This is a genomic window from Klebsiella sp. JB_Kp042, from assembly GCF_040065275.1.
Taxonomy (GTDB): domain Bacteria; phylum Pseudomonadota; class Gammaproteobacteria; order Enterobacterales; family Enterobacteriaceae; genus Klebsiella; species Klebsiella quasipneumoniae.
On sequence record NZ_JBEAJL010000015.1, the window covers coordinates 57,033 to 113,061 of the forward strand.

Here is a 56,029-nt window from a genome sequence, read left to right on the forward strand (position 1 = left end):
GCCAATCTTTTCATAGCCCACTAACATCACATTGGCTGACTTAACCATTGCATCAGCGGCCTCTATGGCTGCGGTTAAGCCTTTGGTTTCTACCATTCCTAGTGCTTCTTGTTGCATAAAGACCTCGCATGGAGTGTTCCGATAGTGGGGACTATAAGAAGATGCGAGGAAAAAGAATGGCTGACTTCAATGTGATGGTGAAAAAATAGTGGGTATTGGATAAGATAAAATTGTCGTTTATTTATTTAACTGTTTGATGTTATTTATTATTTTTATTTGTTCTGATGTGATTATCTTGTTTTGTATATTCCATATTTACAAATTTGTTCATGACGGTTTTAATTTAATCTGCTATGCGCGAGAATCTGATTTGTGATGTTTGTTGGAAAACGATGAACTGGTTTTAGCAATATTTTTGCATGCCATGGCGTTGGCATAATGGCGAAAGCCGCGCGTGAGCAATGCAATTCTGCGTTATTTAATGACAATAATTTGTTATTGATACCCGAATTTTCCGGAGGCTGCCGTCAGCAGGTTGCCAACAATTTGCGGACGGGAGTTCATATAGTGGTGCGCGTTGTACTCTACTGCCAGCAGGATGTTGGCTGGTCAGGACACGAACTCTGCTAAGAAGGTGTCACCATGAATGATTCGTTAAAAGCGCAATGTACCGCCGAGTTTCTGGGCACCGGGCTGTTTTTGTTTTTCGGCATCGGCTGCCTGAGCGCGTTAAAGGTGGCGGGCGCCAGCCTCGGACTGTGGGAGATATGCATTATCTGGGGTCTGGGGATCTCGCTTGCCGTCTATCTGACGTCGGGGATCTCCGGCGGGCATCTCAACCCGGCGGTGACCGTCGCTTTATGGCTGTTTGCCTGCTTTCCCGGACGAAAAGTTTTCCCCTATATCGTTTCACAGGTTGCCGGCGCCTTTGGCGGCGCGGTGCTGGCCTATGTGCTGTACAGCACGATGTTTACCGAGTTTGAATCCGCCCACCATATCGCGCGCGGCAGCGTAGAGAGCCTGCAGCTGGCGAGTATTTTCAGCACCTACCCGGCGGCATCGCTGAGCATCTGGCATGCGGCGCTGGTTGAAGTGGTGATCACCTCCATGCTGATGGGGATGATTATGGCGCTGACCGACGACGGCAACGGCGTGCCGAAAGGGCCGCTGGCCCCGCTGCTGATCGGCCTGCTGGTGGCGGTGATTGGCGCGTCAACCGGGCCGCTGACCGGCTTTGCGATGAATCCGGCGCGTGATTTTGGGCCGAAGCTGTTTACGTGGATGGCGGGTTGGGGCGATATCGCGATGACCGGCGGAAGGGATATTCCGTACTTTATTGTGCCGATTATTGCGCCACTGATCGGCGCCTGTCTCGGCGCGGCCATCTATCGTTATCTGATTGGTAATAATCTACCGTGTAATACCTGTAAATTAGAGGATTAAGGTCACGGCTGAAATAGCCAAAAATTTTCATGAACCGGTATCACGAACTGGCCAAAAACGTCTCCCACGGATGGGAGACTTTTGCTATCGTATTATTCTTTTATCGTTGGCGGCAATGGATGATGAAAGGAAGTAAATATTAAAGAAATGTTTTATTTATAACAAAAAATTAACTGAGAGGTTTTATCATGATTTCTGCGAGCACACTGAACTCAGAACTCATTAATAAAATCGCACAGGATTTTGCGCAGGCCACCAGTCTGGCGGTGGTGGTCGTCAATATTCATGGTGATGAAATATCTGAACTGTTTAACTTCACCCCTTTTTGCCAGCTGATGCGCCAGCATCCCCAGCACAGCACCCGCTGTCGAATGAGCGACCGCTGCGGCGGGCTTGAGGCGTCTAAAACCGATCAGCTCTGTATCTACCGCTGCCACGCCGGGTTAACCGATTTCTCCATTCCTCTGGTCATTGCCGGGCACCTTGTGGGCTTTGTGCTTTGCGGCCAGGTGCGCTTAAGCAACGATGTTGAACTGGTCGATATTCTCAACGTGGATGACCGCTGGCAGGCCGACCCCGAGCTGCTTAAAGCGTTTCGCGACGTGCCGGAAATGGACTACGCCAGAGTGATTGCTTCTGCTGATTTACTGAAGCTTATCGTCGAAAACTGCCTGAAAAAACAGCTCAACTTTGTGGTGATTAAAGATAATCCCCAGCAGCCGGAACCTGCGCGCGCCAGCCGGGTCGCCAGCCCTCATGACAGCAAAATGAAGAAGGCGCTGCGCTACATTGACGCCCATTTATCCGACGAGCTTCGCCTGGAAGACGTCGCCGCTCACGTCTATCTCAGCCCCTATTACTTCAGTAAGCTGTTCAAAAAATATCAGGGTATCGGCTTTAATGCCTGGGTGAACCATCAGCGGATGGTGAGCGCCAAAGAGCTGCTATGCCACAGCGACTGGAGCATCGCCAGCATTGCGCGGAATTTAGGATTTTCGCAAACAAGCTATTTTTGCAAAGTTTTTCGCCAGGCCTATCAGGTGACTCCGCAGGCCTATCGCCAGCAAATTAACGCCAGATCACAAACTGAGTCAGTTTAAATGACAATAATTTGTTATCGCCAGTTTTTGTTATACCCGCGTATCCTGCTCATTCTAAAATGAAAATATCTCATTCACAGCAATAAATTGTCATAGCGCAACAAAATAATAATGAGAGAACGATAAACTGCACCAGTTTTTATTTATTTGATGGGATAGAGTGATATCCGAAACGGCTTTCAGCGCGCCATCGGCGTAATGAAATAGCTTTGGTATTTAAAAATTAAGCACGACGGAAGCCATTCTGCTTCCGTAAGATGTTCCGGGAATCATTCGAGTGGGTTTCATCCCGCTCGAATCATGACGGACTAAACCGACAGGCGCCAGGGAAGGGGGTGTGAATCCCCCGCAGCCCCCGCTGCTGTGATGCTGACGAACCCATATATACGCTAAATAATTCGCGTTGTAGGAAGGCGGCAAGCGAGTGAATCCCCAGGAGCTTACACAGGTAAGTGACTGGGGTGAACAAGTAAAGCCAACGCACATACAACGTGAAGTATGACGGGTATGACCACTGATCTGCTTAGCGGATTGGGAAGGATGGGAGAGGACGACGCTAAGCCAGAAGACCTGCCTGTCGGTAATAATCAACAACTTCGGTGGGAAGTGGGTTGCTCAGATGCGTACAGTCGAAAGACTGGGAATGCACGCAGCCCTACCACCCGGCACAGGATCGGGGTATGGCAGCCAGGCAGCACGCATTTATTCTCGCAGGTACCGGCAGCGGTTGTGGTAAAACCACCGTTACGCTTGGTCTGCTCAGCCTGTTGAAGCAGCGCGGCATGCGGGTTCAGCCCTGCAAAGTCGGCCCGGACTACCTCGACACCGGCTGGCACACCGCCGTCAGCGGCGTCGCTTCCCGCAACCTCGACAGCTTTATGCTCCCGGAGCCGGTGCTTAACGCGCTATTTTGCGAACAGATGCAGCGGGCGGATATCGCGGTCATTGAGGGCGTGATGGGGCTGTATGACGGCTTCGGTACCGACCCGGGCTACTGTAGCACCGCCGCGATGGCTAAACAGCTCGGCTGTCCGGTCATTTTGCTGGTAGATGGCAAAGCGGTTTCCACCTCCATCGCCGCCACGGTGATGGGATTTCAACACTTCGACCCCAGCCTCAACATTGCCGGCGTTATCGTCAACCGCGTCAACAGCGAATCCCATTATCAGCTTCTCAAAGGCGCCATTGAACGCTATTGCGGGCTGCCGGTGCTCGGCTACGTACCGCGAATGGAAGGGGTGGCGTTACCCGAACGCCATCTGGGGCTGGTTACCGCTCGCGAGTCGCTGGTTAACCAGCAGCCGTGGCGCGATTTTGCCCATACGCTGGCGCGAACCCTGGATATTGAACGGCTTCTTACCCTCAGCCAGCTCTCCATTCTGCCCACCGGGGAGTGGCCGGCGCTGCCGTCCCCTGATGCTGGCGCGGGCCTGACGCTGGCGCTGGCCGACGACGAGGCCTTCAACTTTTACTACCCGGATAACCTCTCGCTGCTTGAACGCTGCGGAGTGAATATCGTGCGCTTCAGCCCGCTGCGCGATAGCGAGCTGCCACCGTGCCAGATGATTTGGCTCGGCGGCGGCTATCCGGAAATTCATGCTGCCGCGCTGGCGGCCAATACGCCGATGCTGGCGCTGCTGCGGGAGGCGCACCGGCGCGGGGTGGCGATTTACGCTGAATGCGGCGGTCTGATGTATCTCGGCAGCTCCCTGGAAGACGCCAGCGGTGATATCTACCCGATGGCCAACCTTATTCCCGGCCATAGCAAAATGGGCAAACGGCTTACCCGCTTTGGCTACTGCGAGGCGCGGGCGATGCGGCAAACGCTGCTGGCGGCGCCCGGCGAAACCCTGCGCGGGCATGAATTTCACTACTCGGATTTTACTCCCGAGTCCCCGGCGGTTCTGGCCTGCCGCAAGGTCCGCGACGGTATGACCCTTCAGCAGTGGTCCGGCGGCTGGCAGGTGGGCAACACGTTCGCCAGCTATCTGCACCTGCACTTTGCGCAGCGCCCCACCATGCTTAACCACTGGCTGGCTGCGGCAAGGAGCGCGCTATGACGCTGCTGGCATGGGGCGTTGCCTGGCTCCTCGATTTTATCATCGGCGATCCGCAGAGCTGGCCGCATCCGGTGCGCTGGATTGGCAGCCTGATCGCCGCCGTTCAGCGCGGCGTGCGCCGCTATTGCCGCAGCGATGTCGCCCTGCGCGTCGGCGGCGGGGTGATGTGGCTGGTGGTGGTCGGGCTAACGTGGAGCGTCTGCTGGGGCGTGCTGACGCTGGCGCAGAGGATTCATCCGTGGCTTGGCTGGCTGGTTGAGGTCTGGATGATTTTCACCGTGCTGGCCGGACGCTGCCTGGCGCAGTCGGCGCGGGACGTCGAGCGCCCGCTGCGCGCGGGGGATCTGGCGGAAAGCCGCGTCAAACTCTCATGGATTGTCGGGCGCGACACGACGCAGCTTGCGCCGCAGCAGATTAATCGCGCGGTGGTGGAAACCGTCGCGGAGAACACCGTTGACGGGATTATCGCGCCGCTCTTCTTCCTGCTGCTCGGCGGCGCGCCGCTGGCGATGGCCTATAAAGCGGTCAACACCCTGGATTCGATGGTCGGCTATAAGCACGAAAAATACCGCGCCATCGGCATGGTCAGCGCTCGCCTCGATGATGTCGCCAACTTTATCCCCGCTCGCCTGAGCTGGCTGCTTATCAGCCTCGCCGCGCTCCTCTGCGGTGAAGCGGGCGGCCGCGCGCTGCGCATCGGCTGGCGTGACCGCTACAACCACAGCAGCCCAAACTGCGGATGGTCGGAGGCCGCCGTCGCCGGGGCGCTCGGCATCCGGCTTGGCGGCCCTAACGATTACTTTGGACAGCGCGTGGAGAAGCCGTGGATTGGCGAGGCGACGCGCGATATTTCCGTAGACGATATTTCCCGAACGATTCGACTGATGTGGGTGTCTTCGACCCTGGCGCTGGCGCTGTTTATGGCGGTCCGGTTCTGGCTGGTCGGCGCTGCCTGAGGACAAATGAATGCACTATATCCAGCAACCGCAGGCGATTGAGGCGAAAAGCTTCGACATTATTGGCGACATTATTGCGCAGACCCGCCCGGACTACCGCTTTGCCAGCCCGCTACACGAAGCCATTATCAAGCGGGTGATCCACACCACCGCCGATTTTGACTGGCTGGATATCCTGTGGTTTTCACCCGACGTGCTTCCTCGCTTAAGCGCCGCCCTGAGCCAGCCCTGCACGCTTTATACCGATACCACCATGGCCCTTTCCGGGATCAATAAAACCCTGCTGGCGAAATTCGGCGGCGAGTGCCGCTGCTATATCAGCGATCCGCGGGTGGCGGCGGAGGCCAAAGCGCAGGGGATGACCCGCTCGATGGCGGCGGTCGATATTGCGGTTGCCGAAGAGGGCGAGAAGGTGTTTGTTTTCGGCAATGCGCCCACCGCGCTGTTTCGTCTGCTGGAGCATGATGTCGCGGTCAACGGCGTGATTGGCGTGCCGGTCGGCTTCGTCGGCGCGGCGGAGTCGAAAGAGGCCCTGACGCAGAGCGGCCTGCCGGGCATTGCCGCGCTGGGTCGTAAAGGCGGCAGCAACGTCGCCGCCGCTATCGTCAACGCCATTCTGTACCACTTACAGGGGGCGAGATGAGCGAGCAATCCTTCGACGCCCCGGTGTGGCACAACGGCAAGGCGCTGCGCAAAGGCTATACCACCGGATCCTGCGCGACGGCGGCGGCAAAGGTCGCGGCGCTGATGGTGATGCGCCAGCACCTCATTCATCAGGTCTCCATTGTGACTCCTTCCGGCGTCACCCTGTGCCTTAACGTCGAATCGCCGCACGTCGAAGGGCAGCAGGCGATCGCCGCGATTCGTAAAGACGGCGGCGATGACGTTGACGCCACCCACGGGATGCTGATTTTCGCCCGCGTGACGCTCGACGACTCCGGCGAGATAACCCTGCGCGGCGGCGAAGGTATTGGCACAGTCACCCGCAAAGGGATCGGCCTGCCCATCGGCAGCCCGGCGATTAACCGCACCCCGCGCCACACCATTGAGTCGGCGGTGCGCGAAGCGATAGGCCCGTCGCGTGGGGCGACGGTAGACATTTTCGCCCCGGAGGGCGAGGCGCGGGCGCAGAAAACCTATAACTCGCGGCTCGGGATCCTGGGTGGTATCTCGATTATCGGCACCACCGGTATCGTGACGCCGATGTCGGAAGAGAGCTGGAAGCGTTCGCTTTCGCTGGAGCTGGAAATTAAGCGCGCGGCGGGGCTGGAGCGGGTGGTGCTGGTGCCGGGCAACCACGGCGAGCGCTTCGTACGCGAGCAGATGGGCATCGACTCGCAGGTGGTGGTCACCATGAGCAACTTCGTCGGCTACATGATTGAAGAGGCCGTCCGCCTCGGGTTCCGCCAGATCGTGCTGATTGGCCATCCCGGCAAGCTGATTAAAGTCGCCGCCGGGATCTTCCACACCCACAGCCATATCGCCGATGCGCGCATGGAAACCCTGGTCGCGCATCTGGCGCTGCTGGGCGCGCCGCTGGCGCTGCTGCAGCTGGTAAGCGAATGCGATACCACCGAAGCGGCGATGGAGCACATCGACGCGTACGGTTTTCAGCATATCTATCACCATCTTGCTGAACGCATCTGCCTGCGGGTGATGCAGATGCTGCGCTTTACCAAAACGCCGCCCGTCTGCGACGCCATCATGTTCTCCTTTGATAACAAGGTCCTCGGCAGCAATCGCCCGATCGCCGAGATTGCGCGGGAGATGTCATGTTAACGGTGGTTGGCATGGGGCCGTCAGGCCTGCATTTGATGACGCCGGCGGCGCGGGACGCGGTCGCCAGCGCGGACGCGCTGGTCGGCGGCAAGCGGCATTTGCAGCAGTTCCCTGAGTTTGACGGCGAACAGTTTGCGCTGGGCGCCAATATTGCCGAACTGCTGGTCTGGCTCGGCGAACGCGCAGCGCAGAAGGTGGTGGTGCTGGCCTCCGGCGACCCGCTGTTTTACGGGATCGGTACGCGGCTGATCGCCCACTTTGGCATCGAGCGCGTGCGCATTATCCCCGGCATCAGCGCGGTGCAGTATCTCTGCGCGAAGGCCGGTATCGATATGAACGATATCTGGTTGACCAGCAGCCACGGGCGGGACGTCTGTTTTGATGAGCTGGCGCGCCAGCGCAAGGTGGCGATGGTGACCGACGGGCGCTGCGGGCCGCGGGAAATCGCCGCCCAGCTGGCGGCGCGGGGTAAAGGGTATCGCTGGATGGTGATTGGCGAAAATCTGGCGATGGATAACGAGCGGATCCACTGGCTACCGGTCAGTGAGGTCGATGCCGAATATGAGATGAACGCGGTGGTGATCCTCGATGAAAGATGAGCTTTTTTTGCGCGGCGAGAAGGTGCCGATGACCAAAGAAGCGGTTCGCGCGCTGGCGCTGGCCAAACTTGAACTGCACCGGGCAAGCCACCTGATTGATATCGGCGCCGGTACCGGCAGCGTGTCGATTGAGGCGGCGCTGCAGTATCCCTCTTTGCAGGTAACCGCCATCGAACGCAACCCCGCGGCTCTCCGGCTGCTGGACGAAAATCGCCAGCATTTCACCTGCGGCAATATTGAGATCCTGCCCGGTGAAGCGCCGATGGTGATTACCGAGCGGGCCGACGCCATTTTTATGGGCGGCAGCGGCGGCCGTCTCGACGAACTGATTGACTGGTCGTGGCAGCAGCTCTATCCCGGCGGCCGTCTGGTGATGACTTTTATCCTGCAGGAGAACCTGAACGCGGCTCTCGACTATCTGCAGCAGCGGGGGATTACACAGATTGATTGCCTGCTGCTGAACGTTTCATCGCTGACCGCGCTGGGCAGCGGCCACTATTTCAAACCGAATAATCCCGTTTTTGTTATCGCCTGTCAGAAGGAAGAAAACCATGGCTGAGACATTTGACCCCCGTAGTGTGTGGTTCGTTGGCGCAGGGCCGGGCGACCGTGAGCTAATTACCCTCAAGGGCTACCGCTTGCTGCAGCAGGCCCAGGTGGTGATCTACGCCGGGTCGCTGATAAACACCGAGCTGCTGGAGTATTGTCCGCCCGGCGCCGAGTGTCACGACAGCGCCGAACTGCATCTGGAGCAAATTCTCGACCTGATGGAAGCCGGCGTTAAAGCCGGGAAAACGGTGGTGCGTTTACAGACCGGGGACGTGTCGCTGTACGGCTCGGTCCGCGAGCAGGGCGAAGAGCTGACCAAACGCGGTATCGACTGGCAGGTGGTGCCGGGCGTCAGCGCGTTTCTGGGCGCGGCGGCGGAGCTGGGCGTCGAGTACACCGTGCCGGAAGTCTCCCAGAGCCTGATCATCACCCGCCTTGAAGGGCGCACGCCGGTACCGGCGCGCGAGCAGCTTGAATCATTTGCCAGCCACCAGACTTCAATGGCGATTTACCTTTCCGTGCAGCGCATTCACCGGGTAGCGGAGCGCCTGATTGAAGGCGGCTATCCGGCAACCACGCCGGTGGCGGTTATCTATAAAGCGACCTGGCCGGAAAGCCAGACCGTACGCGGTACGCTGGCGGATATCGGCGACAAGGTACGCGAGGCGGGGATCCGCAAAACGGCGCTCATTCTGGTCGGGAATTTCCTGGGCGCTGAGTATCACTACTCAAAACTCTACGCGGCGGACTTTAGCCATGAATACCGTAAAGCCTGAATCAATCGCGCTTTTCTGCCTGACACCAGGGGGCGTTCGGCTGGCGAAACGGCTGGCGGCGATGCTGCCGTTAACCTGCTTTACCAGCGAGAAGCTGCTGGAAGAGGGGTTTCTTCCCTTTGAAAACGGTTTTGCCAGCGCCGCGCGGGAGGCCTTCAGCAGCTATTCGGCGCTGATTTTCATCGGCGCCACCGGGATCGCGGTACGCGTGCTGGCCCCGCTGGTGAATGATAAGTTCAGCGACCCGGCCGTGGTGGTGATCGACGAACGCGGCCAGCACGTCATTAGCCTGCTTTCCGGCCATGCGGGGGGCGCGAATGCCCTGAGCCGCTATCTGGCCGGGATGCTCGGCGCCGACCCGGTGATCACCACCGCCACCGACGTCAACGAGTTGGCGGCCCTGGATACGCTGGCATTCCAGCTTAATGCCCGGATGAGCGACTTTCGCGCGGCGGTGAAAACCATCAACCAGATGCTGGTCAGCCATCAGCGCGTCGGTTTGTGGTGGGACGACGAGCTGGATGAAGACGTCCGCCACTGCGACCGGCGGGGGTTTATCACCGTGACCGATCTGCACCAGCTTCCCGAGCTGGATGCGCTGGTCTGCGTCACGCTGCGCAACGAACTGCCGCCGATCGCCGTCCCGCACTGGAAGCTGGTGCCGCAGCGGGTGGTCGCCGGCATTGGCTGCCGCCGCGATACGCCATTCCCGCTATTAGCGGCGCTGCTGGCGCGCCAGCTTGAGGCGCAGCGCCTGGATCCGCTGGCGCTGAAAGCTATCGGCAGCGTCACGTTGAAGCAGCACGAGCAGGGGCTGATTCAGCTGGCTTCCTGCTGTCGCGTACCGTTCGAAACCTTTCCCGCTGATGCCCTGCGCGAGCATGAGCATCACTTTCCCGCTTCATCGTTCGTCAGAAAAACCGTCGGCGTGGGGAGCGTATCCGGTCCGGCGGCCTGGCTGCTGAGCCATGGGCAACTGTTAGGCGAAACCCTGCGCGAACAGGGCGTCACTATTACTTTGGGAGTTTCACACTGATGTTAAGCGTAATCGGAATCGGCCCTGGCTCGCAGTCCATGATGACCATGGAGGCCATTGAAGCGCTGCAGGCGGCGGAAATCGTCGTTGGCTATAAGACCTACACGCACCTGGTGAAAGCCTTTACCGGCGATAAGCAGGTGATCAAAACCGGGATGTGCAAAGAGATTGAGCGCTGCCAGGCGGCGATTGAGCTGGCGCAGGCCGGGCACAACGTGGCGCTGATCAGCAGCGGCGACGCCGGTATTTACGGCATGGCCGGCCTGGTGCTTGAACTGGTCAGCAAGCAGAAGCTGGATGTGGAAGTCCGCCTGATCCCGGGAATGACCGCCAGCATTGCCGCCGCCTCGCTGCTGGGCGCGCCGCTGATGCACGACTTCTGCCATATCAGCCTCAGCGACCTGCTGACCCCGTGGCCGGTGATTGAAAAACGCATTGTCGCCGCCGGGGAAGCCGACTTCGTCATCTGTTTTTACAATCCGCGCAGCCGCGGCCGCGAGGGCCATCTGGCGCGCGCCTTTGAGCTGCTGTCGGCCAGTAAAAGCGCGCAGACCCCGGTGGGGGTCGTGAAATCCGCCGGACGTAAAAAACAGGAGAAATGGCTGACCACCCTGGGGGAGATGGATTTTGCACCGGTCGATATGACCAGCCTGGTGATCGTCGGCAACAAAGCGACGTATATCCAGGATGGCCTGATGATCACGCCGCGAGGCTACGTGCTGTGAGCCACGGCGAGGTGCTGGTGATGGGCGGAACCAGCGACGCGAGGGCGCTGTGTCAGCAGCTTGACGCGGCGCAGATCCCCTACACCCTGTCGGTGGCGACGCCCACCGGCCAGCAGCTGGCGGGGGATATTCGCGGCCAGGTGCGCTGCGGGCGCCTCGAGCTGGAGGAGATGATCGCCTGGCTGAAAGCTAACCGGACCCGCTGGGTGATCGATGCTTCGCACCCCTACGCCGAAGCGGTAAGCCGCAATATCGTCCGGGCCTGTGAAACCGCCGGCGTGCTGCTGAGCCGCTATCAGCGCCCGGAGCAGCTGAGCGGCCTGACGCATCCGCTGCTCTATACCGTGGAGAGCATTGAACAAGCCTGCGAGGTGGCGCGGCATTTCGGCCAGCGCGTGCTACTCACCACGGGAAGTAAAGATCTGGCGCGCTGGCGGGCGGGATTAGGCGACAAAACGCTGCTGGCCCGGGTGTTGCCGGTCGCCGATGTCATCGCCCAATGCGCCGCGCTGGGGTTTGGCGTTGGCGAGATTTTCGCCCTGTGCGGGCCGTTCAGCGCCGAATTCAACGCCGCTTTCTACCGCCAGTGCCGGGCCGACGTGGTGATCACCAAAGCCTCCGGCGCCGAAGGCGGCTATCAGGAAAAAGTACAACCCTGTCTGGATGCCGGTATCCCCTGCATCGTGATTACGCGCCCGGCGCCGCTGGTGACGGGTGAAGAGTTACTGGAAAGTCAGGCTGCCTTTGCCCGGCGCTTAGCGCGCTGGCTGGCCGCTGCTTAAGGAGTCCGAAATGAAAAAAGCGCTTCTGGTGGTCAGTTTTGGCACCAGCTATCACGACACCTGTGAAAAGAATATCGTCGCCTGCGAGCGCGAGCTGGCGGCCAGCTGCCCGGACCGCGACACCTTTCGCGCCTTCACCTCCGGGATGATTATCCGCAAGCTCAAGCAGCGCGACGGTATCGAGATTGATACGCCGCTACAGGCATTGCAGAAGCTGGCCGAGCAGGGCTACCAGGATGTGGCGATTCAGTCGCTGCACATTATCAACGGCGATGAGTATGAAAAGATCGTCCGCGAAGTGCAAAGCCTGCGCCCGCTGTTCCTCCGCCTGACGCTGGGGGCGCCACTGCTGAGCAGCCATAACGATTATGTCCAGCTGATGCAGGCGCTGCGCCAGCAGATGCCGCCGCTTGCTGCCGATGAAACGGTGGTCTTTATGGGCCACGGCGCCAGCCATCACGCTTTCGCCGCCTACGCCTGTCTGGATCATATGATGACGGCGAAGGGATTTCCGGCGCGGGTCGGCGCGGTCGAGAGCTATCCGGAAGTCGATATTCTTATCGATAGCCTGCGCCAGCAGGGGGTGAAGGGCGTGCACCTGATGCCGCTGATGCTGGTGGCCGGCGATCACGCCATTAACGATATGGCCTCGGACGAAGAGGACTCCTGGAAAACGCTGTTCAACGCCGCCGGTATCACGGCGACGCCCTGGCTGAACGGGCTGGGAGAGAATCCGGCGGTGCGCGCAATGTTCGTCGCTCACCTGCAGCAGGCGCTGAGCCTGGCAATGGAGGAGGCGGCATGAGCGGCAAACTGTATGCCTTAAGTACCGGCCCTGGCGCCGCCGACCTGATCACCGTGCGCGCGGCGCGGGTGCTGGGCAAGCTGGACATTCTCTACGCGCCCGCCGGACGTAAAGGCGGCGACAGCCTCGCGCTCTCCATCGTGCGCGAGTATATCGGCGAACGGACCGAAGTGCGCTGCTGTCATTTCCCGATGAGCGCCGACAGCGCGGAAAAAGAGGCGGTGTGGGATGAGGTTGCCGCGGCGCTGGTTCAGGAAGTGGAAGCGGGCAAGCAGGTCGGGTTTATTACCCTCGGCGACGCCATGCTGTTCAGCACCTGGGTGTTCTTACTCCAGCGTATCGGCTGCCCGGAGTGGCTGGAGATTGTTCCTGGCGTCACCTCTTTCGCCGCCATTGCCGCGCGTTCAAAAACGCCGCTGGCCATGGAGCAGCAATCGCTGGCGGTGATCTCCTGCACCGCGCCGGAAACGGAAATCGAGCAGGCGCTGCGCCAGCATGAAAGCCTGGTGCTGATGAAAGTGTACGGGCGGTTTCCCCGCATCAAAGCGCTGCTGGCGAAAAACGGTCTGCTGGATGCCGCGCTGATGATGTCCGAAGCCACGCTGCCGGGCGAGCAGTGCTGGCGCCATCTCCGTGACGTCAGCGACGACCAGCCGCTGCCCTATTTCTCGACCATTCTGGTCAATAAACAGTGGGAGTATGCAGAATGAAACTTGAACAACAGCTAAAACAGCTGTCTTTCAGCGGGTTAGCTGCGGCGCTATTGCTGATAGTGGTTCCCGAAAAGGCTTTCGCGATGCACATCATGGAGGGGTTTTTACCGCCGATGTGGGCCCTGGCATGGTGGCTGCTGTTTTTACCCTGCCTGTGGTACGGGCTGGTGCGCCTGCGCCGCATTGTGCAGGAAGATAACAATCAGAAGGTGCTGCTGGCGCTGTGCGGGGCGTTTATTTTTGTCCTCTCGGCGCTGAAAATTCCTTCCGTAACCGGCAGCTGTTCCCACCCGACCGGCGTCGGCCTGGCGGTGATTCTCTTCGGGCCTGGCGTGGTGGCGATCCTTGGCGCCATCGTACTGCTGTTCCAGGCGTTGCTGCTGGCGCACGGCGGGCTGACGACGCTCGGCGCGAACGGCATGTCGATGGCGGTCATCGGGCCGGTGGTCGGCTATATGGTGTGGAAAATGGCCTGCCGCGCGGGCATTCGCCGCGACGTCGGGGTGTTTCTCTGCGCGATGCTGGCGGATCTGGTGACCTACTTTGTCACCTCCGTACAGCTCGGCTTGGCCTTTCCGGATCCCGCCGCCGGCGCGAGCGGATCGATCGTCAAGTTTATGGGGATCTTCTGCCTGACGCAGATCCCGATCGCCATTGCTGAAGGGCTGTTAACCGTCATGATCTACGACCAGTTGACCAAACGTCAGCTGATTACCGCACAGGGGCATTAACATGAAAAAGACGCTGATATTGTTCGCCATGGTGGTGGCGCTGGTGATCCTGCCGTTCTTTGTCGATCACGGCGGCGAATTCGGCGGCTCGGACGGCGAGGCGGAGAGCCAGATTCAGGTGGTCGCGCCGCATTATGAGCCATGGTTCCAGCCGCTGTACGAACCGGCGAGCGGAGAAATTGAGAGCCTGCTGTTTACGCTCCAGGGCTCTCTCGGCGCGGCGGTCATTTTCTATATTCTGGGCTACAGCAAAGGCAGACAGCGCCGTGATGACCGGGTTTGACCGACTCAGCTATCAGAGCCGCTGGTTTCACGTCGCACCGGAGCGCAAGTTCCTGTTCTGGCTGCTGCTGATGGTGCTGGCTTTTACCCTGCCTCCGCTGGGGCAGGGTATCGAAATGGCGCTGATTGCCGCCTTAACCTGCTGGCTGCTGCGGGTCTCGCCGTGGCGCTGGTGCCGTTGGATGGCGCTGCCGTTTGGCTTCCTGCTGATCGGTGTGCTGACCATTGTGTTCAGCGTCAGCCGCAATCCGCAGGATCTGCTGGTGAGCCTGCCGCTGGGCAGCGTCTGGCTGGGCATCACGTCGGAGGGGTTGACGACCGCCAATCAGACCTTCTGGCGCAGCCTGGCGGCGCTGGCGTCCACCTTCTGGCTGGTGCTGAATCTGCCGTTCCCGCAGCTTATTGTGCTGCTCAAGCGCGGGCGGGTGCCGCGGCTGCTGACCGAGCAAATTCTGCTGACCTGGCGCTTTATTTTTATTCTGTTAGACGAAGCGCTGGCGATTCACCGTGCGCAAACATTACGTTTTGGCTACCGTAGCGTGCCGAAGGGCTATCGTTCGCTGGCGATGCTGGTAGGACTGCTGTTTACCCGGGTGATGATTCGCTACCAGCAGATGAGCACCACGCTGGATATCAAACTGTATCAGGGTGATTTTCACCTTTAAGGATAAGTATGCTTGCCACGACCGATCTCTGGTTTCGCTATCAGGACGAGCCGGTGCTGAAGGGGCTGACGCTGGATTTTTCCCATCACGCCGTGACCGGACTGGTAGGGGCGAACGGCTGCGGAAAATCCACGCTGTTTATGAACCTGAGCGGTCTGCTGCGCCCGCAGAGCGGGGCGGTGCTATGGCAGGGAAAATCGCTGGACTACAGCAAGCGCGGCCTGCTGGCGCTGCGTCAGCAAGTGGCGACCGTTTTCCAGGACCCTGACCAGCAGATTTTCTATACCGATATCGACAGCGATATCGCCTTTAGCCTGCGGAACCTGGGCATAGCGGAAGAGGAAATTGCCCGCCGGGTGGACGATGCCCTGACTCTCGTCGATGCCCAGGGGTTTCGTCACCAGCCGATTCAGTGCCTGAGCCACGGGCAGAAAAAGCGCGTGGCGATAGCCGGCGCGCTGGTGCTGCAGGCGCGCTATTTACTGCTCGACGAGCCGACGGCGGGTCTCGATCCTTCGGGACGCGCGCAGATGATCGACATCATTAAGCGTATTGCCGATCGGGGCAACCACGTGGCGATCTCCAGCCACGATATCGATCTGATCTATGAAATCAGCGATGCGGTTTACGTCTTACGCCGCGGCGAAGTGCTGGCGCACGGCGAACCCGGGGAGGTGTTTGCCCGCAGCGAACTGATGGCCCAGGCCGGGCTCACCCAGCCGTGGCTGGTGAAACTGCACGGGCAGCTCGGGCTGCCGCTGTGTAAAACCGAAGAAGAATTTTTTACGCGGATGCGAAGCAACGCGATGAAGGAGGCGTCATGACGCTGGCAATTATGTTACAGGGCACCGCTTCTGACGTCGGCAAAAGCGTGCTGGTCGCGGGGCTGTGCCGCATCTTTTATCAGGACGGGCAGCGCACCGCGCCGTTTAAATCGCAGAATATGGCGCTTAATTCCGGTATCACGCCGGATGGCAAAGAGATGGGCCGCGCGCAGATTTTCCAGGCCGAAGCGGCGGGTATTATCCCGGATGTGCGCATGAACCCGGTGCTGCTTAAGCCAACCAGCGACCGTAAAGCGCAGGTGGTGCTGATGGGCAAAGTGGCGACCGATATGGACGCGGTGAGCTATCACGAATATAAACCGCGCCTGCGGGAACAGATCCTCGCGGTTTATAACAGCCTGGCCGCCGAACATGATGTGCTGGTGCTGGAAGGGGCGGGCAGTCCGGCGGAGATCAATCTGCGCGATCGCGATATCGTCAATATGGGCATGGCCGAGATGGCCCAGTGCCCGGTGATCCTCGTGGCGGATATCGATCGCGGCGGCGTCTTCGCCTCTATCTACGGCACGCTCGCGCTGCTGCACGATCGCGAGCGCGCGCGGGTCAAGGGCGTGATTATCAATAAATTTCGCGGCGACGTGGCGCTGCTGTATTCCGGGATCGAGCAGATAGAAGCGCTCACCGGCGTCCCGGTGCTCGGCGTCATGCCGTGGCTGGACGTCGATCTTGAAGATGAGGACGGCGTCGCGCTGCAAAAAGGGAAATATCTGCGCACCGACAGGCGCGATATTGAGATTGCCGTGATTCAGGTGCCGCACATCTCTAATTTTACCGATTTCAACGCGCTGGCGGCGCAGCCGGACGTCCGCGTCCGCTATGTTCGCCAGCCGCAGGAGCTGGCGGGCGTGGATATGGTGATCCTGCCGGGCAGTAAAAATACGCTCGGCGACCTGGGCTGGCTGCGCGAGAGCGGCATGGCGCATGCGGTACTGCAGGCCCGGCGTCAGGGCGTACCGGTGCTGGGGATCTGCGGCGGCTATCAGATGCTCGGCGAAACCATTATCGATGAGGTGGAGTCGGGGCTTGGCACCCAGCCGGGGCTGGGGTTGCTCAATACCGTCACCCACTTTGCGCACAGCAAAACGACGACCCAGGTCACGGCGACTCTGGCTCCGGCGCTGCCGGCGTGGCTGGCGGCAACGGCGGGGCTGGCGGTAAGCGGCTACGAAATTCATATGGGCGAAACCGAGCTGCGCGACGGCTGTCGTTCGCTGATGCAATTACATAAAGGCGGCCTGAGCGTGGCGGACGGCGCGGTCAGCGATGACGGCCTGGCGTTTGGCACCTATCTGCACGGCCTGTTCGATAGCGATGCCTTTACCCGCGCGCTGGTTAACGGCCTGCGCCAGCGTAAAGGGCTGGCGGCGCTGGATAGCGATTTCGAGTATGCGCAGTATAAATCGCGCCAGTTCGATCTGCTGGCGGACGCGATGCGTCAGCATATTGATATCGAAAAAATCTACGCCATCATGCGCCAACATCAGGAGCCCGTATGCTGACTTTAGTGACCGGCGGGGCGCGCAGCGGTAAAAGCCGCCATGCCGAAGCGCTGATCGCCCATGCGCCGCAGGTACTGTATATCGCCACCTCGCAGGTTTTTGATGACGAGATGGCGGCGAGGATCCAGCACCACCGCGACGGCAGGCCCGCGCACTGGCACACCGCCGAGCGCTGGCGGCAGCTTGATGAGCTGATCACCCCGGATATCGCCCCGGAGGAGGCGATTTTGCTGGAATGCATCACCACCCTGGTGACCAACCTGCTGTTTGCGCTGGGGGGCGACAGCTCGCCGGACGGCTGGGATTATGCGGCGATGGAGCGGGCGATCGACGCCGAAATCGCGGTACTGATTGCCGCCTGCCAGCGCTGCCCGGCCCGCGTGGTGCTGGTGACCAACGAGGTAGGGATGGGGATTGTGCCGGAAAACCGTCTTGCCCGCCATTTCCGCGATATCGCCGGGCGCGTCAACCAGCGCCTGGCGGCGGCGGCGGACGAGGTGTGGCTGGTGGTGTCGGGCATTGGCGTAAAAATCAAATAGGCCAGGCGCGCCGTAACGGGCGTTATTCTTCCTGCTGGCTCTGCCATGAGCCAGCCAACAAGACGAGAACCTCTATGCAAAGCTTAACCTCTCTACTGGGCGCGATCCCGGCGCCTGATGAAAACGCGATGGCGCGCGCCCGGCTTCATATTGATGGTCTGCTGAAACCGCCCGGCAGCCTTGGACGCCTTGAAGATCTTGCCGTGCAGCTGGCGGGCATGCCCGGTCTTGAAGGTGTGCCGCAGGTGAAAAAAAAGGCGCTGCTGGTGATGTGCGCCGACCACGGCGTGTGGGACGAAGGGGTCGCCATTTCGCCAAAAGCGGTGACCGCAATTCAGGCGGCGAATATGAAGCTGGGCAAAACCGGTGTTTGCGTACTGGCGGCGCAGGCGGGCGCGAAGATGTACGTGATTGATGTTGGAATCGATGCCGAGCTGATACCGGGCGTCATCAACATGCGCGTGGCGCGCGGCTGCGGCAATATCGCCGTCGGTCCGGCAATGCGCCGCAGCCAGGCGGAAGAGCTGCTGCTGGAGGTGATGCGCTATACCCGGGGGCTGGCGGAGGATGGCGTCACCCTGTTTGGCGTCGGGGAGCTCGGAATGGCCAATACCACCCCGGCGGCGGCAATCGTCAGCGTCCTGACCGGCAGCGATGCCCAGGAGGTGGTAGGCATTGGCGCTAATCTGCCGTTGGCGAAGGTCGGCAATAAAGTTGAGGTGGTACGACGAGCCATCGCCGTTAACCGCCCCGATCCGCATGATGGTCTGGACGTGCTGGCGAAAGTGGGCGGTTTTGATTTATTGGGGATGACGGGGGTAATGCTGGGCGCGGCCTCCTGCGGTCTGCCGGTGGTGCTCGATGGCTTCCTCTCCTACGCCGCGGCGCTGGCGGCGTGCCGAATGGCGCCGCAGGTGAAACCCTATCTTATCCCGTCGCACTATTCGGCGGAGAAGGGGGCGCGTATCGCGCTGGCGCACCTGGAGCTGGAACCGTATCTCAACATGGGGATGCGCCTGGGCGAAGGCAGCGGCGCGGCGCTGGCGATGCCGATCGTGGAAGCGGCCTGCGCGATGTATCACGAAATGGGGATGCTGGCGGCGAGCAATATTGTGTTGCCGAAGGGCTGAGAAGGTGGGGGAGCGGCGCTGCGCCGTTCCCGGAATTCTGTAGCAGATTCGCGGAGCGCAGAAACAAAAAAACACCCTGGAGGGTGTTTGTAATGTTGGTTGCGGGGGCCGGATTTGAACCGACGACCTTCGGGTTATGAGCCCGACGAGCTACCAGGCTGCTCCACCCCGCGTCACCGTACTGCTTTACTTCATCAAATTTTAATTGGTTGCGGGGGCCAGATTTGAACTGACGACCTTCGGGTTATGAGCCCGACGAGCTACCAGGCTGCTCCACCCCGCGTCCGTGGAAGCGCACTATACTCCGCTAGCGAGATGATGCAACCTTTTTTCGACCAAATCGACATTTTTGTAAGAATTGGCTTATAAAACGCCATGTTGTGGTGTTTTTTTACACAAATCTGTGCCATCGATGAGATCGCGCATTTCAATAGCCCCGGCGCTTTGTTATCTTCAACACGCACTAAGGCTTCGCAGCAAAAGATGAGACACCATGAAAGGACGTTGGGCAAAATATGTAGCGACGGGGGCAATGCTGGCCATGCTCGCCGCCTGTTCCTCAAAACCGACCGACCGCGGTCAGCAATATAGCGATGGCAAGTTCACCCAGCCGTTTTCACTGGTAAACCAGCCGGATGCCGTCGGGGCGCCGATCAATGCCGGCGACTTCTCCGAGCAGGTTAATCAAATTCGTAACGCTTCGCCGCGCCTCTATAACAGCCAAAGCAACGTCTATAACGCGCTGCAGGAGTGGCTGCGCGCCGGCGGCGACACCCGTACGCTGCGCCAGTTTGGCATCGACGCCTGGCAGATGCAGGGCACCGACAACTATGGCAACGTCCAGTTTACCGGCTACTACACGCCGGTGGTGCAGGCGCGCCACACCCGCCAGGGCGAATTCCAGTACCCCATTTACCGGATGCCGCCGAAGCGCGGCAAGCTGCCGTCCCGCGCCAGCATTTATGCCGGCGCGCTGAGCGATAACTATGTGCTGGCGTACAGCAACTCGCTGATGGATAACTTCATCATGGACGTGCAGGGCAGCGGTTATATCGACTTTGGCGATGGTTCGCCGCTCAACTTCTTTAGCTATGCCGGGAAAAACGGCTGGCCCTATCGCAGCATCGGCAAAGTGCTGATCGACCGTGGGGAAGTGAAGAAAGAAGATATGTCGATGCAGGCGATCCGCGAGTGGGGTGAAAAGCACAGCGAAGCGGAAGTGCGTGAGCTGCTGGAGCAGAACCCGTCGTTCGTGTTCTTTAAACCGCAGTCTTTCGCGCCGGTGAAAGGGGCCAGCGCCGTGCCGTTGATCGGCCGCGCCTCGGTGGCCTCCGACCGGTCGATTATTCCGCCGGGAACCACCTTGCTGGCCGAGGTGCCTCTGCTGGATAATAACGGCAAGTTTAACGGCCAATACGAACTGCGACTGATGGTCGCCCTCGATGTCGGCGGGGCCATCAAAGGCCAGCATTTCGACATCTATCAGGGCATTGGGCCTGACGCAGGCCACCGTGCCGGCTGGTATAACCACTATGGCCGCGTATGGGTGCTGAAAAACGCCCCGGGCGCGGGCAACGTCTTTAGCGGCTAGTACTCACGTTCTTTTCCCCGGTCGCGCTGCGCTTACCGGGGCTACGGTAGCCCGGGTAAGGCGCTTGCGCCGCGACCCGGGAATGTCCACTAATTCTGAGGTTATATGTCTGTTGTAATCAGCGATGCCTGGCGCCAGCGTTTTGGCGGTACGGCACGTTTATATGGTGAAAAAGCGCTGCAATGTTTTGCCGACGCCCACGTCTGCGTGGTCGGCATCGGCGGGGTCGGCTCGTGGGCGGCGGAAGCGCTGGCGCGAACCGGCATCGGGGCGATCACCCTTATCGATATGGACGATGTCTGCGTGACCAACACCAACCGCCAGATCCACGCCCTCAGCGGCAACGTCGGGCTGGCGAAAGCCGAAGTGATGGCGGAGCGTATTCGCCTGATCAACCCGGAGTGTCGGGTGACGGTAGTGGATGATTTCGTGACCCCGGAAAACGTGGCGGAATACCTGGGCGCCGGCTTCAGCTACGTCATCGACGCCATCGATAGCGTCCGGCCGAAAGCGGCGTTAATCGCTTACTGTCGTCGCCATAAGGTGCCGCTGGTCACCACCGGCGGCGCGGGCGGACAAATCGATCCGACGCAAATCCAGGTCGCCGATCTGGCGAAAACCATCCAGGATCCGCTGGCGGCCAAACTGCGCGAGCGGCTGAAAAGCCAGTTTGGGGTGGTGAAAAACAGCAAAGGCAAGCTCGGCGTGGACTGCGTCTTCTCTACCGAAGCGCTGGTCTACCCGCAGGCGGACGGCAGCGTCTGCGCGATGAAGAGCACGGCGGAAGGGCCGAAGCGGATGGACTGCGCATCCGGGTTTGGCGCGGCGACGATGGTGACCGCGACCTTTGGCTTTGTCGCAGTATCCCATGCGCTGAAGAAAATGCTGGCGAAGGCGGAGCGGCAGACGGCGTAAATTCCCGGGTCGCGGCGCAGGCGCCTTACCCGGGCTACAAGACAATTCCCCGGAGGCACCGGTCCGGGCGACAAAACCGCACGAACCCGTAGCCCGGGCAAGGCGCGTCAAGCGCCGCCCCGGGATGAGCTTAAACCTCAACCTCGCGGGCGGCGGCGAGCACCGCTTCGCTCAGGGCGCTGAGCCCCTGGCTGCGCGAGGCGCTCAGCTGGCCGCGCAGCCCCAGCTCGTCGAACAGCGCCAGCGGATCCTCGGCCAGGATCCCGGCGCGGGTTTTTCCTTCCACGGCGGTTAAGAGTACGGCCAAAAGACCGCGCACAATCCGTCCTTCGCTGTCGCCAAAGAAGTGCAGCCTGCCTTCGGCATCCTCCTCATAGCCCAGCCAGACGCGGTTTTCACACCCGGCAATCTCCCGGGCCTGCGCTTTGCGCTCATCGGTCAGCGTCGGCAGCTTTTTGCCCAATAAAATCAGCTGCCGATATTTATCCTCCCACTGGTTCAGCGGGGCAAAGGTCTGGCGCAGCGTGGCGTCGGTAATGGTCGTGCCGAAGGGATGCAGAGTTGTCATTAATCCACCAGAATTTCCAGAGCGCGATCCACCGCGTGGACCAGCGCCGCAACATCGTCTTGGGTATTGTAGGGGGCGAAAGAGGCCCGCAGCGTGCCGCTGACCCCTAAGGCCGCCAGCAGCGGCTGGGCGCAGTGTTGCCCGGCGCGCAGGGCAATGCCGGACTCCGCCAGCAGCGTCACCAGATCGCTGTGATGAATACCGTCGAACTCAAAGGCGAGCAGGCTTGATTGCTGGCAGCGGAAAGAGCGGAAGCCCGGCCGTTTCGCCAGCGCCTCTTCCGCCAGGCTCGCCAGACTGCGGCTCCAGTTTTCCGCCTGGCCGATATCGCTCTGCGCCAGCCACTCCAGCGCGGCGCTCAGGCCAATCACCCCGGCGACATTGGGCGTACCGGCCTCAAGGCCATAGGGTGCCGGCTGCGGCGTAAAGCCGTCAAAGCTGACCTCGGCGATCATCTTCCCGCCGCCGAGCCAGGGCGACATCGCCGCCAGCAGTTCGCTTTTACCGTACAGGGCGCCGATCCCGGTCGGGCCATACAGCTTATGGCCGGAAAAGGCGTAAAAATCGATATCCAGCGCCTGCACGTCCGCGGGGAAATGCACCGCCCCCTGGGCGCCATCGACCATCACCACCATTCCGGCGGCGTGAGCAAGGCGGATGGCCTGCGCCAGGTCCGGGCAGCCGCCGGTGACGTTGGACATCTGCCCGATGGCCAGCACCCGGCTGCGCGGGGTGATGAGCGCGCCGAGGCTGGCGATATCCGGCAGCCGGTCGGCGCCAAGCGGCAGCTTGACCACTCTGGCGCCGGTCTGCCCGGCCACCATCAGCCAGGGCACGAGGTTGGCATGATGCTCGGCTTCGCTGACGATAATTTCATCGCCAGGCTGCAGCCGCGGCCGGACGTAGCTCTGCGCCACCATATTGATGGCCTCCGTGGTCCCCCGCGTCCAGACGATATCTTTGCCGGAGGGGGCGTTCAGCCATGCCGCCACGCGCTCGCGGGCCGCCTCATAGCGCTCGGTCAGCCGCTGGGCGGCGGCGAATTGACTGCGGTGGACGTTGCCGGCGCTCAGGCGATAAAACTGGTCGCTGGCCTCAATGACCGCCAGCGGTTTGAGCGCCGTCGCCGCGCTGTCGAGATAGACGCCGGCGTCGGCCAGAGCCGGAAACTGCGCGCGAAAGTGCGCAGGGTTGAATGCGTTCATGGAATTCCTCGTATCAATACCGCGATCGTCGCGCAATTTGCCGGGCGTGACAAGGCCTCTGCGTCCTGTGGAATTGTCCGAATGTGACTCCACATGGGGCAAAGAGGGTTATGCTGAAAAGTGTTGGGTTTGTGTTTTAACCTATTACTTAACGAGTCACGAATAGTATAAATAGCCGTAAGGAGAGAAAAATGAAAATGACTAAGGCCGCTGCGATTATCTCTGCCTGTATGCTGACTCTGGGCCTGAGCGCCTGTTCCTCTAACTATGTGATGCATACCAATGATGGGCGGACCATCGTCACCGACGGGAAACCGCAAACCGATAATGATACTGGCATGATCTCGTATAAGGACGCGTGGGGCAACAAACAGCAGATCAATCGCTCTGACGTGAAACAGCTGGGTGAGCTGGACGAGTAAGGCAGTAAAAAGGCAAAAAAAAGCACCGCGCGTTGCGGTGCTACATTAAATCACTATGGACAGACAGGGTAAATGTACAGGAAGTGAAAAGGGGTAGCCTTGCTACCAGGGTCTGCAAAGACAGACCAATTGCAAACACAACAACACAACATCACAACCGTAAGCCAAAAGCTTGATGGAACACGCATTCCAAAAAAAGCTTCTCGTTCCGGCTCAGGAAGTGCCGCCACTATAGGTATTTGCTGGTAGAACCTCAACGGACAATTTATAATGGCTCAGATAAAAAAAACTAATAGGTTAACCGTTGTTTCCTATTTGTTAAATTGAGTTAACATCTAAGCCAGAATAACCATGTCGAAGCGATTACCTCCTCTGAATGCATTACGTGTTTTTGATGCAGCCGCACGCCATCTCAGCTTCACTCGGGCAGCCGATGAGCTTTTTGTGACGCAGGCCGCAGTCAGCCACCAAATCAAGTCTCTCGAGGATTTTCTGGGCCTTAAGCTGTTCCGTCGGCGCAATCGTTCGCTGCTGTTAACGGAAGAAGGGCAAAGCTATTTTCAGGATATTAAAGAGATTTTTTCGCAACTGACGGAAGCGACGCGTAAACTGCAGGCGCGCAGCGCCAAAGGGGCCTTAACGGTCAGTTTATTGCCGAGTTTCGCCATCCAGTGGCTGGTGCCGAGACTCACAAGCTTTAACTCAGCTTATCCGGGAATCGACGTCAGGATCCAGGCGGTGGACCGTCAGGAGGATAAGCTGGCGGACGATGTCGACGTGGCGATTTTTTACGGTCGCGGCAACTGGCCGGGCCTGCGTGTGGAAAAACTGTACGCCGAGTATCTGCTGCCGGTCTGTTCCCCGCTGCTGCTCACCGGCGACAAGGCATTGAAAACGCCTGCCGATCTGGCGCAACATACGCTGCTTCACGATGCGTCCCGCCGCGACTGGCAAACTTATACCCGCCAGCTGGGTCTAAGCCATATTAATGTGCAGCAGGGACCGATTTTCAGCCACAGCGCGATGGTGCTGCAGGCGGCCATTCATGGGCAGGGCGTGGCGCTGGCCAATAACGTCATGGCGCAGTCCGAAATTGAGGCCGGTCGCCTGGTGTGTCCGTTTAATGATGTTCTGGTCAGTAAGAATGCGTTTTACCTTGTTTGCCATGACAGTCAGGCAGAACTGGGTAAAATAGCCGCTTTCCGGCAGTGGATTCTGGCGAAAGCGGCAAGTGAACAAGAAAAATTCCGCTTTCGTTATGAACAATAATTACTTGTAGGGTAACAACATGACCAGCCGTTTTATGCTGATATTCGCCGCGATTAGCGGCTTTATCTTTGTGGCTCTGGGTGCCTTCGGCGCGCATGTCTTAAGTCAATCGCTCGGCGCGGCGGAGATGGCCTGGATCCATACCGGCCTGGAGTATCAGGCCTTCCATACCCTGGCGATTTTTGGTCTGGCGGTGGCGATGCAGCGTCGGATCAGTATCTGGTTCTACTGGAGCAGCGTGTTTCTGGCGTTAGGGACCGTGCTGTTCAGCGGCAGCCTCTACTGCCTGGCGCTCTCTCATTTACGCCTGTGGGCGTTCGTGACCCCGGTGGGCGGCGTGAGCTTCCTCGCCGGCTGGGTGTTAATGTTAATTGGTGCAATTCGTCTGAAACGTAAGGGCGTTGTTCATGAATAAGGTTGTCCTCTATTGTCGCCCTGGGTTTGAGAAAGAGTGCGCAGCAGAAATTACCGATAAGGCAGCCCGCCTTGAGGTGTTTGGTTTTGCCCGGGTCAAAGAAGACTCTGGTTATGTGATTTTTGAAGGCTATCAGCAGGATGATGGCGAGAAGCTGGTGCGCGATCTGCCGTTCAGCTCGTTGATCTTCGCCCGCCAGATGTTTGTGGTCGGCGAACTGCTGCGCGACCTGCCGCCGGAGGATCGCATCACGCCGATCGTCGGCATGCTTCAGGGCGTGGTGGAGAAGGGCGGCGATCTGCGCGTCGAGGTGGCGGACACTAACGAAAGCAAAGAGCTGATGAAGTTCTGCCGCAAGTTTACCGTGCCGCTGCGCGCGGCGCTGCGCGAAGCGGGCGTCCTGACCCGCTATGAAACGACGAAGCGTCCGGTGGTGCATGTGTTCTTTATCGCCCCGGGCTGCTGCTATACCGGCTACTCGTACAGCAACAACAACTCGCCGTTCTATATGGGCATTCCGCGGCTGAAGTTTCCGTCCGACGCCCCGAGCCGCTCCACCCTCAAGCTGGAAGAGGCGTTCCACGTCTTTATTCCGGCGGACGAGTGGGACGAGCGCCTGGCGAACGGCATGTATGCCGTCGACCTTGGCGCCTGCCCGGGCGGCTGGACCTATCAGCTGGTGAAGCGCAACATGTGGGTCTCTTCGGTCGATAACGGTCCGATGGCCCAGAGCCTGATGGATACCGGCCAGGTGACCTGGCTGCGCGAAGACGGTTTCCGCTATCGTCCGAACCGCAACAACATTTCGTGGATGGTCTGCGATATGGTGGAGAAGCCGGCGAAAGTGGCGGCGCTGATGGCGCAGTGGCTGGTCAACGGCTGGTGCCGGGAGACCATCTTCAACCTCAAGCTGCCGATGAAAAAGCGCTACGAAGAGGTGTCGCAGAACCTGGCCTATATTCAGGCCCAGCTGGACGAGCACGGGATTAACGCCCAGATCCAGGCGCGTCAGCTGTACCACGATCGTGAAGAGGTGACCGTTCACGTGCGTCGCCTGTGGGCCGCCGTCGGCGGACGTCGCGACGAGCGTTAATCTCTCACCCTCAGGCCGGAGACGCGTGCTTGTCCTCCGGCCTTCGCCGCATGCTTAAGGCTGCGGCGCATCCGACACAATATGCGTCACGTCATCCAGATGACCAATTCTCGCCTCGCCGGAACGGTTGAACTTACTTTTATCGATCAGCAGCAGCGACTGCGCCGCCCGCTTAAGCAGGATCGATTTGAAGTCGGCATTGAACGCATTGGAGTCCCACAGCGCGCCCTGCGGGTCGATGCCTTCGCAGGAAAAAATAAACAGATCGATCTCCAGCGATTTCAGCTGGGAAATCAGCGCCGGGTTAACGTAGCAGCCATATTTCCGCTGCAGGGTGCCGCCGGAGCAGGTGAGGGCGATCTGGTCGCGTTTGGCCAGCTCCTGGCAGATGGGCTGGCTGTTGGTAAAAACGTGCAGCGGGCGGTCCGGCAGCTGGCGGGCGAGGTACCAGCAGGTGGAGCTGGCATCGAGGGCGATGACCATGCCTTCGTCAATCCAGGCCAGCGCTTCGCGGGCGATGTCGGCTTTATGCGCGTAATGGCTTTTCAGGCGCATGTGGAAAGGGTCGCCGCTGTCCTGGCTGCGCTGGTGGATCACTTTGGCCCGGCCGTGGTTGCGCAGCACTTTGCCCTGCGCCTGCAGCTCGCTGAGATCGCGGCGAATGGTTTCCCTGCTGACGTTGAGCTGTTTTGACAACGTTTCGGTGGTCAGGCTGCTGTGGTTGATCAGGAGATCGACGATCGCCTGCTGGCGGGCCGCTTTCATTTATTCTCACCCCATCATTGATTGAGCGTCTGCATCAGGCAGACGCTCCGGCATGAGATTACGGCGTGACTCCTTTTTTTAAAAGGATATTTCCGTACTTAGCGCACTCTCCTGTGATAACGATCGCAAAGGCTTTTTGCGCCCGCTCGTAGAAGGCGAAGCGGTCAATCCGCACGATGTCCGGGCAGGGGGCCTGCGCCGAGAGCGCCTGCCGATAGCGCTGTTCCACCGTCGGGTCGAGGGCATCGCCTTCGACGGCAGCCATCATCACCAGCGGCGGCGCGTAGCTGTCTAACTCGAACAGCGGGATAATCGCCTGCAGCAGGTCGCTGACCCGCAGGCCGTCGGCGCGGATCACCTGCGGACCCATGCTGTGCGCCGGGAAGTGGGCATCGGAAAAAATAATTTCATCCCCATGGCCCATTTCGGCCAGCACTTTCAGCAGTTCCGGCGATATCAGCGGGGAAATGGTTTTGAGCATCTCAGGCTTCCTCTGTGAATTCAGGTTCAGTTTGCGGCCAAAAATAGCGGTAGCGGTACGCGACCTGCGCCCTGGCCTGCTCCGGCGAAGAGAACTCGCCCACGCCATACCAGCCAAACATCGCCGCGCCGGCCACCGTGGTTTCGGCATCGTCGAGCACTTTGATCGGTATTCCCAGCCGGTCGGCCTTGATCTGGTTCCACAGCGCGTTGCGGCTGCCGCCGCCGACCAGCAGCAGCTCTTTCGCCCGGAAGCGGCCGATGTTTTCCAGGGTTTGCAGATGCTGCGCCAGCTGGTCGCTTAACCCCTCCAGCGCGGCACGGTAAAAATGGCCGCGGGTGGTGTTGAGCGTGACGCCCTGCCAGCCGGCGTGCTGGCTGGCGAGCAGGTCGCACTGCATCCTGACGCCCTCGGCGCCGGGCGGGATCGCCTGGGCTTCGTCAATCAGGGTTTGCCACGGCGTGTCGGCGCTCCACAGCAGCTTACGCACCCATTCGAGCACGCCGGAGGCCAGCCACTGCATCCCCGGGTTATAGCGCCCCGGCTGGCTGTCCAGTTCGCAGGTGGAGCCGCTGTAGTCGCCGAGCAGCGAGGTGTCGACCTGCGCGCTGCGCACCATCAGGATCTCCCAGGTCCCGGAGGAGAGCACCGGCTCATCCTGCCCGGCGCCGGCGCCAAACAGGGCGAACTGGGTGTCGTGCCCGGCCGAGATAACCGGGATCCCGACGGGAAGGCCCAACAGCGCAGCGGCCTTCGGCAGCAGGGCGCCGATCGGCTGGCCCGCTTCAACCAGCCGTGGGAACAGGCGGCGCGGCAGGCCGGTCGCCTGCAGGATCGGCGCGCTGAAATCGCGCTGCCGGAGATCGAGCATCTGGCTGGTGCCCGCCATGGTAAGGTCGGTGGTGAACTCCCCGGTCAGCCGATGGTTGATCAGCGACGAAATGAACAGCCAGGCATGGGCCTGCGCCAGCAGCTGCGGGTGGTTCTCTTTCAGCCAGATCAGCTTATACAGGGTGTTGAACGCAAAGGCGCCGACGCCGGCGATTTGCTGCAGCTGGCGCGCGGGCATATACCGGCTGATGGTGTCCATCACCGCCGCGGTGCGCGGGCATTTCCAGCTGATGATCGGATACAGCAGCGCACCCTGCTCATCCACCAGCGCGCCATCGACGCCAAAGGTCGTGACGGCGATGCCGCGTACCGTGCAGGAGGCCAGCGGGTCGTGGATCTGCCGACAGCAATCGGCAAAGCGCTGCATAATGGCCTCCAGCGACCACTGGTGCCAGTCGCTGCGCTCGGCGGCGATGTCGCTGGCGTTTGCCGTGGCGGCGCGGGCGACAATGTTCCCCTGTCGGTCAACGGCCATCGCCCGCACATTGGTGGCGCCGCAGTCGAGGACCAGGATAACGTCTTGCTTCATAGTGACTCCCGAAACAACATTGCCGAATGGCGCGGCGCTTATCCGGCCTACAAACAGCGCGCGTCTGTAGGCCCGGTAAGCCTGCGCCACCGGCTAAACCCACCTGTTAACGCTTATACAGCGGCCCGTAGTTCTGGCAGGTGCGATAGTCCTGGCCTTCGATGTCCATGCCGTGCGCGGCCCAGGCGGAGGGGCGGTAGATTTTCGCCGCTTCCACGTTGTGCATGCAGACCGGAATGCGCAGCATGGCGGCGAGAGTAATGAAATCCGCGCCGACATGGCCGATGGTCAGCACGCCGTGGTTGGCGCCCCAGTTGGCCATGACCGAGTACACATCGCTGAACGGGCCCTTGCCGGTCAGGCGCGGGGCAAACCAGGTGGTGGGCCAGGTGGAGTTGGTGCGGGCGTCGAGCTGGTCGTGCATCGCTTTGGGCAGCGCCACGCTCCAGCCTTCGGCAATTTGCAGCACCGGTCCCAGACCTTTGATGATGTTCACCCGGGTCATGGTGAACGGCACGCCGCCTTCGGTCAGGAAGCGGGAAGAGAAGCCGCCGCCGCGGAAGTATTCATGGATCGCCGGGCACCATTCGGTGGCCGCGAGGCAGGCATCCGCCTCGTTCTGTTCAATCTCCCAGTGAGGTTTCATCGTCGGGTTGCCCTGCGCGTCGCGCTGCTGGCAGGAGCCGTCCAGCGCCGCGGAGCCGGAGTTAATCAGGTGAATAATGCCGTGCTCCGCCCGGCCGGTGAGCGGCTGCCCGGTGACGCGCTCAACGGCGTCCGGCGACCAGTAGGTGCGCACGTCGGCAAACACCTGGGCGGTGCCGGTGAGCTGGTGGCCCATCAGCATGGCCACGCCGTTGAGGCTGTCGTTTTCGGTGGCGACGACGAACGGCTCGCGCACGCCGTTCCAGTCAAAAGAGCTGTTGAGCAGCGCTTCGGCGGTATCGCCATTGGGGTATTGATCGGTCCAGTGGCGCTGGCCCTGGAAACCGGCGGCGATGGCGTTGTAGCCCAGCGACTCCTCCACCAGCCCTTTTTCCGCGAGCTTCGCGTTGCCCTGCATCATATCGCGGATGCACATCGCCATCAGCAGGCTCTCTTTCAGCACCGCGCGGCTCTGCGTTTCATTGCGCTTATACTGCTCGGCGTTCTGATCTTCGCCGTAGCGGAAATGTTTATCCGCCCACGCCAGCGCCATCTCCAGCTCGGTTTCATCATAGATTTTCTGATCGATTCGCCGGCGCAGCTCCGTCATGTCGACTGCCTGAACCTTCATCCCGAGCCAGGATTCAAAGAAGTTGTGGTCGACGATGGAGCCGGCGATGCCCATTGAGACGCCGCCCAGCGACAGATAGCTTTTCCCCTTCATACTGGCGACGGCCAGGCCGGCGCGAGCAAAGCGCAACAGTTTTTCTTCGACGTCCGCCGGGATGGAGGTGTCATCGGCATCCTGCACGTCATGCCCGTAGATAGAGAACGCCGGGATCCCTTTCTGGCTGTGGGCCGCCAGCGCGGCGGCCAGATAGACCGCCCCCGGACGTTCGGTGCCGTTAAAGCCCCAGATGGCCTTCGGGCGCAGCGGATCCATGTCGATGGTTTCACTGCCGTAGCACCAGCAGGGGGTGACGGTGATGGTGACGCCAACGTTCTGGCTGCTGAATTTCTCTTCACAGGCGGCCGACTCGGCCATGCCGGCGATGCAGGTATCGGCGATCACGCACTCCACCCGGGCGCCGCAGGCATGGCGCAGCTTCTCGCTGATAAGCGCGGCGGTGGCTTTCGCCATGTTCATGGTTTGCGCTTCCAACGATTCGCGGACCCCCATGCGACGACCATCGATTACCGGGCGGATACCGATCTTCGGTAAGCTGATTTTTTTCATTACAGATCCCTCAGGTTATGCGGATAACAGGTTTAGTTCGTCGCCGCTTGCGAGCGGAAACGGGCAAAAATAAAGATGATGGCGAAGCACAGCGCCGGGACCAGCTCAGCGGTCGGGATATTGCCGGCGGCATCGCTGACAAAGCCCATCACCGGGGTGACGATCCCGCCGCCGATGATGGTCATGACGATAAAGGACGAGCCATATTTGGTGTCCTGGCCCAGCTGCTTAATCCCCAACGAGAAGATGGTCGGGTACTGAATGGACATAAAGGCGCTGCACAGGGTCAGGGCCAGCAGGCCGACGTGGCCGCCGCTGAAGGCGGAGAGCAAACAGAGCAGCATGGCGATAAGCGCATAGACAGCCAGTACGTTATGCGGCGCGAAGCGGCGGATAAGCCAGGTGCCGGTGAAACGGCCAATGAAGAAACAGACCATGGTGCCGGTGAGGTAGTTGGCGGCGAAACCGGCCGTCATGCCCGGGATCTCTTCGACAGCGTAGCGAATCAGATAGCTCCAGCAGGCGGTCTGCGCGCCGACATAGCAGAACTGGGCCAGAACCGCCCAGCGCCAGTGGCGGATGCGCATCAGGCGCGACAGCGAGGCGAGAAAAGTGCTCTGCGCGCTGTCGCCGTGGTCATCGCTTTGCAGCGACGGGAAGCGGGTGCAGACGATCAGCAGGGCGACCAGCAGCACGATAGCCACGATAATCATATAGGGGGTTTGTACCGACAGAACCAGGCTGTGCTTCCAGGCGGCGAGCTGTTCTGGGGTCATGCTATCCAGCACCTCCTGCGGCTGATGCGGCACGTTGGACAAAATAAGGCTCTGGCCAAATACCACGGCGATAATGGCGCCAAATGAGTTAAAGGTCTGGGCCAGATTAAGACGGAAGTGACCGCCGCTTTCCGGACCGAGAACGGTGACAAACGGGTTGGCCGCGGTTTCCAGACAGCCAAGCCCGGCGGCGATAATAAATAATCCAATCAGAAATAGGGTGTAATTCATCACTTCGGCGGCAGGCCAGAACAGCGCGGCGCCGCAGGCATATAAAAACAGGCCAGTAAGAATGCCTGCTTTATAGCTGAATTTTTTCATCAGCATCCCGGCGGGGATGGGAATAACAAAATAGCCAAAATAAAAAGCTGACTGGATTAATCCGGCCTGAAAGTTAGTCAACGTAAAGGCCTGTTGAAATTGCGGCAATAAAATATCATTAAGATTATTGGCCACGGCCCACAGAAAAAAGAGGGAGCATAGCAGAGCAAAAGGAATAATATAGCTCTTACTCTGCCCGCTCTCCATGGCGCGGTAACTTTGCGTTGGTATCGTTGTGTTTCCCATAGCGTCCTCATCAGTTCAGAAGCAGTTACAACAGCATTCAGGGCGCAGTCTGGTGCTGCAGCAGACCGCAAAATTATGTGAGCTCAGGTGACGCGCCGGTGAGTGAAATGAAAGTCACGGCGGAACTCATGGCTTCATTTTCAAATAAAAACCGCCTGTTAATATGATGAGGGTCACACTTAACGCTCTGCGGACCATTTTATGTGATAATTGTCACTTTAATTTTTCAAAATCGCTGACCGTTTGAGAAAATAAATTCACAAAACCACAACGCCAATGACCGATTGAATATATATCGTGGAAAACGGGCAAATGTTACAGGAAAATAAAATGCCCGCTTGATGGAATATTTTTAAGAACGGGCATTTTAAATGGTCGATTAACCAGTCTGATCCCTTTTTTTAGGGCGGAATAATTGACGTGGTTCACAAAATATGGCGATGAAAATTCCCCTGTGATTATTCAGGCTGAAGATGGAGATCATTATTCAACCTATCCCACGGTAGCCGACAATAATTGCGTTGCCCTGCCGTTGACGGATGATGAGTCGCCAAAAGAGGAAAGCAATGGAAAGAAACAGACTGGCCCGGCAGATTATCGATACCTGCCTGGAAATGACCCGCCTGGGGTTAAATCAGGGGACCGCCGGCAATGTCAGCGTGCGCTATCAGGGGGGGATGCTGATCACGCCCACCGGCATCCCGTATGAAAAACTGACGGAAGAGAAGATCGTCTTTATTGATGCCGACGGCCAGCATGAGCAGGGAAAACTTCCCTCCAGCGAATGGCGTTTCCATCAGGCGGCCTACCAGACGCGGCCCGATGCCCAGGCGGTGGTCCACAATCACGCTGTGCATTGTACGGCGGTGTCGATCCTCAACCGGCCCATTCCGGCCATCCACTATATGATCGCCGCGGCGGGCGGGAATTCGATCCCCTGCGCGCCCTATGCCACTTTCGGCACCCGCGAACTGTCTGAGCATGTCGCGGTGGCGCTGAAGCACCGCAAAGCCACGCTGCTGCAGCATCATGGCCTGATCGCCTGCGAGGCCAGCCTGGAGAAAGCGCTCTGGCTGGCGCATGAAGTGGAAGTCCTGGCCCAGCTCTATCTCAGCACGCTGGCGATTACCGACCCGGTACCGGTGCTGGATGACGAGGCGATCGCCATCGTGCTGGAGAAGTTCAAAACCTACGGATTACGCATTGAAGAGTGATGCCGCAACGCTAACAGGAGAGACGCGATGGCAAACCGAATGATCCTCAACGAAACGGCGTGGTTTGGCCGGGGGGCGATAAACGCATTAACCGATGAAGTGGCGCGGCGCGGCTATCGCAAAGCATTGATCGTCACCGACAGCACCCTCGCCCGGTGCGGCGTAGCGGCAAAAGTCACTGACAAACTGGACGCCGCCGGGCTGGCATGGAACATGTTCAGCGACGTGATCCCCAATCCCACCATCGCCGTGGTCCAGCAGGGGCTGCAGGCCTTTCAGCGCAGCGGGGCGGATTACCTGATCGCCATCGGCGGCGGTTCGCCGCAGGATACCTGTAAGGCGATCGGTATTATTCAGCGTAACCCGGCGTTCGCCGATGTCCGCAGCCTGGAGGGGCTGTCGCCCACCCGTCAGCCCAGCGTGCCGATCTTCGCGGTGCCGACCACCGCGGGTACCGCGGCGGAGGTGACGATTAACTATGTCATCACCGATGAAGAACAGCGGCGTAAGTTTGTCTGCGTCGACCCGCACGATATTCCGCAGGTGGCCTTTATCGATGCCGATATGATGGACGCCATGCCGCCGGCGCTGAAGGCGGCGACCGGCGTCGACGCCCTGACGCACGCTATCGAAGGGTACCTCACCCGCGGCGCCTGGGCTTTGACTGATGCGCTGCACCTCAAAGCCATCGAGATCATCGCCGGCGCGCTGCGCGGCTCGGTTGCCGGAGACGCCGGAGCGGGGGAAGCCATGGCGCTCGGCCAGTATGTGGCGGGGATGGGATTTTCCAACGTCGGGCTTGGCCTGGTGCACGGCATGGCGCATCCGCTCGGCGCTTTCTACAACACGCCGCACGGTGTGGCGAATGCCATCCTGCTGCCGCACGTGATGCGCTTTAATGCTGAGGCGACCGGGGAAAAATATCGCGATATCGCCAGGGCGATGGGCGTCAGGGTGGAAGCGTTAAGCCTGAGCGCCGCGCGCCTGGCGGCGGTGGAGGCGGTCTGCCAGCTCAACCGTGATGTCGGTATTCCCGGCCATCTGCGCGAGGTGGGCGTCAGGAAAGAGGATATTCCGGCGCTGGCCCAGGCGGCGCTGGCGGATGTGTGTACCGGCGGCAACCCGCGCGAGGCGAGCCTGGCCGATATCGTCGGGTTATATCAGGCGGCCTGGTGAGGGGCCGGCCCGGCCGAAGCAGGCGGTGCCGCCGCGCCGGCGCCGCGCTCGGGTAGGGTCAGCGCGTCAGCCGCAGCTGCTGCAGATTGCCGTCCAGCTGTAGGTCGGTCTGCAGGCGGGCGACTTCCCGGCAGGTGAAGGCCATGTCCTGATGCGTTGCCAGCTTTTTGCGCCACTTTTCCGGGACCTCGGCCAGGCGGGCATACAGCCCCTCCAGGTCCTGGAACTCGTTCAGCAGCTGGGCGGCGCTTTTAGGGCCAATGCCCGCTACGCCCGGCACCTTCGAGCTGCTGATCCCCGCCAGCCCCCAGTAATCCGCCAGCTGCTCCGGGGTGACGCCGAACTCGCTGGCGATGAAGGGGGCGTCCAGCCAGCGCTTCTGAAAGTAGTCGCGGATGCGGATGGTGGGCGACAGCAGCTGGCAGTAGCCTTTGTCAGTGGAGACAATGGTGGCCTGATGGCCCGCCTGGGCCACCTTCACCGCCAGGGTGGCGGCGAGGTCGTCCGCTTCGCTGCCCGGCGAGGCCCAGCAGCAGATCCCCCGCTGCTCGAAGGCGGCCCGCAGCGCCGGCATCTCGGCGACCAGGGTCTCCGGCATCGGCGCGCGGCCGGCTTTGTACTCCGGCAGGCGCTGGTGGCGCCAGCCGTGGGCGCGATCCTCATCATCAAACACCGCCACCGCGTGGGTGGGCTGACTATGGACGATCAGCTGCTCCAGCGCATGCAGGCAGGTATCGACGCAGGGCGAGCCCTGTACCGCGTGGATGCGGCGGATCAGATTTAACGCGTCGACGATTAACAGATGAACAGCCACAGATACCCCCTTATTCTCAGCGCCTTTAGGGTAACATCGGTGGTGATTCGAGGCCATTGGTAGAGCGAGGATCGGGAATCACACTCGCAAATCAGGCAGGATTCCGCTCAAAAGCTGGCCCGCCGCGGCGACGCGCGGCGGGCCAGCAGGTTAATCGCAGGCGACAATCTTCATCGCCAGCCCCCCGCGAGAGGTTTCCCGGTACTTGGCGTTCATGTCTTTGCCGGTTTCGTACATGGTCTCAATGACTTTATCGAGGCAGACGCGCGGCTCGCTGGTCCGGCGCAGCGCCATTCGCGCGGCGTTGACCGCTTTCACGGCGGCGATAGCGTTGCGTTCGATGCACGGCACCTGCACCTGGCCGGCGACAGGGTCGCAGGTCAGACCGAGGTTATGCTCCATGGCGATCTCTGCCGCGATGCACACCTGGCCCGGGCTGCCGCCCAGCAGTTCAGCCAGACCGGCCGCCGCCATCGAGCAGGCGACGCCCACTTCACCTTGGCAGCCCACTTCGGCGCCGGAGATCGAGGCGTTCATCTTATAGAGCGAACCAATCGCGCTGGCCACCAGCATATAGCGCGCCAGGGAGTTGCTGTTCAGCTTGCGGATAAACTTGTCGTAATAGGCCAGTACTGCCGGCACGATACCGCAGGCGCCGTTGGTCGGCGCAGTCACCACCCGGCCGCCGGCGGCGTTCTCTTCGTTCACCGCGAGGGCGAACATATTGATCCAGTCGACCACCGCCATCGGGTCGCTGTTGGTGGTGTCCTGGCTCACCAGCATGCGGCGCAGCGCGGCAGCCCGGCGCGGAACGCGCAGTTTGCCCGGCAGGACGCCTTCGGTGGTGATGCCGCGCTCAATACCGGCGCTCATCACTTCCCACACCGCGGCGAAGTGTTGCTCCAGCGCCTCTTTACTGTGCAGCGCCAGTTCGTTCTGCATCATCAGGCCGGAGAGCGACAGCCCGGTTTCGCGGCAGTGACGCTGCAGGTCGGCGGCGTTTTTATAGGGGTAAGGGACGGCCACCGGCGCGTCGGTGGTCTGGCCGAAGTGCGCTTCATCGACGATAAAGCCGCCGCCGATGGAGTAGTACGTCTGGCTGTAGAGCGCCTGGTCGCCGGCCAGGGCGGTGATGCGCATGCCGTTCTCATGCAGCGACAGGTTGTCGGCATGGAAATTCATGCACTGATCGACCGGGAAGTCCACTTCGTGCTGGCCGTTGGCCAGCATCAGGCGACCATGGGTGTTAACGTCCTGAATAAAGCCAGGGATAGCGTCGATGTCGACGGTGTCCGGCAGGTTGCCGGCAAGCCCCATGATAATCGCGATATCGGTATGGTGGCCTTTACCGGTCAGGGAGAGGGAGCCGTAGACGTCGACGACCACTTTGGTCACCTCGGCCAGCAGGCCGCGCGCGATCAGGTCGTCAGTGAATTGTTTGCCCGCTTTCATCGGTCCAACGGTATGGGAGCTGGAAGGGCCAATGCCGATTTTAAAGATATCGAATACGCTGATCATATGTATTCCCGTGCTGTCGGAAAGCGCGCCCCCGTTCAGCGGCGCGGGGGGAGATGTTGACTGAATTAGCTGAACAGCGAGTAGAAGATCGCGGAGATGGCAATCAGACCCATAATCACCACGAAGACGTTGCTGACGTGGCCGCTGTATTTACGCATCGCCGGCACTTTCTGAATCGCGTACATCGGCATCAGGAACAGGATCATCGCGATAATCGGGCCGCCAAGGGTCTCGATCATGCCGAGGATGCTCGGGTTCAGCGTCGCGACAATCCAGGTGGTCACCAGCATGAACAGCGCGGTCAGCTTGTTCAGTTTGTTGATTTCGATAGATTTGCCTTTACCGCGCAGGGACTTAATCACCATGCCGTTAAAGCCTTCGCGGGCGCCCAGGTAGTGGCCGAGGAAGGATTTGGTGATGGCGATCATCGCGATGATCGGCGCCATCCAGGCAATGATTGGCGCGTTAAAGTGGTTCGCCAGGTAAGACAGAATCGAGATGTTCTGCTCTTTCGCCGCCGCCAGGTCTGCCGGAGAGAGGCTCAGGACGCAGCTGAAGACGAAGAACATCACGGTCAGCACCATCATGATATGAGCGCGAGCCAGGATGCTGGAGCATTTTTTCTCGGCGCCTTCGCCGTACTCTTCACGCTTGGCAACCGCGAAGGAGGAGATGATCGGCGAGTGGTTGAAAGAGAAGACCATGACCGGGATCGCCAGCCACAGGGTCATCAGCAGGCCGTTGCCGGTGACGGAGGCGCCGCTCAGGGAGAGGGTCTCCAGCGCCGCGCCGTTCCACTGCGGGATCAGGTACAGCGCCAGAATCATCAGGGCGATAACGAACGGAAACACCAGAATGCTCATCGCTTTCACGATCATCTGCTCGCCGAAACGCACGATGGTCATCATGCCGACGATCAGGATCAGCGACAGAATCGCACGCGGCGGCGGCGTCATGTGCAGCTGGTGCGCCATGAAGCTTTCGACGGTATTGGTGATCGCCACGCTGTAGACCAACAGGATTGGGTAGATAGCGAAGAAGTAGAGCAGGGTAATCAGCTTACCTGCGCCTACGCCGAAGTGTTCTTCAACCACTTCAGTGATGTCTTCGCCCGGGTTTTTGCCGGAGAGCACGAAGCGGGTCATACCGCGGTGGGCGAAGAAGGTCATCGGGAAGGCCAGAATCGCCATGATAATCAGGGGGATCATGCCGCCGACGCCGGCGTTGATCGGCAGGAACAAGACGCCCGCGCCGATCGCTGTACCGTACAGGCCCAGCATCCACATGGTGTCGGTTTTACGCCATCCGCTGCGGGTTTCGCCCGAAACGATGGTGCTGGTTTGAGTGGTTTCCATCTGTATCTCCTGGAGGAATCAACAAAATCTAATGAACAAATACAATTGCGTAACACGAAATTCGTTTAATTACGGTTTTTTTAGAAATTTTCTCCGTAATAATTGGGCCGGAAAGATACATTTATATGGTTTATGCATCAGTGATCGCGATCTCAAATGCAATAATCCACTTTCAATGTGCGTATTTTTAGTCCAACAGCCTGTTTCTGGTGGTCAGCCAGCGATTTGTGGCGCGCAGGCTACCATTTGCAGCATATGAGATAAAAGCTGGGGGGCGTAATAACGAGGGATTTACTGTAAAAAAGAGAAGTGGTCGACGTTTTTGCGCTTAAAACCATTTTTTGCAGTGATAATTGTCGCAGTTTTTACCAACGCAAACGATTGGCTATGTAAAAATAATTTAGCTGTTTGATGAGTAACAGAAAGATTTTTAGCGCGTTTTGGAATTCAGAGAAAGCGTGCCCGCCGGGGCAACAGGCGCTGCCCCGGCGGGACGGAAATCAGGCGATGATTTCGTAGCAGGGAATATAGGCGGTGCCGCCCGGGAGCTTCATGCGGTGCTGGGCGACGAAGCCCTGCAGCAGATCGTCCATGCGGCGCATCATCTCCGGGTCGCCGTGCAGCTTATAAGGACCGTACTGCTCGATGGCCTGGATGCCCACCTCTTTGACGTTACCCGCGACAATGCCGGAGAAGGCGCGGCGCAGGTCGGCGGCCAGCACTTCCACCGGCTGGTCCGGGGAGAGTTTGAGGTTGGCCATGTTTTCATGGGTCGGATCAAACGGCATCTGCAGGTCCGGCGAGATACGAATCGACCAGTTGAAGCTGTAGGCGTCGTCGGTCTCGCGACGGCTCTCTTTCACCAGCGGCATCGCTTTTTTCATCTGCCGCGCCACTTCCGCCGGGTCGTCGATGATGATCCGGTAGTGGCGACGGGCGGATTCGCCCAGAGTATGGGTGATAAATTCGTCCAGCACGCGGAAGTAGTCAGCGCTCTCTTTCGGTCCGGTGAGGATCAGCGGCAGCACCTGCGCTTTGTTATCCGGATGCATCAGAATACCCAGCAGGTAAAGCAGCTCTTCGGCGGTGCCGACGCCGCCCGGGAAGATGATGATCCCGTGGGCGATGCGCACGAAGGCCTCCAGACGCTTTTCGATGTCCGGCATGATGATCAGTTCATTGACCAGCGGGTTTGGCGGTTCCGCGGCGATAATGGACGGTTCGGTCATGCCGATAAAGCGGCTGTCTTTGTAGCGCTGCTGCGCGTGGCCGACGGCGGCGCCTTTCATCGGCGCTTCCATCGCGCCAGGCCCGCAGCCGGTGCAGATATTGAGTTCCCGCAGTCCCAGCTGCGTACCGACGCGGCGGGCGTAGAGGTATTCGTTTTCGTTGATCGAATGGCCGCCCCAACAGACGATCATGTTCGGCGCTTCGCCGACGTGCAGCGCGCGGGCGTTGCGCAGGATCGAGAACACCAGGTTGGTGATATGGACCGAACTTTCGAGATCGAGGTTCGGGAAGCGAACGGTATTGTGGATCTGGCCGTACACGAACAGGATATCGCGCAGCACGGCAAACAGGTTGGCCTGCAGGGAACGAATAATGCGCCCGTCAACGAAGGCCTCTTCCGGCGGGTTGATCAGTTCCAGCTTCACGCCGCGTTCGCGACGCAGCACGTTAATATCGAAATTTTCAAAACGGGACAGAAGCTCCTTGCTGTTATCGGTCAGGCTCCCCGAGTTGAGCACAGCAAGCGAGCAGTTGCGAAAGAGTTGATACAGATCGCTGCTGGCGGTGCGCTTAAGCATATCCACTTCCAGCTGCGACAGCATATCCATTGAACCAAGCGGGCTAACATGTGTAATCAAGTGAACTCCTTACAGGACGCTTATGGTCTTCCTGTGATTACAATAGCCCTGCGAGCGGCGTTTCCACAACCTTGCGCGCGTCTAAACGCACGCAAATTGTGAAAATGTTTATTATTGTCGGGCAAGGCGGCCGGTGGCAGGGGAAAAGTCGCCGTTGCTGCGCCAGGGGTTGATATCCAGACCGCCGCGTCGCGTATAGCGGGCGTAAACGGAAAGCGATTCCGGCTGGCAGAAACGGAGAATATCGTTAAAGATGCGCTCGACGCACTGCTCATGGAATTCGTTATGGTGGCGGAACGAGACCAGATAGCGCAGGAGCTGCTCGCGGTCGATTTTCGCCCCACGATACTGGATCTGCACCGAGCCCCAGTCCGGCTGGTGGGTGATCAGGCAGTTGGACTTCAGCAGATGGCTGACCAGCGTCTCTTCCACGATTTTGCCGCTGGCGGCGCCCTGCAGGTAGTCGGCGCTGAACTGATAGTTATCGATCTCGATATCCTGATCGTCGATGCAGGCGCCGTGGAGGTGAGCAATCGGCTGGCCTTCCAGTTCATCCAGCCGATACAGCGAGACCTTGACCTCGCCCTGGGCGCAGGCGCTCAGATCGCGGGTCAGCGTCTCTTCAACCTCCTGCCAGCTGGCGAAACGCGTCTGGTTAAAGCTGTTGAGATAAAGCTTAAAGCTTTTTGACTCCACCAGATTAACGCTGGTGTCGGGCAGTTCGACGTGGCCGACGGCCACCTGCGGCAGGCCTTTGCCGTTCAGCCAGGAGAGTTCGTACAGCGTCCAGATATCGGCGCCGTGAAACGGCAGGTTGTCGGCATGCAGGCCAAGCGGGTCGCGGTTAAGGCTGCGCGGAACGCCCTGCAGCAGCGAGGCGTCATAGGTATCGCGGTAATCGGTTGATTTACCGAGCGTCAGGCCGGCCAGCGCCTGATGATTATCGTAAGAAGACATGTTTCACCATAGTAAAGCGGGTACACTATGACCCCAGTGTATCCTGTCTAACATGAAGAGAGAAACCGGTGGACCATCAGACCGCAGAAGCGCTGCATGCTTTTACCCAACGTTATTGCGCCGCCTGGCAGCAGCAGCGCCACAGCCTGCCGCGCAGTGAAGAGCTTTATGGCGTCCCGTCGCCTTGCGTCGTCGACACCCAGGGCGAGGCCGTGTTCTGGCAGCCGCAGCCGTTTTCGCTGGCGCAAAATATCAGCGCGGTTGAACGCGCCCTGGATATTGTGGTACAACAGCCGCTTCATTCTTATTATACCACTCAGTTTGCCGGCGATATGACCGGCCGGTTTGCCGGCGAAACGCTAACGCTGCTGCAGACCTGGAGTGAAGAGGATTTTCAGCGGGTGCAGGAAAACCTCATCGGGCATCTGGTGGTGCAGAAGCGGCTGAAGCTGGCGCCGACGCTGTTTATCGCCACCCTCGAGAGTGAACTGGATGTCATTTCCGTCTGTAATCTCAGCGGTGAAGTCGTCAAAGAGACCCTCGGCACCGCCAAACGCATCACCCTTTCCCCCTCGCTTGCGGGTTTCCTCAACCAGCTTGAGCCGGTTCTGTAATCCAGTCTGCCTGGTCATTTGTGAGAGATCTCTTACAAAACCTGTAAGAGATCATCATCATTTAAGGCAAATTTAATCCAATCTTTTTTTGTTAACTTATTGGTATTAAATTGGATTTTTATTTTTTCGTCCTTTTGAGTGGGGACTAATCTTAAGAGATTGTCTCAAGAAGGGTTGTAAGAAGAGGCAGAATCAGTGATCCTATGTCTGTCGACAGGAAGTCGCGAAATGAAGCGAACATCAGGATGATGGCGCTTCTGCAGGACCCGCCAGGATGGCGTTGCAAGGACAGGCTTCAGGATGAAGCAAGGATAACGCAGGATCGCGTAATGGACACCTCCAGGATGGAGAATGAGAGCCGCTCAGGATGAACGGTGGATCTGGAAGATCGGGACAAACTTAAGGATAAGTCATTTCGCATCGGGGTGGTGTGAAAGCAGGATGCACGAGTTTATGGATGAACATGGTCAGGAGACCTCAGGAAAAGTTTTCAAGGACGAGCAGGGAGCACCAATGTAGCGGGAATGCTGCAAAACGAACCGGGAGCACTGTTTATACAGTGCTCCCTTTTTTTATTTCTCCTGCGGATTTGCTATCCTGCGCCCGGTTTTTAACTCATCGAGGTTTCCCCCATGACTCTTGACGATAGCGTGCGCGATCGCCTGCGCGCCATTGAAGCCCTGCTGCGCGAAACAGAGCACTGGCAGGAGACGGCGCCGGACAGCAGCGCCTTCGCCAGCGATAAGCCGTTTTGCCTGGATACCCTGGAGCCGCTGGAGTGGCTGCAGTGGGTCCTGATCCCGCGTATGCATCAGCTGCTGGAGAGCGGCCAGCCGCTGCCGCAAAATTTCGCCGTTACGCCGTATTACGAAATGGCGCTGGATCAAGCCCACCCGGTTCGCGAATCCATGCTGGCGGAGCTGCTGCTGCTGGACGCGCTGTTTGCCAGTGAGCAGGCCTGATGCTGGAGATAATCTACCAGGACGACTGGCTGGTGGCGGTCAACAAACCGTCGGGCTGGCTGGTGCATCGCAGCTGGCTCGATCGCGATGAGAAAGTGGTGGTGATGCAGACCGTGCGCGACCAGATCGGCCAGCACGTTTTTACCGCCCATCGCCTCGACCGGCCCACCTCCGGCGTCCTGCTCATGGGACTGTCAAGCGAGGCGGGGCGCCTGCTGGCGCAGCAGTTCGAGCAGCATCAGATCCAGAAGCGCTACCATGCGATCGTCCGCGGCTGGCTGATGGAAGAGGCGCTGCTCGATTATCCTCTGGTGGAAGAGCTGGATAAAATCGCCGATAAGTTCGCCCGCGAAGACAAAGGGCCGCAGCCGGCGGTGACCCATTACCGTGGTCTGGCGACGGTGGAGATGCCGGTGGCGACCGGGCGTTATCCCACCACGCGCTACGGGCTGGTGGAACTGGAGCCGAAAACCGGCCGCAAGCACCAGCTGCGCCGCCATCTGGCCCACCTGCGTCATCCGATCCTCGGCGACAGCAAGCACGGCGATCTGCGGCAAAACCGCAGCGCCGCGGAGCATTTCGGCTGTCACCGCCTGATGCTGCACGCCAGCGAACTGTCGTTAACCCATCCCTTTACCGGTGAGCCGCTGACCCTGCGCGCCGGTTTTGACGACGTCTGGATGCGTGCGCTGTCGCAGTTTGGCTGGCGCGGGCTTCTCCCGCTAAATGAAAGGGTTGAGTTTGCCGACGACTGCGGTCAGGATGAAGAGAATAAGGTCAATCCAGGGAGATAATAGCATGGCGGAAGTCGGAATTTTTGTCGGCACCATGTACGGCAACTCGCTGCTGGTCGCGGAAGAAGCGGAAGCGATCCTCAGCGGACTGGGACACAAGGCTACCGTGTATGAGGATCCGCAGGTCAACGACTGGGAATCCTACACGGGTAAGTATGTGCTGGTGGTCACCTCCACCACCGGGCAGGGCGATCTGCCGGACAGCATCGTCCCGCTGTATGAGGGCATTAAAGATATGTATCAGCCTCACCTGCGCTACGGCATTATCGCGCTGGGCGACAGCACCTACGCCAACTTTTGCGGCGGAGGCCTGAAGTTCGATCAACTGCTGCAGGAGCAGGGCGCGAAGCGCATCGGCGAAATGCTGAAGATTGACGCCAGCGAAGATCCGGAGCCGGAGAGCGTCTCTAATCCATGGGTTGAGCAGTGGGCTACCCTGCTGGAATAAAAGCGCTGCCCTCTCCCTACGCAGAGGGCGCCCTTTCAAGATGTCGCGGCCAGATACGCGGACAGCAAAAGTGTATCCCTTTCCGGGCGGCACGCCTTCAGGCAAATGCACAATATCCTTAGCAATATCATGGGTTAAGCCAGCCGGTTTCACCGGGTCAAGAGAGGTATTTCACACTCCGGCTCTTATTGCTGCGCTTTTGACCACCCACGGCGCTGGTTTTTCATTTCCGTGAACTTCCCCCCATTCTTTCAGGCATACGCCATAAACCACCTGCAATAGCGGCGTCAAAGCTGTGTAGATGCACGGTGAGCCGCGGTGTGCCTCTTCATATACTGCTCCAGCCAGTGATAAATGCAGTGCCAGATATAACGACAACTATCAAAACACGACCACGTCATTCTGATTACCCTACAGGTTGTGCTGTTCAGAATGAACGTAGCTAAACGCTATGATTCAGGAGTACAACAATGAGTTCATTAAGTCAGGCGGCGACGGCGGCTGAAAAGCGCACCAACGCCCGCTACTGGATAGTGGTGATGCTGTTTATCGTCACCTCTTTTAACTATGGCGACCGGGCGACGCTGTCGATCGCCGGTTCGGAAATGGCCAAAGATATCGGCCTGGATCCGGTGGGAATGGGGTATGTCTTCTCCGCGTTCTCATGGGCTTATGTCATCGGCCAGATCCCGGGCGGCTGGCTGCTCGACCGCTTCGGTTCGAAGCGCGTCTATTTCTGGTCGATTTTCATCTGGTCGATGTTTACCCTGCTGCAGGGCTTCGTCGACATCTTCAGCGGCTTTGGCATTATCGTCGCGCTGTTTACCCTGCGCTTCCTCGTTGGCCTGGCCGAATCGCCGTCATTCCCGGGTAACAGCCGTATCGTGGCCGCCTGGTTCCCGGCGCAGGAGCGCGGCACGGCGGTGGCGATCTTTAACTCCGCCCAGTACTTTGCCACCGTTATCTTCGCGCCGATCATGGGCTGGCTGACGCATGAGGTGGGCTGGTCGCACGTCTTCTTCTTTATGGGCGGCCTGGGGATTGTGATTAGCTTTGTCTGGCTGAAAGTGATCCACGATCCGAACAACCATCCGGGGGTAAACAAGAAGGAACTGGAATATATCGCCGAAGGCGGCGCCCTGATCAACATGGATCAAAAGAGCAGCGCGCAGAAGGTGCCGTTCAGCGTCAAAATGGGCCAGATCAAGCAGCTGATCGGATCGCGGATGATGATCGGCATCTATATCGGTCAGTACTGCATTAACGCCCTGACCTACTTCTTTATCACCTGGTTCCCGGTTTACCTGGTGCAGGCGCGCGGCATGTCGATCCTTAAAGCAGGGTTTGTCGCCTCCATTCCGGCGGTGTGCGGCTTCGTCGGCGGGGTGCTGGGCGGAGTGATCTCTGACTGGTTAATGCGCCGCACCGGCTCGCTGAACATTGCCCGCAAAACGCCGATTGTGCTGGGGATGCTGCTCTCCATGACCATGCTGATGTGTAACTATGTCAACGTGGAGTGGATGGTGATTGGCTTTATGGCGATGGCCTTCTTCGGCAAAGGGATCGGCGCGCTTGGCTGGGCGGTGATGGCGGATACCGCGCCGAAAGAGATTAGCGGTCTTTCCGGCGGTCTGTTCAACATGTTTGGCAATATCTCCGGTATCGTCACCCCGATCGCTATCGGCTATATCGTCGGCACCACCGGCTCGTTCAACGGGGCGCTGGTTTACGTAGGTATCCATGCCCTGGTGGCGGTGCTGAGCTATCTGGTGCTGGTGGGCGACATCAAACGCATCGAACTGAAACCTGTGGTGGGGCGTTAATCATGACTACTCAATCCAGCCCGATTATTACAGAGATGAAGGTCATTCCGGTGGCCGGACACGACAGCATGCTGCTGAACATCGGCGGGGCGCATAACGCCTGGTTTACCCGCAATATCGTGGTATTGACCGATAACGCCGGCAACACCGGCGTGGGAGAAGCCCCTGGCGGAGAGGTCATCTACCAGACGCTGCTGGCGGCGATCCCGCAGGTGGTGGGTCAGGAGGTCGCCCGTCTCAATCGCGTGGTGCAGCAGGTGCACAAAGGCAATCAGGCGGCGGATTTCGACACCTTTGGCAAAGGGGCATGGACCTTCGAACTGAAAGTCAACGCGGTAGCGGCGCTGGAGGCCGCGCTGCTCGACCTGCTCGGCAAGGTGCTCAATGTGCCGGTCTGCGAGCTGCTGGGCCCGGGTAAGCAGCGTGATGCCGTCACCGTGCTGGGCTACCTGTTCTATATCGGCGATCGGCAGAAAACCGACCTGGGTTATCTGGACCATACGCCGGGCGATCACGAATGGTATCGCCTGCGCCACCAGCAGGCGCTGAGCAGCGAAGCGGTGGTGCGCCTGGCGGAAGCCGCTCAGGATCGCTACGGTTTCAAAGACTTTAAGCTGAAGGGCGGCGTGCTGCCCGGCGAGCAGGAAATTGACACCGCCCGGGCGCTGAAAAAGCGCTTTCCGGACGCGCGCATCACCGTCGATCCTAACGGCGCCTGGCTGCTGGATGAGGCGATCGCCCTGTGCAAAGGGCTGCAGGATGTTCTGACCTACGCCGAAGATCCGTGCGGCGCCGAGCAGGGCTTCTCCGGCCGGGAGGTGATGGCCGAGTTCCGCCGCGCCACCGGGCTGCCGGTCGCCACCAATATGATCGCCACCAACTGGCGCGAGATGGGTCATGCGGTGATGCTCAACGCCGTCGATATTCCGCTGGCGGACCCGCACTTCTGGACGCTCTCCGGCGCGGTACGAGTGGCGCAGCTGTGCGACGACTGGGGGCTTACCTGGGGCTGCCATTCCAACAACCATTTTGATATTTCCCTGGCGATGTTTACCCACGTCGGCGCCGCCGCGCCGGGTCATCCCACCGCCATCGACACCCACTGGATCTGGCAGGAAGGCGACGCGCGCCTGACCAAAAATCCGCTGCAGATTATTAACGGCAAGATTGCCGTGCCAGACGCGCCGGGACTCGGCGTGGAACTTGACTGGGAGCAGGTGCGCAGAGCCCATGAGGCCTATAAAGCGCTGCCGGGCGGCGCGCGCAACGACGCGGGCCCGATGCAGTACCTGATCCCCGGCTGGACATTCGACCGCAAACGTCCTGTTTTCGGCCGCCACTAATTACAAAAGGATGATGCTATGACGACTTTCTCTTCCACGCCCGTTGTCACCACCATGCAGGTGATCCCGGTTGCCGGCCATGACAGTATGCTGATGAATCTGAGCGGGGCCCACGCCCCGTACTTCACCCGCAATATCGTGATTATTAAAGATAACGCCGGCCATACCGGCGTCGGTGAAATTCCGGGAGGCGAAAAAATTCGCCAGACTCTGGAGGATGCCATTCCGCTGGTGGTGGGCAAAACGCTGGGCGAGTATAAAAACGTGCTCGGCGCGGTGCGTAATCAGTTCGCCGACCGTGACGCCGGCGGCCGCGGCCTGCAGACCTTTGACCTGCGCACCACCATCCACGTGGTGACCGGGATCGAAGCGGCGCTGCTGGACCTGCTGGGCCAGCACCTTGGGGTCAACGTCGCCTCGCTGCTCGGCGATGGGCAACAGCGCAGCGAAGTTGAAATGCTGGGCTATCTGTTCTTTATCGGTGACCGCCACGCCACGCCGCTGGCCTATCAGAGCCAGCCGGATGAACAGTGCGAGTGGTATCGCCTGCGCCATGAAGAGGCAATGACGCCGGATGCGGTGGTCCGCCTCGCGGAAGCGGCCTATGAAAAATATGGTTTCAACGACTTTAAGCTGAAGGGCGGCGTACTGGCCGGTTTTGAAGAAGCCGAAGCGATCAGCGCCCTGGCGAAGCGCTTCCCGAATGCCCGCGTGACCCTCGATCCGAACGGCGCCTGGCTGCTTGAAGAAGCCATTCAGATTGGCAAGCAGCTGAAGGGCGTGCTGGCCTATGCTGAGGATCCGTGCGGCGCTGAGCAGGGCTTCTCCGGCCGTGAAGTGATGGCGGAGTTCCGTCGCGCGACGGGCCTGCCGACCGCCACCAATATGATCGCCACCGACTGGCGGCAGATGGGCCATACGCTCTCCCTGCAGTCGGTGGATATCCCGCTGGCGGACCCGCACTTCTGGACCATGCAGGGGTCGGTTCGCGTGGCGCAGATGTGTCATGAGTTCGGCCTGACCTGGGGTTCGCACTCCAATAACCACTTCGACGTGTCGCTGGCGATGTTCACTCACGTCGCGGCTGCGGCGCCGGGCAAGATCACCGCTATCGATACCCACTGGATCTGGCAGGAGGGCAACCAGCGTCTGACCAAACAACCGTTTGAAATTAAAGGCGGAATGGTGCAGGTGCCGAGCACGCCGGGTCTGGGGGTTGAGCTGGATATGGACCGCGTCATGCAGGCAAATGAGCTATATAAGAAACATGGCCTTGGCGCCCGCGACGATGCGATGGCGATGCAGTACCTGATCCCGGGCTGGACCTTTGACAACAAGCGTCCATGCATGGTGCGCTAAAAGGCCGCCGGCCTCTGCGGGGGCCGGCATTGCGCGATAGCGACAGGGGTTAGCTCAAAGTAAGGACTGCAGATGAAAATAGTGATCGCACCGGATTCCTGGAAGGAGAGCCTGACCGCGCTGGAAGTAGCCAGTGCGATAGAGCAAGGCTTTCGCGAGATTTATCCTGACGCGGAATATGTCAGGCTGCCGGTTGCCGACGGTGGGGAAGGGACGGTGGTAGCCATGGTGGCGGCGACCGGCGGGCATCAGGTGCCGCTGACGGTGACCGGGCCGCTGGGGGAGCCGGTAGAGGCATTTTATGGGCTGTCCGGCGATCGCCAGTGTGCCTTTATCGAAATGGCGGCGGCCAGCGGGCTGGAAAGCGTTCCCCCGGCGCAGCGTAACCCGCTGCTGACCACCTCCTGGGGCACCGGGGAGCTGATTCGCCATGCGCTGGACGCTGGCGTGCGGCAGATCATTATTGGCATTGGCGGCAGCGCGACCAATGACGGCGGCGCCGGCATGGCGCAGGCGCTGGGGGCGAAATTGCTGACCGCCGACGGTCAGCAAATCGCGCCAGGGGGCGGTGCGCTGGAGACGCTGGCGCGCATCGATCTTGGCGAGCTTGATCCACGGCTGGCAGATTGTCGGATTGACGTGGCCTGCGATGTCACCAACCCGTTGACCGGCCCGCAGGGCGCCAGCGCGGTATTCGGCCCGCAAAAAGGAGCGACGGCGCAGATGATCGACCGGCTTGACAGCGGCCTGCGGCACTATGCCCGGATCATCGCCCGTGATTTAGATTGCGACGTGCTGAGCCTGGAAGGCGGCGGCGCGGCGGGCGGGATGGGCGCGGCGCTGTATGCGTTTTGTGGCGCGCAACTGCGCCCGGGCATTGAGATTGTCACCGATGCGCTGCAGCTGGCGGAGCGGGTGGCGGATGCTGATTTAGTGATCACCGGCGAAGGACGTATCGACAGTCAGACTATCCACGGCAAGGTGCCGGTGGGAGTGGCCCGGGTGGCGAAGCGATTTAACGTACCGGTGATCGGGATTGCCGGCAGCCTTACCGCCGATGTCGGCGTCGTGCATCAGCACGGGCTGGATGCGGTATTCAGCGTGTTGTACACCATCTGCACGCTGGATGAAGCGCTGGCCAATGCCGCCGCCAACCTGCGGATGACGGCGCGAAACGTCGCCGCGGTTTTGCAGATGGGCGGTAAGCTGTAATCGAGGTATCCCGGCTGGCGCGGCCTCCCGGGAATGTCTAAGCGATGTTGAAGTCGCCAGCACCGGCAGTTTCCGCAGCGCAAGCGGGTAAATTAACGGCAGGCTGCACGGACCGTAGGCCGGGCAAGGCGTCGCCGCCGCCCGGCATAAAAGCGGTTCCGTGTCCGCTCTTCTTGCCCGGCGGCGCGATGCCTGGCGAGCCGGGTGCAGGCCGGGAAGCCCTCTGGTTTTAGCCCCCCATCCGGCAGGCTTCGCGCGCCACGTTATCCATCTCATCCAACAGCTCAAGCAGCTCCGGCTCCAGATCCTCGGCGGCGGTGCCTGCGCGCAGCTGGCTCTCCAGAGTGTGGCAGAGCTTTTTCAGCCGCGGCACGCCGCTGTAGCTGCAGCTGCCGTGCAGTTTGTGGATCAGATCCACCAGCCCTTCCGGCTGCTCGCCGACCAGTTGCTCTTCCACTTTGTTACGCACCTCCGGCATAAAAGCGATCAGCATCTGCAGCATCTCCCTCGCCAGGTCCGGCTTCATCGCCGCCTGACGCAGCGCCAGCTGCCAGTCGAGCGTCTGGTTATGGTCGATGACCGGCTCTGCGGGCGGTATCGCCGCCGGGGCGATGCTGTGTACTCCAGGCTGATAGCGCAGCAGCAGGGCGTGCAGTTTCTCTTCTTCGATCGGCTTCGCCAGATAGTCGTTCATGCCGGCGCTCAGTAGCTTCTCGCGCTGGCCCTCCAGGGCGTGCGCGGTGACGGCGATAACCGGCGTTTGCTGGTGATGCGGCAAATGATGGATAAGCTCACAGGCGCGGATGCCGTCCATATCCGGCATCTGAATATCCATCAGGATCAGATCCATCTGCAGTTGCTTGGCCTTGTCCACCGCCTGCTGGCCGCTGTCGCAGAGGATCACCTGCTGCACAAGGTCATCCAGCAGGGCGCCAATGAGCTTCAGGTTTGCCGGGTTGTCGTCGACGGCCATCACGGTCATCGGCAGCTTATGGCTGTCGGCCTGGGTCAACGGCGCGGAGGCCGTCGCATGATGGGTGGCCACCAGCGCTGGCAGCAGACGGGTGGTGGTGAGCGGTTTCAACAGGCAGGCGGCGATGCCATCGCGCTTCAGGGCTTCGGCGCTGACCTGGGCATGACATGGCAGAGCCAGCAGTACGTTGTCTGACATCGCGCAGGCTTTGGCTAATTTTTCCCGGTGCGGCGACAAATCGCGCATTGAGACCGGAATACCGACCAGCAGAATGTCGTACTGGGCTTCCGCCAGCGAAGAGAAGGTGGGGCTGTAAATCACCTCCAGCGGCGTGGCGGCCAGCATCTCCAGCGTGCACTGCGCCGCCGTCGCGTTGGCTTCCACATAGGCCAGACGCTTGCCCGCCAGCCCGTCGGTATTCAGCGTATCCGGGATGGCGTTCGGGTTGAGATCGAGGCTGATATGGAACCAGAAGGTGGAGCCGCGGTTTGGCTGACTGTGGAACGAGATATCGCCGCCCATCTCCTTAACCAGACGCTGGGTGATCACCAGCCCGAGCCCGGTGCCGCCGTGGCGGCGTGAAATACTGGCATCGGCCTGACGGAAGGCCTGGAACAGCCGGGACTGGTCGCGCTCGGGGATGCCGATGCCGGTATCGTGGATCTGAATTTCGATCTGCACCCGCGAATTACTGATGGCCCGCTGCTCCACCAGCACATCGATATTACCGTGCTCGGTAAATTTGATGGCGTTGCCTACGAGGTTGGTCACAATCTGCTGCAGACGCAGCGGGTCGCCGATGACGTTATCCGGCACGTTGTTCTTAATGTTCAGCGTCAGCTCCAGCCCTTTATCGTGCGCGGAATGCGCCAGCAGGGTGACCACCTCATCAAGCGAGGTGCGCAGCAGGAACGGAATGCTCTCCAGGATCAGCTTCCCGGCTTCCAGCTTGGAAAAGTCGAGCACGTCGTTGATGATCGCCAACAGATTATTGGCCGAGCGTTCGATGGTGGTCAGGTGGTCGCGCTGCGTGGCGTTGAGATCGGTTTTCAACGTCAGACGGGTAAAGCCGATCACCCCATTGAGCGGGGTGCGCAGTTCGTGGGACATATTGGCCAGGAATTCAGACTTAATGCGCGCCGCCTCCTGGGCGCGCTTTTTCGCCAGGTCCAGCTCGACGTTCTGAATCTCCATCTGCTCAAGGGTTTCCCGCAGATCGGAGGTCGCCTGGTCGACGTTGTGCTGCATCTCCTCATGGTACGCCGCCAGCGACATGGCCATCGAGTTGATGCCGTTTTTCAGCATATCCAGTTCGCCGAGCATAAAGCCCTCGACGCGGCTGTCCAGCTGTCCGCGGCGGATGCGGTCGACGGTGTTGACCATATTGCGGATAGGGCCGGTGACGTCGCGCATCAGGCGCCAGCCGAAGATCAGCGCGATACCGATGCAGAACAGCATCATCACGCTGGAGATAAAAATCTCTTTGTACTGCTGGAGGCGCACCGATTTGAGATCCAGCTCCAGCGCGACGTAGCCCAGCATATTGCCCGGCATTTTGGCATCGGATTCGGGGGATTCATCCGGGGAATAACTTTCCGAGACGATCGGCGTGCGCAGGATCATCATGTCGCCGTCGCGGATGACGCTCAGACGACGGGGAAACGCTTCGCCTTTCGGGATCTGCAGGTCGCTGGGGTTGAGCTGGTAATTGGAGGTGACAAACAAGCGGTTATGCGAATCGTACACCGAGATGGCCCGCACGATCTCCGAGTGGCGACGATGCAGAACGCTGATCAACTGGCCGATAGATTCGCGGTTTTGCAGATTCATGCCATATTCGCTGGAGACCGCCAGCGGCTCAATAATGCTGGTGCCGGCGTCCTCCAGCTGACGTTGCAGGTCGTTATAACGGTGAGCGACAAAGAAAACACTGAGCAACAGCCCTATCAGGACGGTTGGCGCCAGAATCAGAATCATCATGCGAGCACGCAGGCTGTAGTTGGTCATGCGGTTCCATTATGGGAGAATATAGACATCATCGTTCGGTGCGCGTCGGTGCGCCTCGCGGCGCTGCCGCTCTGAACGAGCTCGTTTTATTTGATTGAGACAACTCTCTACGATGGCGCAATTCTACTCTGCAAAACGGCGTGTGACGACGCGCCAGATCATAACCGTTACAGTCAACGACCTCGATCCCTTTGGCCAGGGCGTGGCCCGCCACCAGGGGAAAGCGCTGTTCGTCGGCGGCGTGCTGCCGCAGGAGCAGGCAGAGGTGGTGCTGGTGGAAGACAAAAAGCAGTACGCCCGCGCCCAGGTGAAACGCCGTCTGACCGACAGCCCGCAGCGCCAGGCGCCGCGCTGCCCTCATTTTGGCGTTTGCGGCGGCTGCCAACAGCAGCATGCCAGCATCACGCTTCAGCAGCAAAGTAAACGCGCCGCGCTGGCGCGCCTGATGAAGCGCGAGGTGGATGAGATCATCGCCGGCGAGCCGTGGGGCTATCGCCGGCGCGCGCGCTTAAGCTTGAATTATCAGCCAAAGACCCAACAATTGCAGATGGGTTTTCGTCAGGCCAGTGATAAAGCGATCGTCGATGTGGTGCGGTGCCCTGTTTTGGTGCCCCAACTTGAGGCGCTGCTGCCCGCCGTGCGCGAGTGCTTAAGCGCGCTGAGCGCATTACGCCATCTTGGTCACGTCGAGCTGGTGCTGGCGGACAACGGCCCACTGATGGTGCTGCGCCATACCGCTGCGCTGCCGGCGGCTGACAGGGAAAAACTGGAACGTTTTTCGCAAACTCACGGTCTTTCCCTGTACCTCGCGCCGCAAAGCGAGATACTGGAACATATTCACGGCGAAGCGCCATGGTATACCTCAGACGGACTACGCTTAGTGTTCAGTCCGCGGGATTTTATCCAGGTCAACGACGGCGTGAATCAGCAGATGGTGCGTACCGCGCTGGCGTGGCTGGATCTGCAGCCTGAGGACCGGGTGCTGGATCTGTTCTGCGGGATGGGCAATTTTACCCTGCCGCTGGCGACTCGCGCCGCCCACGTGGTTGGGGTGGAAGGGGTGCCGGCGCTGGTGGCGAAGGGGCGGGAAAACGCCGCCCTCAATGGTTTATCAAATGTCACCTTCTTCCATGAAAATCTGGAAGAGGATGTCACCCGCCAGGCCTGGGCGAAGCATGGCTTTGATAAAGTGCTGCTGGACCCGGCCCGCGCCGGCGCGCCGGGCGTGATGCCGCATATTATAAAACTGGCGCCGCGGCGGGTGGTGTATGTTTCCTGCAACCCGGCGACGCTGGCGCGAGACAGCGAAACCCTGTTGCAGGCTGGATATCAGATTCAACGCCTGGCAATGCTGGATATGTTCCCGCATACCGGTCATCTGGAATCAATGGTGTTGTTTGAGCGCAGGCTTACATAAGGTCATTCACAACGTCGCAGAAGAGCCGCCCCGGCCATCAATGCTGACGCGACCTGCAGGATGACATGTAGAAAGTTGAGGCTTGCCGACTTCGGCAGGCCGGTCCCTTAAGGAGAGGACAATGGTTGCGGTAAGAAGTGCACATCTTAATAAAGCTGGTGAATTTGACCCGAAGAAATGGATCGCGAGTCTGGGGATTTCCAGCCAGCAGTCGTGTGAGCGCTTAGCCGAAACCTGGGATTATTGTCGCGAAAAAACGCAAGGACACCCGCTGGCGGACCTGCTGCTGTGGCGGGGCGTCGAAATGGTGGAGATCCTCTCCACCCTGAGTATGGATATCGATACCCTGCGCGCGGCGCTGTTGTTCCCGCTGGCCGACGGCGAAGTCGTCAGCGAAGAGGTCATGCAGGAAAGCGTGGGTAAATCGGTCGTGACCCTGATTCATGGGGTACGGGACATGGCCGCCATCCGTCAGCTGAAAGCCACTCATACCGACTCGGTATCTTCCGAGCAGGTGGATAACATTCGCCGCATGCTGCTGGCGATGGTTGACGATTTCCGCTGCGTGGTTATCAAGCTTGCCGAACGTATCGCGCATCTGCGCGAGGTCAAGGACGCGCCGGAAGATGAGCGGGTGCTGGCGGCGAAAGAGTGCACCAATATCTATGCTCCCCTGGCTAACCGCTTAGGTATCGGCCAGCTGAAGTGGGAGCTGGAAGATTACTGCTTCCGCTACCTGCACCCGGCAGAGTACAAGCGCATTGCCAAACTGCTCCACGAACGCCGTATCGACCGCGAGCATTATATCGACGAGTTCGTCGGCCACCTGCGGGCAGAAATGAAAGCCGAAGGGGTCAAGGCCGAGGTCTATGGTCGGCCGAAGCATATCTACAGCATCTGGCGCAAAATGCAGAAAAAACACCTCGCCTTTGACGAGCTGTTTGACGTACGCGCGGTGCGCATCGTGGCCGAGCGGTTGCAGGATTGTTATGCCGCGCTGGGGATCGTTCATACCCACTACCGTCACCTGCCGGATGAGTTCGATGACTATGTGGCCAACCCGAAACCCAACGGCTACCAGTCTATCCATACCGTGGTGCTGGGGCCGAGCGGCAAGACCGTGGAGATTCAAATCCGCACCCGGCAGATGCATGAAGACGCCGAGCTGGGCGTGGCCGCGCACTGGAAGTACAAAGAGGGCGCGGGAGCGGGGACCAGCGGCGGCCGCGGCTATGAGGACCGTATCGCCTGGCTGCGCAAGCTGATTGCCTGGCAGGAAGAGATGGCCGACTCCGGCGAAATGCTCGACGAAGTGCGCAGCCAGGTCTTTGACGACCGGGTGTATGTCTTTACGCCGAAAGGCGACGTGGTGGACCTGCCGGCGGGGTCGACGCCGCTCGATTTTGCCTACCATATCCACAGCGACGTCGGTCATCGCTGCATCGGCGCCAAAATTGGCGGCCGCATCGTGCCGTTTACCTATCAGCTTCAGATGGGCGATCAGATCGAAATCATTACCCAGAAGCAGCCGAACCCGAGCCGCGACTGGCTCAACCCTAACCTCGGCTATGTCACCACCAGCCGCGGACGCTCCAAAATTCACGCCTGGTTCCGTAAGCAGGACCGCGACAAGAACATTCTTGCCGGCCGACAGATCCTTGACGACGAGCTGGAGCATCTGGGCATCAGCCTGAAGGATGCGGAAAAGCACCTGCTGCCGCGCTACAACTTCAACGAGCTCGATGAACTGCTGGCGGCCATCGGCGGCGGCGATATCCGTCTCAACCAGATG

General features: G+C 59.8%; 53 protein-coding genes, 2 tRNA genes and 1 riboswitch (2 of these 56 only partly in view). Of the genes, 39 read left to right on the forward strand and 16 right to left on the reverse strand.

The window, feature by feature from the left end:
- Nucleotides 1-117 carry the beginning of a propanediol utilization microcompartment protein PduA gene (gene pduA / locus ABLV54_RS04540; RefSeq protein ID WP_001183618.1) on the reverse strand. It extends 168 nt beyond the left edge of the window, so the window shows 117 of its 285 coding nt (coding positions 1-117); the start codon lies at nucleotides 115-117; its stop codon lies off the left edge, out of view.
- A 525-nt stretch (nucleotides 118-642) separates the two neighbouring features.
- Here pduA and pduF point away from each other — a divergent pair.
- The 21 genes from pduF to cobT all read left to right on the forward strand — a co-directional run bounded on the left by pduF (nucleotide 643) and on the right by cobT (nucleotide 19,014).
- Nucleotides 643-1,443 (forward strand): propanediol diffusion facilitator PduF, encoded by an 801-nt coding sequence (gene pduF, locus ABLV54_RS04545; protein ID WP_004105118.1) that lies wholly within the window; start codon nucleotides 643-645, stop codon nucleotides 1,441-1,443.
- A 188-nt stretch (nucleotides 1,444-1,631) separates the two neighbouring features.
- Nucleotides 1,632-2,543 (forward strand): regulatory protein PocR, encoded by a 912-nt coding sequence (gene pocR, locus ABLV54_RS04550; RefSeq protein WP_023290877.1) that lies wholly within the window; start codon nucleotides 1,632-1,634, stop codon nucleotides 2,541-2,543.
- A gap of 301 nt (nucleotides 2,544-2,844) precedes the next feature.
- Nucleotides 2,845-3,136: riboswitch (cobalamin riboswitch) on the forward strand.
- An 87-nt stretch (nucleotides 3,137-3,223) separates the two neighbouring features.
- Nucleotides 3,224-4,603, forward strand: coding sequence for a cobyrinate a,c-diamide synthase (locus tag ABLV54_RS04555; protein WP_101881261.1), 1,380 nt, complete (start codon nucleotides 3,224-3,226; stop codon nucleotides 4,601-4,603).
- Entirely contained in the window at nucleotides 4,600-5,559 is a 960-nt protein-coding gene (cbiB, locus tag ABLV54_RS04560; protein WP_065812362.1) for an adenosylcobinamide-phosphate synthase CbiB, read from the forward strand. The genes ABLV54_RS04555 and cbiB overlap by 4 nt, the downstream gene beginning before the upstream one ends.
- 10 nt (nucleotides 5,560-5,569) lie before the next feature.
- Nucleotides 5,570-6,202, forward strand: a complete 633-nt coding sequence (locus ABLV54_RS04565) for a cobalt-precorrin-8 methylmutase (protein WP_065812361.1) — start codon at nucleotides 5,570-5,572, stop codon at nucleotides 6,200-6,202.
- Nucleotides 6,199-7,338, forward strand: a complete 1,140-nt coding sequence (gene cbiD / locus ABLV54_RS04570) for a cobalt-precorrin-5B (C(1))-methyltransferase CbiD (RefSeq protein WP_101881260.1) — start codon at nucleotides 6,199-6,201, stop codon at nucleotides 7,336-7,338. Before ABLV54_RS04565 ends, cbiD begins: the two co-directional genes overlap by 4 nt.
- Nucleotides 7,332-7,937: a cobalt-precorrin-7 (C(5))-methyltransferase gene (locus ABLV54_RS04575; protein WP_101881259.1), complete on the forward strand. Its 606-nt coding sequence runs from the start codon at nucleotides 7,332-7,334 to the stop codon at nucleotides 7,935-7,937. Before cbiD ends, ABLV54_RS04575 begins: the two co-directional genes overlap by 7 nt.
- Nucleotides 7,927-8,496 carry a decarboxylating cobalt-precorrin-6B (C(15))-methyltransferase gene (locus ABLV54_RS04580; RefSeq protein WP_004105104.1) on the forward strand — a complete coding sequence of 190 codons (570 nt, stop codon included), beginning with the start codon at nucleotides 7,927-7,929 and terminating at the stop codon, nucleotides 8,494-8,496. Before ABLV54_RS04575 ends, ABLV54_RS04580 begins: the two co-directional genes overlap by 11 nt.
- Nucleotides 8,489-9,262 (forward strand): cobalt-precorrin-4 methyltransferase, encoded by a 774-nt coding sequence (locus ABLV54_RS04585; RefSeq protein WP_087849640.1) that lies wholly within the window; start codon nucleotides 8,489-8,491, stop codon nucleotides 9,260-9,262. The genes ABLV54_RS04580 and ABLV54_RS04585 overlap by 8 nt, the downstream gene beginning before the upstream one ends.
- Complete coding sequence (gene cbiG, locus ABLV54_RS04590) at nucleotides 9,243-10,298, forward strand: cobalt-precorrin 5A hydrolase (protein WP_101881258.1); 1,056 nt, start codon at nucleotides 9,243-9,245, stop codon at nucleotides 10,296-10,298. Before ABLV54_RS04585 ends, cbiG begins: the two co-directional genes overlap by 20 nt.
- A complete protein-coding gene (locus ABLV54_RS04595) occupies nucleotides 10,298-11,023 on the forward strand; it encodes a precorrin-3B C(17)-methyltransferase (protein WP_004105101.1) in 726 nt (241 codons plus the stop codon). Before cbiG ends, ABLV54_RS04595 begins: the two co-directional genes overlap by 1 nt.
- A complete protein-coding gene (locus ABLV54_RS04600; protein WP_101881257.1) occupies nucleotides 11,020-11,805 on the forward strand; it encodes a cobalt-precorrin-6A reductase in 786 nt (261 codons plus the stop codon). Before ABLV54_RS04595 ends, ABLV54_RS04600 begins: the two co-directional genes overlap by 4 nt.
- Before the next feature lie 10 nt (nucleotides 11,806-11,815).
- A complete protein-coding gene (locus tag ABLV54_RS04605) occupies nucleotides 11,816-12,610 on the forward strand; it encodes a sirohydrochlorin cobaltochelatase (protein WP_044524585.1) in 795 nt (264 codons plus the stop codon).
- Nucleotides 12,607-13,320, forward strand: coding sequence for a cobalt-factor II C(20)-methyltransferase (locus ABLV54_RS04610; RefSeq protein ID WP_049013370.1), 714 nt, complete (start codon nucleotides 12,607-12,609; stop codon nucleotides 13,318-13,320). Before ABLV54_RS04605 ends, ABLV54_RS04610 begins: the two co-directional genes overlap by 4 nt.
- A complete protein-coding gene (gene cbiM / locus ABLV54_RS04615; RefSeq protein WP_064155013.1) occupies nucleotides 13,317-14,054 on the forward strand; it encodes a cobalt ECF transporter S component CbiM in 738 nt (245 codons plus the stop codon). The genes ABLV54_RS04610 and cbiM overlap by 4 nt, the downstream gene beginning before the upstream one ends.
- A 1-nt stretch (nucleotide 14,055) precedes the next feature.
- Entirely contained in the window at nucleotides 14,056-14,337 is a 282-nt protein-coding gene (locus ABLV54_RS04620; protein ID WP_004105092.1) for an energy-coupling factor ABC transporter substrate-binding protein, read from the forward strand.
- Nucleotides 14,324-15,001: an energy-coupling factor ABC transporter transmembrane protein gene (locus ABLV54_RS04625; RefSeq protein WP_101881256.1), complete on the forward strand. Its 678-nt coding sequence runs from the start codon at nucleotides 14,324-14,326 to the stop codon at nucleotides 14,999-15,001. The genes ABLV54_RS04620 and ABLV54_RS04625 overlap by 14 nt, the downstream gene beginning before the upstream one ends.
- Before the next feature lie 8 nt (nucleotides 15,002-15,009).
- Nucleotides 15,010-15,825, forward strand: a complete 816-nt coding sequence (locus ABLV54_RS04630) for an energy-coupling factor ABC transporter ATP-binding protein (RefSeq protein ID WP_101881255.1) — start codon at nucleotides 15,010-15,012, stop codon at nucleotides 15,823-15,825.
- Nucleotides 15,822-17,345, forward strand: a complete 1,524-nt coding sequence (locus tag ABLV54_RS04635; RefSeq protein ID WP_048298154.1) for a cobyric acid synthase — start codon at nucleotides 15,822-15,824, stop codon at nucleotides 17,343-17,345. Before ABLV54_RS04630 ends, ABLV54_RS04635 begins: the two co-directional genes overlap by 4 nt.
- On the forward strand, nucleotides 17,339-17,884 hold the full coding sequence (cobU, locus tag ABLV54_RS04640; protein WP_048335167.1) for a bifunctional adenosylcobinamide kinase/adenosylcobinamide-phosphate guanylyltransferase: 546 nt from the start codon (nucleotides 17,339-17,341) through the stop codon (nucleotides 17,882-17,884). The genes ABLV54_RS04635 and cobU overlap by 7 nt, the downstream gene beginning before the upstream one ends.
- 74 nt (nucleotides 17,885-17,958) lie before the next feature.
- The gene (gene cobT / locus ABLV54_RS04645; RefSeq protein WP_101881254.1) at nucleotides 17,959-19,014 is read left to right on the forward strand and encodes a nicotinate-nucleotide--dimethylbenzimidazole phosphoribosyltransferase; all 1,056 of its coding nucleotides are present in this window, start codon (nucleotides 17,959-17,961) and stop codon (nucleotides 19,012-19,014) included.
- Nucleotides 19,015-19,110: 96 nt separating this feature from the next.
- Here cobT and ABLV54_RS04650 read toward each other — a convergent pair.
- A tRNA-Met gene (locus ABLV54_RS04650) sits at nucleotides 19,111-19,187 on the reverse strand.
- 33 nt (nucleotides 19,188-19,220) lie between these two features.
- Nucleotides 19,221-19,297: transfer RNA gene (locus ABLV54_RS04655), tRNA-Met, on the reverse strand.
- Nucleotides 19,298-19,507: 210 nt separating this feature from the next.
- Here ABLV54_RS04655 and mltA point away from each other — a divergent pair.
- Nucleotides 19,508-20,605 carry a murein transglycosylase A gene (gene mltA, locus ABLV54_RS04660; protein WP_008806279.1) on the forward strand — a complete coding sequence of 366 codons (1,098 nt, stop codon included), beginning with the start codon at nucleotides 19,508-19,510 and terminating at the stop codon, nucleotides 20,603-20,605.
- Between the two features lie 105 nt (nucleotides 20,606-20,710).
- A complete protein-coding gene (gene tcdA, locus ABLV54_RS04665) occupies nucleotides 20,711-21,520 on the forward strand; it encodes a tRNA cyclic N6-threonylcarbamoyladenosine(37) synthase TcdA (protein ID WP_049013567.1) in 810 nt (269 codons plus the stop codon).
- Between the two features lie 130 nt (nucleotides 21,521-21,650).
- Here tcdA and csdE read toward each other — a convergent pair whose 3' ends face one another.
- Both csdE and csdA read right to left on the reverse strand, forming a co-directional pair.
- Complete coding sequence (gene csdE / locus ABLV54_RS04670) at nucleotides 21,651-22,088, reverse strand: cysteine desulfurase sulfur acceptor subunit CsdE (protein WP_023290863.1); 438 nt, start codon at nucleotides 22,086-22,088, stop codon at nucleotides 21,651-21,653.
- The gene (gene csdA / locus ABLV54_RS04675; protein ID WP_101881253.1) at nucleotides 22,088-23,293 is read right to left on the reverse strand and encodes a cysteine desulfurase CsdA; all 1,206 of its coding nucleotides are present in this window, start codon (nucleotides 23,291-23,293) and stop codon (nucleotides 22,088-22,090) included. The genes csdE and csdA overlap by 1 nt, the downstream gene beginning before the upstream one ends.
- A gap of 197 nt (nucleotides 23,294-23,490) precedes the next feature.
- On the opposite strand from csdA, the gene ABLV54_RS04680 reads away from it, so the two are divergent.
- From ABLV54_RS04680 to rlmM, 4 genes are all read left to right on the forward strand, one after another.
- Entirely contained in the window at nucleotides 23,491-23,715 is a 225-nt protein-coding gene (locus tag ABLV54_RS04680; RefSeq protein ID WP_002915549.1) for a YgdI/YgdR family lipoprotein, read from the forward strand.
- Between the two features lie 351 nt (nucleotides 23,716-24,066).
- Entirely contained in the window at nucleotides 24,067-24,984 is a 918-nt protein-coding gene (gcvA, locus tag ABLV54_RS04685) for a glycine cleavage system transcriptional regulator GcvA (RefSeq protein ID WP_002915545.1), read from the forward strand.
- 19 nt (nucleotides 24,985-25,003) lie between these two features.
- The gene (locus tag ABLV54_RS04690) at nucleotides 25,004-25,399 is read left to right on the forward strand and encodes a DUF423 domain-containing protein (RefSeq protein ID WP_002915543.1); all 396 of its coding nucleotides are present in this window, start codon (nucleotides 25,004-25,006) and stop codon (nucleotides 25,397-25,399) included.
- The gene (rlmM, locus tag ABLV54_RS04695; protein ID WP_050533552.1) at nucleotides 25,392-26,492 is read left to right on the forward strand and encodes a 23S rRNA (cytidine(2498)-2'-O)-methyltransferase RlmM; all 1,101 of its coding nucleotides are present in this window, start codon (nucleotides 25,392-25,394) and stop codon (nucleotides 26,490-26,492) included. Before ABLV54_RS04690 ends, rlmM begins: the two co-directional genes overlap by 8 nt.
- 54 nt (nucleotides 26,493-26,546) lie before the next feature.
- Here the strand turns inward: rlmM and fucR are convergent, their stop codons facing one another.
- The 5 genes from fucR to fucP all read right to left on the reverse strand — a co-directional run bounded on the left by fucR (nucleotide 26,547) and on the right by fucP (nucleotide 32,383).
- Nucleotides 26,547-27,257, reverse strand: a complete 711-nt coding sequence (fucR, locus tag ABLV54_RS04700; RefSeq protein WP_023290860.1) for an L-fucose operon activator — start codon at nucleotides 27,255-27,257, stop codon at nucleotides 26,547-26,549.
- 58 nt (nucleotides 27,258-27,315) lie between these two features.
- Nucleotides 27,316-27,738 (reverse strand): L-fucose mutarotase, encoded by a 423-nt coding sequence (fucU, locus tag ABLV54_RS04705; protein WP_023290859.1) that lies wholly within the window; start codon nucleotides 27,736-27,738, stop codon nucleotides 27,316-27,318.
- Nucleotide 27,739: 1 nt separating this feature from the next.
- Nucleotides 27,740-29,158, reverse strand: coding sequence for an L-fuculokinase (fucK, locus tag ABLV54_RS04710; RefSeq protein WP_060591982.1), 1,419 nt, complete (start codon nucleotides 29,156-29,158; stop codon nucleotides 27,740-27,742).
- Nucleotides 29,159-29,264: 106 nt separating this feature from the next.
- The gene (gene fucI, locus ABLV54_RS04715; protein ID WP_135704149.1) at nucleotides 29,265-31,040 is read right to left on the reverse strand and encodes an L-fucose isomerase; all 1,776 of its coding nucleotides are present in this window, start codon (nucleotides 31,038-31,040) and stop codon (nucleotides 29,265-29,267) included.
- 32 nt (nucleotides 31,041-31,072) lie between these two features.
- Entirely contained in the window at nucleotides 31,073-32,383 is a 1,311-nt protein-coding gene (gene fucP, locus ABLV54_RS04720) for an L-fucose:H+ symporter permease (protein WP_048298145.1), read from the reverse strand.
- 566 nt (nucleotides 32,384-32,949) lie between these two features.
- Between fucP and fucA the strand changes: the two genes are divergently transcribed.
- Both fucA and fucO read left to right on the forward strand, forming a co-directional pair.
- Entirely contained in the window at nucleotides 32,950-33,597 is a 648-nt protein-coding gene (gene fucA, locus ABLV54_RS04725; RefSeq protein ID WP_023290855.1) for an L-fuculose-phosphate aldolase, read from the forward strand.
- 27 nt (nucleotides 33,598-33,624) lie between these two features.
- Entirely contained in the window at nucleotides 33,625-34,773 is a 1,149-nt protein-coding gene (gene fucO, locus ABLV54_RS04730) for a lactaldehyde reductase (protein ID WP_101881251.1), read from the forward strand.
- Nucleotides 34,774-34,831: 58 nt separating this feature from the next.
- On the opposite strand, the gene xni is transcribed toward fucO, so the two are convergent.
- From xni to queF, 5 genes are all read right to left on the reverse strand, one after another.
- The gene (gene xni / locus ABLV54_RS04735) at nucleotides 34,832-35,587 is read right to left on the reverse strand and encodes a flap endonuclease Xni (protein ID WP_101881250.1); all 756 of its coding nucleotides are present in this window, start codon (nucleotides 35,585-35,587) and stop codon (nucleotides 34,832-34,834) included.
- A 150-nt stretch (nucleotides 35,588-35,737) separates the two neighbouring features.
- A complete protein-coding gene (locus ABLV54_RS04740) occupies nucleotides 35,738-37,105 on the reverse strand; it encodes an L-serine ammonia-lyase (protein WP_348813720.1) in 1,368 nt (455 codons plus the stop codon).
- Between the two features lie 65 nt (nucleotides 37,106-37,170).
- Complete coding sequence (locus ABLV54_RS04745) at nucleotides 37,171-38,460, reverse strand: HAAAP family serine/threonine permease (protein WP_023290841.1); 1,290 nt, start codon at nucleotides 38,458-38,460, stop codon at nucleotides 37,171-37,173.
- 500 nt (nucleotides 38,461-38,960) lie between these two features.
- A complete protein-coding gene (gene ppnN, locus ABLV54_RS04750; protein WP_023290840.1) occupies nucleotides 38,961-40,328 on the reverse strand; it encodes a nucleotide 5'-monophosphate nucleosidase PpnN in 1,368 nt (455 codons plus the stop codon).
- A 111-nt stretch (nucleotides 40,329-40,439) separates the two neighbouring features.
- Nucleotides 40,440-41,285 (reverse strand): NADPH-dependent 7-cyano-7-deazaguanine reductase QueF, encoded by an 846-nt coding sequence (gene queF, locus ABLV54_RS04755; RefSeq protein ID WP_023290839.1) that lies wholly within the window; start codon nucleotides 41,283-41,285, stop codon nucleotides 40,440-40,442.
- Between the two features lie 68 nt (nucleotides 41,286-41,353).
- On the opposite strand from queF, the gene syd reads away from it, so the two are divergent.
- The 8 genes from syd to ABLV54_RS04795 all read left to right on the forward strand — a co-directional run bounded on the left by syd (nucleotide 41,354) and on the right by ABLV54_RS04795 (nucleotide 49,840).
- Nucleotides 41,354-41,899, forward strand: a complete 546-nt coding sequence (gene syd, locus ABLV54_RS04760) for a SecY-interacting protein (RefSeq protein WP_023290838.1) — start codon at nucleotides 41,354-41,356, stop codon at nucleotides 41,897-41,899.
- A 632-nt stretch (nucleotides 41,900-42,531) separates the two neighbouring features.
- Nucleotides 42,532-42,861: a YqcC family protein gene (locus ABLV54_RS04765; protein ID WP_101881248.1), complete on the forward strand. Its 330-nt coding sequence runs from the start codon at nucleotides 42,532-42,534 to the stop codon at nucleotides 42,859-42,861.
- The gene (gene truC, locus ABLV54_RS04770) at nucleotides 42,861-43,655 is read left to right on the forward strand and encodes a tRNA pseudouridine(65) synthase TruC (RefSeq protein ID WP_032453917.1); all 795 of its coding nucleotides are present in this window, start codon (nucleotides 42,861-42,863) and stop codon (nucleotides 43,653-43,655) included. The genes ABLV54_RS04765 and truC overlap by 1 nt, the downstream gene beginning before the upstream one ends.
- A 4-nt stretch (nucleotides 43,656-43,659) precedes the next feature.
- On the forward strand, nucleotides 43,660-44,103 hold the full coding sequence (locus tag ABLV54_RS04775; RefSeq protein ID WP_004205560.1) for a flavodoxin: 444 nt from the start codon (nucleotides 43,660-43,662) through the stop codon (nucleotides 44,101-44,103).
- Nucleotides 44,104-44,573: 470 nt separating this feature from the next.
- Nucleotides 44,574-45,926 carry an MFS transporter gene (locus tag ABLV54_RS04780; protein ID WP_044524535.1) on the forward strand — a complete coding sequence of 451 codons (1,353 nt, stop codon included), beginning with the start codon at nucleotides 44,574-44,576 and terminating at the stop codon, nucleotides 45,924-45,926.
- Between the two features lie 2 nt (nucleotides 45,927-45,928).
- Nucleotides 45,929-47,269, forward strand: a complete 1,341-nt coding sequence (locus ABLV54_RS04785) for an enolase C-terminal domain-like protein (protein ID WP_023290834.1) — start codon at nucleotides 45,929-45,931, stop codon at nucleotides 47,267-47,269.
- 18 nt (nucleotides 47,270-47,287) lie between these two features.
- Nucleotides 47,288-48,628: a glucarate dehydratase gene (gene gudD, locus ABLV54_RS04790; protein ID WP_023290833.1), complete on the forward strand. Its 1,341-nt coding sequence runs from the start codon at nucleotides 47,288-47,290 to the stop codon at nucleotides 48,626-48,628.
- A gap of 72 nt (nucleotides 48,629-48,700) precedes the next feature.
- Nucleotides 48,701-49,840: a glycerate kinase gene (locus ABLV54_RS04795; protein WP_101881247.1), complete on the forward strand. Its 1,140-nt coding sequence runs from the start codon at nucleotides 48,701-48,703 to the stop codon at nucleotides 49,838-49,840.
- A 229-nt stretch (nucleotides 49,841-50,069) separates the two neighbouring features.
- Here ABLV54_RS04795 and barA read toward each other — a convergent pair whose 3' ends face one another.
- Complete coding sequence (gene barA / locus ABLV54_RS04800; protein ID WP_065882018.1) at nucleotides 50,070-52,820, reverse strand: two-component sensor histidine kinase BarA; 2,751 nt, start codon at nucleotides 52,818-52,820, stop codon at nucleotides 50,070-50,072.
- Between the two features lie 112 nt (nucleotides 52,821-52,932).
- Here barA and rlmD point away from each other — a divergent pair, with 112 nt between their 5' ends.
- Both rlmD and relA read left to right on the forward strand, forming a co-directional pair.
- Entirely contained in the window at nucleotides 52,933-54,237 is a 1,305-nt protein-coding gene (gene rlmD, locus ABLV54_RS04805; RefSeq protein WP_065812350.1) for a 23S rRNA (uracil(1939)-C(5))-methyltransferase RlmD, read from the forward strand.
- Nucleotides 54,238-54,358: 121 nt separating this feature from the next.
- Nucleotides 54,359-56,029, forward strand: the 5' portion of a protein-coding gene (gene relA / locus ABLV54_RS04810) for a GTP diphosphokinase (protein WP_023290829.1). 567 nt of this gene lie beyond the right edge of the window; the window shows 1,671 of its 2,238 coding nt (coding positions 1-1,671); the start codon lies at nucleotides 54,359-54,361; the stop codon falls past the right edge of the window.

What these genes read in the sequence shown, in the direction of transcription:
- cbiM (WP_064155013.1), top strand. Translation starts at nt 13,317, where the DNA reads ATGAAACTTGAACAACAGCTAAAACAGCTGTCTTTCAGCGGGTTAGCT.
- pduF (WP_004105118.1), top strand. Translation starts at nt 643, where the DNA reads ATGAATGATTCGTTAAAAGCGCAATGTACCGCCGAGTTTCTGGGCACC.
- ABLV54_RS04630 (WP_101881255.1), top strand. Translation starts at nt 15,010, where the DNA reads ATGCTTGCCACGACCGATCTCTGGTTTCGCTATCAGGACGAGCCGGTG.
- ABLV54_RS04625 (WP_101881256.1), top strand. Translation starts at nt 14,324, where the DNA reads ATGACCGGGTTTGACCGACTCAGCTATCAGAGCCGCTGGTTTCACGTC.
- csdA (WP_101881253.1), bottom strand. Translation starts at nt 23,293, where the DNA reads ATGAACGCATTCAACCCTGCGCACTTTCGCGCGCAGTTTCCGGCTCTG.
- ABLV54_RS04680 (WP_002915549.1), top strand. Translation starts at nt 23,491, where the DNA reads ATGACTAAGGCCGCTGCGATTATCTCTGCCTGTATGCTGACTCTGGGC.
- ABLV54_RS04635 (WP_048298154.1), top strand. Translation starts at nt 15,822, where the DNA reads ATGACGCTGGCAATTATGTTACAGGGCACCGCTTCTGACGTCGGCAAA.
- fucO (WP_101881251.1), top strand. Translation starts at nt 33,625, where the DNA reads ATGGCAAACCGAATGATCCTCAACGAAACGGCGTGGTTTGGCCGGGGG.
- ABLV54_RS04585 (WP_087849640.1), top strand. Translation starts at nt 8,489, where the DNA reads ATGGCTGAGACATTTGACCCCCGTAGTGTGTGGTTCGTTGGCGCAGGG.
- ABLV54_RS04785 (WP_023290834.1), top strand. Translation starts at nt 45,929, where the DNA reads ATGACTACTCAATCCAGCCCGATTATTACAGAGATGAAGGTCATTCCG.
- queF (WP_023290839.1), bottom strand. Translation starts at nt 41,285, where the DNA reads ATGTCTTCTTACGATAATCATCAGGCGCTGGCCGGCCTGACGCTCGGT.
- gudD (WP_023290833.1), top strand. Translation starts at nt 47,288, where the DNA reads ATGACGACTTTCTCTTCCACGCCCGTTGTCACCACCATGCAGGTGATC.
- ABLV54_RS04610 (WP_049013370.1), top strand. Translation starts at nt 12,607, where the DNA reads ATGAGCGGCAAACTGTATGCCTTAAGTACCGGCCCTGGCGCCGCCGAC.
- mltA (WP_008806279.1), top strand. Translation starts at nt 19,508, where the DNA reads ATGAAAGGACGTTGGGCAAAATATGTAGCGACGGGGGCAATGCTGGCC.
- fucR (WP_023290860.1), bottom strand. Translation starts at nt 27,257, where the DNA reads ATGAAAGCGGCCCGCCAGCAGGCGATCGTCGATCTCCTGATCAACCAC.
- fucK (WP_060591982.1), bottom strand. Translation starts at nt 29,158, where the DNA reads ATGAAGCAAGACGTTATCCTGGTCCTCGACTGCGGCGCCACCAATGTG.
- csdE (WP_023290863.1), bottom strand. Translation starts at nt 22,088, where the DNA reads ATGACAACTCTGCATCCCTTCGGCACGACCATTACCGACGCCACGCTG.
- fucI (WP_135704149.1), bottom strand. Translation starts at nt 31,040, where the DNA reads ATGAAAAAAATCAGCTTACCGAAGATCGGTATCCGCCCGGTAATCGAT.
- cobU (WP_048335167.1), top strand. Translation starts at nt 17,339, where the DNA reads ATGCTGACTTTAGTGACCGGCGGGGCGCGCAGCGGTAAAAGCCGCCAT.
- ABLV54_RS04765 (WP_101881248.1), top strand. Translation starts at nt 42,532, where the DNA reads ATGACTCTTGACGATAGCGTGCGCGATCGCCTGCGCGCCATTGAAGCC.
- ABLV54_RS04780 (WP_044524535.1), top strand. Translation starts at nt 44,574, where the DNA reads ATGAGTTCATTAAGTCAGGCGGCGACGGCGGCTGAAAAGCGCACCAAC.
- ABLV54_RS04565 (WP_065812361.1), top strand. Translation starts at nt 5,570, where the DNA reads ATGCACTATATCCAGCAACCGCAGGCGATTGAGGCGAAAAGCTTCGAC.
- fucA (WP_023290855.1), top strand. Translation starts at nt 32,950, where the DNA reads ATGGAAAGAAACAGACTGGCCCGGCAGATTATCGATACCTGCCTGGAA.
- cobT (WP_101881254.1), top strand. Translation starts at nt 17,959, where the DNA reads ATGCAAAGCTTAACCTCTCTACTGGGCGCGATCCCGGCGCCTGATGAA.
- rlmD (WP_065812350.1), top strand. Translation starts at nt 52,933, where the DNA reads ATGGCGCAATTCTACTCTGCAAAACGGCGTGTGACGACGCGCCAGATC.
- fucP (WP_048298145.1), bottom strand. Translation starts at nt 32,383, where the DNA reads ATGGGAAACACAACGATACCAACGCAAAGTTACCGCGCCATGGAGAGC.
- truC (WP_032453917.1), top strand. Translation starts at nt 42,861, where the DNA reads ATGCTGGAGATAATCTACCAGGACGACTGGCTGGTGGCGGTCAACAAA.
- ABLV54_RS04795 (WP_101881247.1), top strand. Translation starts at nt 48,701, where the DNA reads ATGAAAATAGTGATCGCACCGGATTCCTGGAAGGAGAGCCTGACCGCG.
- ABLV54_RS04745 (WP_023290841.1), bottom strand. Translation starts at nt 38,460, where the DNA reads ATGGAAACCACTCAAACCAGCACCATCGTTTCGGGCGAAACCCGCAGC.
- ABLV54_RS04555 (WP_101881261.1), top strand. Translation starts at nt 3,224, where the DNA reads ATGGCAGCCAGGCAGCACGCATTTATTCTCGCAGGTACCGGCAGCGGT.
- ABLV54_RS04605 (WP_044524585.1), top strand. Translation starts at nt 11,816, where the DNA reads ATGAAAAAAGCGCTTCTGGTGGTCAGTTTTGGCACCAGCTATCACGAC.
- fucU (WP_023290859.1), bottom strand. Translation starts at nt 27,738, where the DNA reads ATGCTCAAAACCATTTCCCCGCTGATATCGCCGGAACTGCTGAAAGTG.
- ABLV54_RS04595 (WP_004105101.1), top strand. Translation starts at nt 10,298, where the DNA reads ATGTTAAGCGTAATCGGAATCGGCCCTGGCTCGCAGTCCATGATGACC.
- cbiG (WP_101881258.1), top strand. Translation starts at nt 9,243, where the DNA reads ATGAATACCGTAAAGCCTGAATCAATCGCGCTTTTCTGCCTGACACCA.
- ABLV54_RS04575 (WP_101881259.1), top strand. Translation starts at nt 7,332, where the DNA reads ATGTTAACGGTGGTTGGCATGGGGCCGTCAGGCCTGCATTTGATGACG.
- ABLV54_RS04580 (WP_004105104.1), top strand. Translation starts at nt 7,927, where the DNA reads ATGAAAGATGAGCTTTTTTTGCGCGGCGAGAAGGTGCCGATGACCAAA.
- ABLV54_RS04620 (WP_004105092.1), top strand. Translation starts at nt 14,056, where the DNA reads ATGAAAAAGACGCTGATATTGTTCGCCATGGTGGTGGCGCTGGTGATC.
- barA (WP_065882018.1), bottom strand. Translation starts at nt 52,820, where the DNA reads ATGACCAACTACAGCCTGCGTGCTCGCATGATGATTCTGATTCTGGCG.
- pocR (WP_023290877.1), top strand. Translation starts at nt 1,632, where the DNA reads ATGATTTCTGCGAGCACACTGAACTCAGAACTCATTAATAAAATCGCA.
- ABLV54_RS04740 (WP_348813720.1), bottom strand. Translation starts at nt 37,105, where the DNA reads ATGATCAGCGTATTCGATATCTTTAAAATCGGCATTGGCCCTTCCAGC.
- cbiB (WP_065812362.1), top strand. Translation starts at nt 4,600, where the DNA reads ATGACGCTGCTGGCATGGGGCGTTGCCTGGCTCCTCGATTTTATCATC.
- tcdA (WP_049013567.1), top strand. Translation starts at nt 20,711, where the DNA reads ATGTCTGTTGTAATCAGCGATGCCTGGCGCCAGCGTTTTGGCGGTACG.
- gcvA (WP_002915545.1), top strand. Translation starts at nt 24,067, where the DNA reads ATGTCGAAGCGATTACCTCCTCTGAATGCATTACGTGTTTTTGATGCA.
- rlmM (WP_050533552.1), top strand. Translation starts at nt 25,392, where the DNA reads ATGAATAAGGTTGTCCTCTATTGTCGCCCTGGGTTTGAGAAAGAGTGC.
- ABLV54_RS04775 (WP_004205560.1), top strand. Translation starts at nt 43,660, where the DNA reads ATGGCGGAAGTCGGAATTTTTGTCGGCACCATGTACGGCAACTCGCTG.
- ABLV54_RS04690 (WP_002915543.1), top strand. Translation starts at nt 25,004, where the DNA reads ATGACCAGCCGTTTTATGCTGATATTCGCCGCGATTAGCGGCTTTATC.
- cbiD (WP_101881260.1), top strand. Translation starts at nt 6,199, where the DNA reads ATGAGCGAGCAATCCTTCGACGCCCCGGTGTGGCACAACGGCAAGGCG.